The sequence below is a fragment of the Kitasatospora sp. NPDC048239 genome (assembly GCF_043202015.1).
Taxonomy (GTDB): Bacteria; Actinomycetota; Actinomycetes; order Streptomycetales; family Streptomycetaceae; genus Kitasatospora.
The window spans coordinates 57,672-111,720 of record NZ_JBICZP010000013.1 but is presented as its reverse complement, the minus strand read 5'-3'; the positions used below and the strand labels follow the sequence as shown (position 1 = coordinate 111,720).

Here is a 54,049-nt window from a genome sequence, read left to right as displayed (position 1 = left end):
ATGGAACTGCCGTACGGGGTGGACGATCTGGCGAAGGCGACCACGGACCTGGTGCGCGCGAACGGCCACCGCTCCTGCTATCTGCGGCACTTCGCGTTTCTTGGCTACGGCTCGATGGGGCTGGACATGCGCTCCTCGCCGACCACGACGGCGATCGCGAGCTGGGAGTGGCAGCCCCAACTCCCGGGCGGGGAGGCGGGGATCCGGGTGAAGACGAGCAGTTGGCGGCGGAACGACCCGAACGCGGTGCCGCCGGCGGCGAAGGCGACCGGTCCGTACCTGAACGCGGTGCTGGCACGCCGGGAGGCCACCGACGCGGGGTACGACGAGGCGCTGTTGCTCGGGCCGGACGGGTCCGTGAGCGAGTGCACGGCGGAGAACGTGTTCGCGGTGCGGGCGGGGGTGCTGCGGACGCCGCCGTCCAGTGCGGGTGCGCTGGAGGGGATCACCCAGGACACGGTGCTGGCGCTGGCCCGGGATCTGGGGGTGGCGGTGCGGGTGGAGAGCCTGTTGCGTTCGGACCTGTACGCGGCGGACGAGGTGTTCGTCTGCGGGACGGCGGCGGGGGTGGTGCCGGTGCGTTCACTGGACGACCGGGAGCTGCCGGCCGCGCCCGGTCCGGTGACGGTCCGGTTGCAGGCGGCGTACGAGGCGGCGGTGTCGGGGGCCGATGCGCGCTACCGGCACTGGCTGACGCCGGTGGGCTAGGCCGGCCGTCAGCGGGTGCCGCGGGGGCTCAGATCTCGTAGACGGCGCCGGCCCGGGCGATCTCCACCGGGCCGGCGAAGGCGGCGGCGGCGTCCCGGCGGTTGTGCTCGGCGTCGGTCCACGGCGGGATGTGGGTGAGGACCAGGCGGCCGGCGCGGGCGGCGGTGGCGTGCTCGCCGGCCTCGCGGCCGTTGAGGTGGACGGCCCGGTAGGTGTCGCGGCCGTCGATGTAGGCGGCCTCGCAGAGGAAGAGGTCGCTGTCGCGGGCGAGCTCGACGAGTTCGGCGCTCTCCCCGGTGTCCCCGGAGTAGACGAAGGTGCGGCCGCCGTGTTCGAGGCGGAAGGCGAAGGCGTCGACGGGGTGGTTGACCTGGGCGACGCCGATCCTGAACGGGCCCAGGTCGAAGGTGCCGGGGGTGAGGGTGCGGAAGTCGAACACCTCCTTCATGCCGGGGTTCTCCGGCATGTCGTAGGCCCGGGCCATGCGTTCGGCCGTCCCGGCGGGCCCGTAGACGGGCATCGGGTCGGGGCAGCCCTCGGCGCGGTAGTTGCGGGCGACCCAGTAGGCGCAGAGGTCGATGCAGTGGTCGGCGTGCAGGTGGCTGAGCAGGACGGCGTCGACCTCGTAGAGGCTGACGTACTTCTGCAGGGCGCCGAGGGCTCCGTTGCCGAGGTCGAGCACGACGCGGTAGCCGTCGGCCTCCACGAGGTAGCTGGAGCACGGCGAGTCGGCGGACGGGAAGCTCCCCGAGCACCCCACCACGGTCAGTTTCATCCGAGCCCCTCCGCCCCGACACGTCTTGGCTGCTGGTCCATGGCAGTGCGGGCCGGTGAACCGGCCGGTAGCACTGCGTTCGCGTGTCGAGAGTAAGGGCGGAGGGGCACTTTGCCCCCGTCTCCGTGCCGCGCTGTGGCTGGAATCACCAGAACGCCGGGGGCGCGGGCGGGGCGGGGCGGGTCAGCGGCGGCCCGGTCGTTTGCGGGCCCAGGCCTTGATCGTGTCGGGGTGCCAGCGGGGGTGTCCGCTGCCGTCGAGGAGGTCCGGGTCGGGGAGCAGGCCGTGTCTGCGGTAGTTGCGGACGGTTTCCGGCTGGACGTTGATGTGGCGGGCGATCTCGGCGTACGACCACAGGTCGGTGCTGCGGCTCACGGGGTCACCTCCGGCTGCATGGGGGGACGTGCGTGATCAGCTTTTCCGGACCTTGAGGGTGCCTTTACCGCAGAACGGACTCTGTGGTCATTCCGTGACGAACCGGGAGCAGGGAACGGACAAATGCTCAACTGTCACGGCGGCCGTGCTGGTCGGGCGGGGTGCGGGCCCGGTACGGTCGGGGCCATGACTGGCATCTGGGTGGTCCTGGCGCTGGCGGCTGTCGCGGTCCTGGCCGCCGTGGTGGCCGCACTGGTCCGGCGCGCGCGGCGGGCGGCCGCTCCCGCCCCGGCGCGGACCCGTCCGGCGCCGACCCGTCCGGCGCGGCGGGGCCAGGGTCCGGCGCCGCAGGAGATCTGGTGGGCCGAGGTGCCGTTCGAGGACGGCCCGGGGTCGAAGGACCGTCCCTGTCTGGTGCTGCGGGTGAACGCGCGCACCGCGACCGTCGTCAAGATCACCAGCAAGCACCACGCGGACCGGCCCGGCGTCCTGCCGCTGCCGCCCGGCTCGGTCGGCGACCGGACCGGCCGGACGAGCTGGCTGGAGACGGACGAGCTGCGCGAGGTGCCGCTGTCGGCGTTCCGCCGCCGTGCGGGCGCGGTGGACCAGCAGATCTGGGCCCGCGCCCGGCGCGCGGCCTCCGCGCAGTGAGGCCGTCAGCGCCCGAACGACCCGCTGGTCAGGCCCAGAGCTGGCCCTGCAGGGCCTCGACGGCCTGCTCGGTGGTCTCGGCGGTGTAGATGCCGGTGGACAGGTACTTCCAGCCCCCGTCGGCGACGACGAAGGCGATGTCGGCGCGCTGCCCGGCCGCGGCGGCCTTGCGGCCGACGCCGATGGCGGCGTGCAGGATCGCGCCGGTGGAGACCCCGGCGAAGACGCCCTCCTGCTGGAGGAGTTCGCGGGTGCGGCGGACGGCGTCGGCGGAGCCCACCGAGAAGCGGGTGGTGAGCACCTCGGCGTCGTACAGCTCGGGGACGAAGCCCTCGTCGAGGTTGCGCAGGCCGTAGACCAGGTCGTCGTAGCGCGGCTCGGCGGCGACGATCTGCACGCCGGGGACCTTCTCGCGCAGGAAGCGGCCGACGCCCATCAGGGTGCCGGTGGTGCCGAGGCCCGCCACGAAGTGGGTGACGGCGGGCAGGTCGGCGAGGATCTCGGGGCCGGTGGTGGCGTAGTGGGCGCCGGCGTTGTCGGGGTTGCCGTACTGGTAGAGCATCACCCAGTCGGGGTGCTCGGCGGCGATCTCCTTGGCGATCCGCACGGCGGTGTTGGAGCCGCCCGCGGCCGGGGAGGGGATGATCTCGGCGCCCCACATGCGGAGCAGCTCGCGGCGCTCCTCGCTGGTGTTCTCCGGCATCACGCAGACCATCCGGTAGCCCTTGAGCTTGGCGGCCATGGCGAGCGAGATGCCGGTGTTGCCGCTGGTCGGCTCCAGGATGGTGCAGCCGGGGGTGAGCAGTCCGGCGGCCTCGGCGCGCTCGATCATGTGCAGCGCCGGGCGGTCCTTGATGGAGCCGGTGGGGTTGCGGTCCTCCAGCTTGGCCCAGAGGGTGACCAGGCCGTCGGCGTTGCCGGGGACGGCGGCGGAGATCCGGGGCAGGCGGACCAGCGGGGTGTTGCCGACGGCGTCGAGCGGGCTGTCGTAACGCAAGGGGGGCCTCCGGCAACGGGGGTGGTGGTCGGGAGCGGCGGCTCTCCCGCCCGTGCGGACGCGGGCGGGAGAGCGGGAGGTCAGCGGGCTCCGCCGGCCACGGCGGGCAGGATGGTGACGCTGTCGCCGTCGGCGAGGGCGGTGGAGATGCCCTCCAGGAAGCGGACGTCCTCGTCGTTCAGGTAGACGTTGACGAAGCGGCGCAGTTCGCCGCCCTCCAGCAGGCGGGCGGCGATGCCGGGGTGGCGGGCGTCGAGGTCGTGGAAGAGCTCCCCGAGGTTGCTGCCGGTGCCCTCGACGGCCTTGGCGCCGTCGGTGTAGGTGCGGAGGATGGTCGGGATGCGGACCTCGATGGCCATGGCTGCGCTCCTGTGCGAGTCGTGAGGTGGGTGGGCCGCAGCGGGCGCGGCAGGGCTGGGCGGGCCCGGGGCCGGCGTGGCGTCGGCGGGCCTGGGCGGGCGGCTCAGTGGGAGCGCGCCTGCGTGCGGCCGGGACAGATCGCGCTGGCGAGCCGGCACAGGTCGATGTGCAGGCGCGCCACGAGGCGGGTGCCCGGGGCCTGGTTGCTCACATCGACGGAACGCATGGGCTCATCGTATAGATTCCCGACCCGGCTCCGACATGCCCGTCTCGCGATCCGGATGTTTCCGTATCCACTGCTGAGATGGATGGGCCCGCCGACCGCTCGCGGGCGGTCGGCGGGCCGCGTCCAGGGGGGTGCCGGTCAGGGCTGATAGGCCTCGACGACCTGGACGTCTTCCTCTGTGATCTCGCCGTCCACGATGCGGAACGAGCGGAACTCGTACGGGTCGTCCGCGCCGTTTCCCTCGGCGGTGGAGACCAGGACGTAGTGCGCGAACGGCTCGGAGGCGTAGCTCACATCGGTGCGGGAGGGGTAGGCCTCGGTGGCGGTGTGCGAGTGGTAGACGATCACGGGCTCCTCGTCCCGGTCGTCCATCTCGCGGTAGAGCTTGAGCAGGTCACCCGAGTCGAACTCGTAGAAGGTGGGCGAGCGGGCGGCGTTGAGCATCGGGATGAACCGCTCGGGCCGTCCGGTGCCGGCCGGTCCTGCGACCACGCCGCAGGCCTCGTCCGGGTGGTCGGCGCGGGCGTGGGCGACGATCGCGTCGCGCAGTTCTCGGGTGATGGTCAGCATGCGGTCAGGATAGCCACGCCCCGACGGGTGTCCGCCGGGGCGTCCACGGCCCGGTCGCCGGCCCCGGTCAGGCCCCGTCGCGGGCGTGCAGGTGGTCGTGGGCGACGCCGTGCACGGCCTGCGGGCGGACCCGCTTGAGCGTCTGGTAGCCGACCACCAGCAGCAGGGCCCACACGGGGAAGACGTACAGCGAGATCCGGTTGTCCCGGTCGAAGGCGATCAGGACGACGACCAGGACGAGGAAGGCCAGTGCGGCCCAGCTGCTCCAGAGCCCGGTGGGGGCCTTGAAGCCGGGCGGCGGCAGGTGGCCGCCCTGCCAGGCCTTGCGGTAGCGGATCTGGCAGATCAGGATCATCGCCCAGGTCCACAGGCCGCAGACGGTCGCCACCGAGGTGATGTACTCGAACGCCTTGGCGGGGACGAGGTAGTTGAGCACCACGCCGGCGCCCATCAGCACGCAGGAGAGGGTGATCGCGACGGCGGGGCTGCGGTGCGAGTTGAGCTTGGTGAGCCGCCCGGGGGCCTGGCCGCGCAGGGCGAGGTCGCGCAGCATCCGGCCGGTGGAGTACATCCCCGAGTTGCAGGAGGAGAGGGCGGCGGTGAGCACCACGAAGTTGATGATGCCGGCCGCGGCGGGGATGCCGATCTTGCCGAAGGCGGCGACGAACGGGCTGACGCCGGGCTGGAACTCGGTCCACGGCACCAGCGACAGGATGATCACCAGGGCGCCGATGTAGAACAGCGCGATGCGCCAGGGCAGGGTGTTGATGGCCCGCGGCAGGGTCTTCTGCGGGTCCTCGCTCTCGCCCGCGGTGACGCCGACCAGCTCGACGCCCAGGTAGGCGAACATGACGATCTGCAGCGTCATCACGGTGGCGCCGATGCCCTTGGGGAAGAAGCCGCCGTCGTCCCAGAGGTTGGTGATCGACGCGGTGTCGCCGGCGTCGCTGAAGCCGAGGGTGAGCACCCCGATGCCGATCAGGATCATGCCGATGATGGCCGTCACCTTGACCATGGAGAACCAGAACTCGATCTCGCCGAACAGCTTCACCGAGATCAGGTTGGCGCCGTAGAGGATCAGCAGGAAGGTGAGCGCGCTGAGCCACTGCGGGATGTCGGGCGCCCAGAACTTCACGTAGACGGCGGCGGCGGTGGTCTCCGCCATGCCCGTGACCACCCAGAACAGCCAGTACGTCCACCCGGTCACGAAGCCCGCGAAGGGGCCGAGGAACTCCCGGGCGTACTCGGCGAAGCTGCCGGCGACCGGGCGGTAGGTGAGCAGCTCGCCCAGCGCCCGCATGATCACGAAGATCACCACGCCCGCGACGGCGTAGGACAGGATCAGGCTGGGGCCGGACTTGGAGATCGCGGTGCCGGCGCCGAGGAAGAGGCCGGTGCCGATGGCGCCGCCGATGGCGATCATCTGGATCTGGCGACTGCCCAGGCCCCGCTCGTAGCCCTCCTCGTCCGGTTTGGAGTCGACCACTTCGTCGTAGAGCCGCTCGGCCATGGTGCACCGTCCTGGGGGTGGTCTGGGGATGGACTCGTGGGGTGGAGCAGTCGTACCACGCAGTGCCCGGATACCGGTGTTCATCTGAGCGACATTTGAGCATGTCCCGCTAGGGTTTCGCCCGATTTGAACGAGAATGCCCCGACCCCCTGTCCAGCATCCGGACAGGGGGTCGGGGCAGGCCTCGTGAGCTGCGGAATCAGTCCGCGATCGCCTCCAGCAGCGACTCCTGGAGGGCGCCGAGCCACAGGTACGCCATCACCAGCGGCTTGCGCTCGTCGGCGTCCGGCAGGTCGTACAGGCCCTGCTCGTCCTCCTCGGTGACCTCCAGCCGCACGCCCAGGGTCAGCCGCAGGTCGTTGAGCGCCCCCAGCCAGCGCAGGCAGTCGGCGGAGGCCGTCTTCAGCACCCCGCCCCCGCCGCCGAGGCCGTCCAGCGCGCGCACCACGTACAGCGCGTCCTCGCGCTTGCGGGCGCGCAGGTCCAGCTCGGTGTAGCGGCGGAACTCGCCCGCCATGGCCTCGCTCTCGGCGTCCGCCGGCCGCTCCGGATCGCCGTAGGCGTCCGGGAACAGCCGGGCCAGCGCCGGATCGGCGGGCGCCTCGGTGGGCCCGTCCGCGAACAGCGCGGCCAGCGGGTCGCCGCCGCCGTCGCCGCCCGGGCCGGGGCCGATCAGCTCCAGCATCTGCACTTCCAGGGAGCGCAGGATGGAGACCTCCAGCTCGTCCAGCGCGATCGCCGCGCTCCCGCCGCCGGCACTCTCGAACAACCCAGCCATCTGTATCGGTCAGCCCGTCTCGTCGAATCGGTGGTGTGTGCGTGTGTGCGGCCCGGCGCCGGTCAGTCGTGCTGCAGCGTGGCCCACAGGCCGTAGCCGTGCATCGCCTGCACGTCGCGCTCCATCTCCTCGCGGGAGCCGCTGGAGACCACCGCCCGGCCCTTGCTGTGCACGTCCATCATCAGCTTCCTGGCCTTGTCCTTCGGGTACCCGAAGTAGGCCTGGAAGACGTACTGGACGTAGCTCATCAGGTTGACCGGGTCGTTGTGGACGATGGTCACCCACGGGGTGTCCGGCTCCGCCACCGGCAGGCCTTCGACCTCCGGGCGCTCGATCTCCACGGGCGCGACACTCACCGCCGGGTCCTCCTCTGCTCTTCTGCTGCTCCCACATGCCCTGACAGCCCCATGCTGCCATCCGGGGGACCCGGGGGCGATTCCGCCCCGGGCGGCACGCGAGACCCCTCCCGTGAGAAATCGTCACTCTGACGCTAAGTGGTAGTAGCATCATCCTCATGGACGCCACTTCCGTGCGCGCAGCCGGCTCGACCGCGCTGCTCACCGACCGCTACGAGCTCACCATGCTGCAGGCCGCCCTGCGCAGCGGAGCCGCGCACCGCCGCTCCGTCTTCGAGGTCTTCACCCGCCGGCTGCCGAACGGCCGCCGCTACGGCGTGACGGCCGGCACCGGCCGGGTGCTGGACGCCGTCGAGAACTTCCGCTTCACCGCCGCCCAGCTCGACTGGCTGGCCGACCAGGGCGTGGTCGAGGACGACACGCTGCGCTGGCTCGCCGACTACCGCTTCACCGGCGACATCCACGGCTACCCGGAGGGCGAGGTCTACTTCCCCGGGTCGCCGGTGCTCACCGTGGAGGGCACCTTCGCCGAGGCGGTGATCCTGGAGACGGTCATCCTGTCGATCCTCAACCACGACTCGGCGATCGCCGCCGCCGCCTCCCGGATGACCGCCGCCGCCGGCGACCGCCCCTGCATCGAGATGGGCGCCCGGCGCGCCCACGAGCAGGCGGCGGTCTCCGCCGCCCGCGCCGCGTACGTGGCCGGGTTCGGCGCCACCTCCGACCTGGAGGCCGGCTTCACCTACGGCATCCCGACCACCGGCACCGCCGCGCACGCCTTCACCCTGGTGCACGACAGCGAGCGGGACGCGTTCCGGGCCCAGATCGCCTCGATGGGCAAGGGCACCACCCTGCTGGTCGACACCTTCGACCTGCGCGAGGCCGTCCGCACCGCCGTCGAGGTGGCCGGTCCCGAGCTCGGTGCGGTGCGGATCGACTCCGGTGACCTGACCCTGCTGGCCCACCGGGTCCGGCGCCAGCTGGACGAGCTGGGCGCCGACCGGACCAGGATCATCGTCACCTCGGACCTGGACGAGTACGCCATCGCCGCGCTCGCCGCCGCCCCGGTGGACGGCTACGGCGTCGGCACCAGCCTGGTCACCGGCAGCGGCCACCCGACCTGCTCGATGGTCTACAAGCTGGTCGCCCGGGCGCAGTCCGACGGCGGACCGCTGCTGCCGGTCGCCAAGCGCTCGGCGGGCGCCAAGAGCAGCATCGGCGGGCGCAAGTGGGCGGCCCGTCGGCCCGACGCGGACGGGGTGGCCGAGGCCGAGGTGGTCGGCACCGGTCCGATCCCGGCGGAGCTGGCACCGCACCTGGTGCAGGTGCCGCTGGTCCGGGCGGGCGAGGTGGTCGGCCGGGAGCCGCTGAGCGCCGCCCGCGAGCGGCACGTCCGGGCGCGTGCGATGCTCCCCTTGTCGGCCACTCAGCTCTCCAAGGGCGAGCCGGTGCTGCCGACCGAGCTGATCGTCTGACCGGTGTCGCACGGAACCGGCGGCGGCCGCGGGCCTTCCGCCTCCGTGCGTCACTCCCTAGAGTCAGCCGTAGAGTTCCACGAACGCCACTGCCGGGGCACAGACCCCCCACAACCGAGGATGCGAGCCATGCACCGGGCACTGATCGTCGTCGACGTGCAGAACGACTTCTGCGAGGGCGGCAGCCTGGCCGTCACCGGGGGGGCCGAGGTGGCCGCCGCGATCACCGATCTGATCGCCGAGTCCTCCCCCGGCTACCACCACATCGTCGCGACCCGGGACTGCCACATCGACCCGGGCGACCACTTCTCCACCGAGCCGAACTACGTCGACAGCTGGCCGGTGCATTGCGTCGCGGGCACCGAGGGCGTGGGGTTCCACCCCAACTTCGCGCCCTCGGTCATCTCGGGCGCGGTCGAGGCGGTCTTCGACAAGGGCGCCTACGCGGCGGCCTACAGCGGGTTCGAGGGACGGGACGAGAACAACCGGGGGCCCGCCGACTGGCTGCGCGAGCGGCAGGTGACCCAGGTGGACGTGGTCGGCCTCGCCGCCGACCACTGCGTCAAGGCGACGGCCCTGGACGCCGCCCGGGCCGGTTTCACCACCCGCGTCCTGCTGGACCTGACCGCGGCCGTGGCACGGGCGACCACCGACAACGCGCTGGCCGAGCTGCAGGCGGCCGGGGTCGAACTGGTCGGCGCGCCGATCGTCCGGCCGTAGCCGGGAGCGGCGCCCCTCACCGCTCGGTGACCAGCAGCTCCACCACGTCGGTGCCGCCCGCCACGAAGGCCGCGCGCAGCTCCGCGCCGACCGCGTCCGGCTCGGCGACCAGCCGCGCACCGGAGATGTAGACCACCCGTACCCCCAGGTACTCCATCCGGTGCTGGCCGCCGCGCACCCAGGCGGCCTCGCCCTCGCTGACGCAGCGCAGCTCCGAGTCGACCTCGACCGCCACTCCCGCCTGCGGCCAGTACAGGTCGGGTACGGCGATGTAGGTGCCGCCGCGCATCCGCAGCTCGGGGCCGGTCAGCGGGACGGGCAGCAGCCACTCGTCGACCAGCTCGCCGAGCCGCTCCAGGACGGCCTCCCGCTCGGCGGCCAGCAGCTCGTCCAGCGCGGCCCGCACCCGCGGGTCGGCGACCAGTCCGGACTCGGTGAGCTCGGCGGTCAGCTCCCGCACCGTGCAGCGGGCGTCCGGCCGGGCCACCGCCTCGCGCAGCACCGCGCGGACCAGCCGGGGGCCCGCGCCGCCGGGCCCGCCGGCCAGCAGGGCGCCCTGGTCGGTCCACTCGCGCAGCGCGTCGGCGACCGCCCTGGCGACCGGTGCACAGGCCAGCCCGTGCACCGAGCGGGCCACCAACTCCCGCTCGGTGCGCCGGATCCGCACCTCGCCGGCGTTCTTCAGCCGGCGCTGGCGCGGCACCAGGACGTCCACTCCGGTGACCGCGGGCAGCCGGGGCACGGCGGCGAAGCCGTACAGCGCGAGCGCGGCCGTGCCGGTGATCACCGCGCCCTCCCCGCGGCCCTCCTCCCGGCCGTTCTGCGCCGCGTACAGCAGGGCGGCCCACATCCGCTGCTCCGGGGTCGGCTCGCCGAGCTGCAGCAGGTAGACCCGGGGCAGCAGCCGCTGCCAGGGGCCGCCCCGGCGGCAGTGATCGCTGACCACCCGGGCCGGCACGCCCCGGGCGCGCAGCTGGCTGGCGGTGATGACGTTCTGCTGACGCTTCGCCAGCTCCTCCAGGGAGGGCAGCGGCGACGGAATCTGGTAGCTCATGCCGACACCATCCCCAACACCCCGGACCGGCCATCGGCCGCCTGACGCACTGTTACCCAACCGTCGTGAAACCGGGACCAGCCTGCACTAAAGTCCCCATACCCTCATCCATTCGGCGTAATAGACAGTCATATGGTTGTCATAATTGATCGATCTCGATCGCCGACCAGGGTGTCTGACCGAGGGTGACCAATCGCATACGCCGAAGCGCCATCGGGCGTCACCACCACGCTCCGGATTGCCTACCCTTAGTTCATGTCACGTGACGAGACCGCCGGCCTCCGCGCGGCCCAGCTCCGCCTCGGCCGCCTGCCCGGATACGTCCGCCGGCCGGACCCGGCCCGCCGCAGCGGCGAACAGGGCCATACGTACAAGAAGGGCTGGGAGGTCCGCTTCACCGCGCGGAGCGAGGCCGAGATAGCCGAGATCCGCGACCTGGTGGTCGCCGCCGGATTCGCCCCGGCGAGACCGTTCTTCAAGGGCCATCAGCTGATCCAGCCCGTCTACGGGATGGCCGCCGTCCAGGCCTACCTGGCGGCGAGACAGGCCGCCGAGGAGCACGCCGCCCGGACCGCAGGCCGGGGCCGACGGGACGACGACGACCGCCCCGCGCCCGGCGCGGACCGGCCGGCCGCCATCTCCACGGCCACCGAGTCCGCCGCTGCCGCGGCTGCGGCAGCCGCCGCGGCGGTGGCCCAACTGGCCCGGCGGCGGGCCGTCGAGGCCTTCCCGGCGCAGATCGAGCGGAGCACCGCGGCGGACGGCCGGGTCTCCACCGCGGAGGCCCGACACCGACACTGACCCCGACTCACTTCTTCCACCCGCCCCTACTCCCGTTCGAGAATCAGCCCCGACCGGCTCCGACCGGCCGCGTCCGGGTCGATCCGCAGGGTGGCGGCCGACCGGCGCCAGGGCCCCCGAAGCGCCGCCACCACACACAGCACCGCACTCCCCTTCGCCGCACCCGCCGATCCGACGAGCCCGATCCGACGCGCCCGCAGCGCGCGTCGGCCCCGCGCGCGCCGCCCGCCCCGACCGTGACGGTGGTCATGGTCGCGCGGATGGTTGCGCGGATGCGGCCGCACGCCGTGGACGTGGACGTGGGCCGCCACAGGGCCTACGGTGGCACATCAGCCTTCGTGCGACCACCGCCGCCCACCCTCCCTGACCAGCGACGACGCCTGCACGACCGCACCTTCGGCGCCATCCCGCGCCGCTCGCCCGCCGGCCCTCGCACCGCCCGCCTCCACCGGAACCGGCCGAGCGGCGGCACGTTCCGGGCATTCAATCCGATTGGTCACCCAGTGCGCCGAGCGCCTACCGTAGAGTGAGCACAGATGATCGACCGCCAGAAGCCCATCTCCCTTGCCGAGAAGCAGAGATGACCAACCGTCATGACAGCACCGCCGAGCCTCCCCCGGGGTTCGACGAACCGCCCTCCATGCCACTGGAGTTCGCGGCGTTCTGCGAGCTTCACCGGCCCCGCTACCTCAGCTACGCCCGGGTCTGGCTGCCCGACCAGGCCGAGGCGACCGGCGCCGTCCAGCAGGCCTTCGCCGAAATCGCCGTCCAGTGGCGCGAGTTGCTGGGCGGATCAAACCCCACCGCGCACGCCTGGCAGATCCTGTGCGGCACCGTCACCGAGTACACCCGGCTCTGCGAACCGGACGCCCGGGCCTACCACCCCGCCGACGACGACCTGGCGATCCTGCACTACGTCATCGGCCTCGCCGCCCCCGAGATCGCCGACGTCGTCGGCACCGACACCGCCAGCGTGGCCGGCCGACTCCGCCGGACCATGCTGCGCGAGGCCTCCGGCTGGTGATCCCAGCGGGGGCCTTGCACCCCTCCTCCGGGGGCCGGATACCTAACCGGACTCCCCTGCCGCCGCGCCGCCGGTCAGACCGCCGTCCCCGTCACGTCGTACAGGTGGTGGACCGGGTCGTGGATCAGGTAGCGGGAGAACGACTCCACCGTGAAGCGCGCGCCGTCGCTGCGGCGGCCGGTGCGCTGCCACTGCTCGCCCGAGACCTGCTCGAAGGCGTCCGCGAGGATCCGCGCGCCGGCGGCCAGGTCCGCGGCGACGTCCTCCGGCCGCTGCTCCTGGTAGCGCCCGGAGACGGCCGTCTCGTCCTGGTTCCAGTTCGGGAAGAGCGGGTTCTCCTGGTCCAGCATCAGGCCCAGCCGGACGTGGAACAGCCGGAAGACGTCCCGGACGTGGCAGGCGTACTCCAGGTCCGACCAGATCCCCGGCTCGGGGCGGCGGCGCAGCTCGCCGTCGTCGCCGGACAGCACGGCCTGCCAGGCCTCGGCGTTGGCCAGGATCATCCCGGCGACGTCCTCGCGGACCACCGCCGGGGTGTCCAGTCCGCAGTCCGCGCACGGGCGCTCCAGCACCCAGGTCCAGTCCTTGGTGTCGGGGGCGATGGCGTCCGGGGCCGCGTCGGCGGCGGGGGCGTCGGCGGGGGCTTCGTTGCGAGGTGAGGTCATGCGTCCATGATCTCGGCCCGGCCCGCGCCCCCACCACCACCATGACCGCCAGCACCCGGCGAAATGCCGCCACCACGGCCGCGGCCGCGGAGGCCGCGCGCCCGGTGCTCAGTGCTCCCGCTCGTACGCCTCCCTGGCCTCCAGCAGGGAGCGCAGGTTCTCCCGGCTCCACGCGCAGACCGCGTCCATCGGCCCCAGCAGCGAGCGGCCGAGCGGCGTCAGCCCGTACTCGACCCTCGGCGGGTTCTCGGCGTACTCGGTCCGGGTGACCGCACCGTCGTGCTCCATCGCGCGCAGCGACTCGGCGAGCACCTTCGGCGTGATGCCGGCCAGCGGCACCCTCAACTCGGAGAAGCGGCGCGGGCCTTCCTCCAGGCAGCGCATGATCTTCCAGGTCCACTTCTTACCGCCCAGCACCGGAAGCGTCTGCACCGGGCAGTCCGGGTCGAAGAAGTCCTGGGGAAGGGGTTCCAGCGCGGTCTGCGTCATGTCCCCGACGGTAGTCGACGGGTATCCGCCCAGGCCTGCGCCGGTACCGTTGAAGTAACCGGCACCCCCCGGTCTACCGTCACGGCGACGGCGGGCGACAGCGCCCCCGACCGAGCGGACGGAGACCGCAATGAGCAGCAACGCCAACACCCCTGGGACCGTTCACGGCGAGCCCGCGGCCACCGGTGACGTGATCGTGTTCGGCGCCGGCGGCCAGGTGGGCCGGGCCGTCGTCGCCGAGGCCCGCCGACGCGGACTCGCGGTGACCGCCGCCGTCCGCGACCCCGGGCGCCACCGCGACCTGGCCGGCCCGGGCATCACCCTGGTGCGCTGCGACGTCACCGACCGGGACGCCGTCGCCGCCGCGGCGCTCGGCCACACGGCCGCGGTCAGCTCCGTCTACACGCCCGACCTGCCGTCCGCGCAGTTCTACCGCGCCGCCGCCGAGGCCCTGGTCGGCGGACTGGACGCGGCCCTGGTCCGCCGGCTGGTCAGCGTCGGCGTGGCCACCACCCTGGAGACCGGGCCCGGCGTCGCCGTCCACGACGACCCCGGCTTCCCCGCGGAGTACCGGGCGTTCTCGCTCGGCCACGTCGTCGCCCTGGACCTGCTGCGGGAGTCCGCCGCCACCCTGGACTGGGTCGTCGTCACCCCGCCGCTCGACCTCGACCGCACCGCCCCCGGCACCGGCCGCTACCGGGTCGGCGGTCCGCAGGTGCTCGGCGAGCGGATCGCCCAGGCCGACCTCGCGGTGGCCGTCCTCGACGAGATCACCGAACCCGCACACCACCGGGAGCAGATCGCCGTCGCGGCCCAGGCCTGACCTGCCGGTCCGCCCGCCAGTCCGCCCCGGGAAAACCCCGTGGTCGAACCGGGGCACTCCGGCAGATACTGGCCCGTATGCTCATTCGCGAAGCCACCCCCGACGACTGGCCCGCCATCTGGCCCTTCCTGCGCGAGATCGTCGCCGCCGGCGAGACCTACAGCTGGGACCGCGACACCACCGAGGAACGGGCCCGCGCCCTCTGGTTCAAGCCCGCCCCCGGCCGCGTCTTCGTCGCGGTCGACCCGGACGGCACCGTCCTGGGCACCGCCGAGAGCCACCCCAACCAGTCCGGCGGCGGCTCGCACGTCGCCAACGCGGGCTTCATGGTCGACCCCCGCCACTCCGGCCGGGGCGTCGCCCGCGCCCTGTGCGCCCACGTCCTCGCCCAGGCACGCGCCGACGGCTACCGCGCGATGCAGTTCAACGCCGTCGTGGAGACCAACCACCGCGCCGTGGCGCTCTGGCAGACGTTCGGCTTCGAGATCCTCACCACCGTCCCCGAGGCGTTCCACCACCCCGACAAGGGCTACGTCGGCCTGCACGTGATGTACCGGAGGCTCTGAACCCCCGGCAACACCCCGTCAGTGGTACGGAGGCTGCTGCGGAGGCTGTGACGGCGGCGGGTACCCGTACCCCGGCGGATACGGGTACGCCGTCGCGGCCGTCGCGGCCGCGGCCCGCCGCCGCCGCCGCGCCCGCAGCGCCAGCCCCCCGCCGACCCCGCCCGCCAGCACCAGCACCAGCACGCCGGCCCCGATCAGCGTGTACGTGATCCCCCGGTTCCCCCCGGCCCCGGCAGCAGCCGCCGGAACGGGGGGCGCCACGGGGTCGTCCGCTCCTGCAGTAGGAGCGGCCTGCGACTCTGCCCGACCCAGAAGCGGGTTTTCCTTCGAACCGCCATCGACCGCAGGATTCGGCTGAAGCGCCTTGGCCGGGGAGACGATCCCAAAGCCGTAGTGGGCATTGGGCACCGCCGACCCGTCGGATGGCGGGGTGGCGGTCTTGGTCATCCGGTTGATGACCTGCCCCGCGGAGAGGTCGGGATACTTGGAGCGAACGAGAGCGGCCGTGGCGGACACATAGGCCGCGGCATCGGAGGTGCCGTTACCGACGTTGTATCCCGACGTCGACTTGGCCGCGGCGTGATAGACCTGCACGCCGGGAGCGGCAATGGTGGTTTCGGGTCCGAATGTGGACTTCTCCCACACCTTTCCCTGCTCATCGACTGCCGCAACTGCCACCACTCCTGGAAACGCCGCAGGGTACTCAACCGGAGAGGCCTTGTCCCCACTGTTTCCAGCGGATGCCACGACAACGATGTCCTTGGAGACGGCGTACTTGATCGCAGCACGCGTCTCCGCATCAGTCCCCAGATATCCGCCGAGGGAGATGTTGATGACCTTCGCCCCGTGATCAGCGGCGAATCTGATGGCCTGCCGGAGGTCTGACTGCTGGTCCTCCAACGATGCGTCGTTGTTCCTTACCCTGACCGGAAGGATCTTCGCCTTCGGAGCGAGACCCATCAGCCCCGCTTGTGAGCCGTGTCCGGCGGCAACGATCAAACTAGCCATTGCGGTGCCATGGCCGTCGGTATCCAGTCGCCCGTCAGTCTTCGCCCCGGAGAAGTCCGTGCCCGGCAATACCTGACCGGCGAGATCCTGATGGTCCGCGTTGACGCCACTGTCCACCAAAGCGACGACGACGCCGTCGCCCTGGCTGACCGGCCAGACCTTCGCTTCGGCCTCGAAGGTCTTCAGCGGCCACTGTGAGCTTCGGATCTGGTCTGCCGTCGCCGGTGAGGAAGCCATCCCCCACAGCAAGGCTCCGGCAGCGAGCACGGCTGCTCCGCGCACCCCGCGACTGCTCGTCAAGCCCGGTCACCCCACTCAGCGAAGCGTCCCGCAGATCACCGACCTGCGGGACGACTGGTCATCGGCCTGTCCGCCTGCGGACAGGACTCATTCCACCACGTTCGGATTCACCGGCTGGTCCGACGCCCAGGTCTCCTCGTCCTCGACCAGGTAGTCAGGACGCTTGCCGTCCTTGTCCTTGTCCTTCTTGCGTCGCTGGCCGTCTGCCAACGGCACACCCGGCCCCGTACCGCCCGGGCTGTTCGCGCCCAGCTCTCCCTTGGTCCGGCCTCGGGCCCCGAGCCCGGAGCCGCCTTCGGTGAACGCCTGCTTGGCACCGGCGCCGGCACCCGTGCGGCCACCCTCGCCGACAATGCCTCCGGTCCGCCCCGGAAGACCGCCTCCGGGCCGGGCCCCTGCCGCAGCCCGGCCACCGGAGCCGAAGCCGCCGCTGTACGCCTCACCCGTGCCGAACGCCTTGCCGCCTCGGGTTGCGGCCTGGCCGGGGGCACCCGTGCGGTTGGCACCGTCCTTGCCCTGTGCGCCGGAGGACTTGCCCTGGCCGACGGCCGGTCCATCGGACCGCCCCACAACCGGACCGCCACCGTTGGCACGGGGCCCGTTCCCGGGTCCACTGCTCTTCAAGCCGGGCGGGAGACCGCCGGGCTGGCCGCCCTGCTGCCCGCCGGGCGTCACGAGGTTGGTACTGGAGGTCCCCGGGTTGACGGACGGTGTGCTGGTCACGGGCGTGGTGGGATTAGTGATCGTCGCGCCGTCGATCCCGGTGCCCGGACCGTAGTGGGTGACGGACGGCGGCTTCGGCGCGGGCTGTGCGGTACCGCCCTTGATCCCCGAGTCGGCCGGTGCGGTGCCGCCTCTGGTGCCGGGGTCGGGCGGTGTCGACGTCGACGTCGAACGCTTCGACCCGGGCTGGTCAACAGGCTTCTGCGACCGTGGCGCCGGGCTACTCGTGGACACCGGGGCCGATCGCGTGCCGGTGTAGCCGGCACTGGACATCACAGCGCTGAGCGCCGCCGACCCCGATGGGTCATCAGGCGACGGGACATCGCGGTAGTCCTCGCCGAGGTTCCTGTTCGGCGGCGGCGGCGGAGGCGGCGGAGGCTTCAGCATCGGCGCCGCGACCCGGTACCGCATCGCGAGGGTCTGCATGACCGCCGCCGCCTCGGCCTTCTTCTGGTCCGCGACGGGGGTCTTGGTGTCCTCGTCATCGCCCCCGAAGATCGAGGAGACGGTGTCGCCGACGCCGTCCTTGACCTGCTCCCAGTTGCTCGGCTCCTCCGGCATGTTGCGCTTCGCCTGGTCGATGGCCTCGGACATGGCCTTGAGGGTGATCGCGGCGTCGTTGGCGAAGGAGGCGGCGGTGTTGATGGTGTTGGCGAGGTGGAGCATCCGGGTGTGGAAGGCGTCGCTGGTGGTGCCCTCCCAGGTGACGGCCGCCTCGGTGCTGGCCGTGGTGAGGGTGGCCCGGATGGCCTTGAGGGTGTCGGCGGCACGGCGCCATGGGTCGCTGGCGGCCATCACCTCGCCGGAGTTCAGGGCCTGGGCCATCCTCCGGAGCTCGCCGTGGCTGAACTTGGTGAAGTCGGTGTAGCTCATCCCCGGTCGCCCCCGCTCGTGGTGTTCGTCGTCGGCCGCCCGCTCATTGCTCGGACTTCCCGCCGTTGTTCCGGGCCGGCGCCACCGTCTGCGTGTAGGCGGCGGTGCTGGTGGCGGACGGGGCCGCCACGGACCAGCCGTCGTCGCCGAGCTTCAGCTTCTTCGCCGTGTGCTGTTCCTGCTCCTCGTAGTTGGTGGCGGTGAGTTCGGCCTTCTTCTGGGCGTCGTCCACGGCTTCCTGGAGCAGGTTGAGGGTGTCGCGCAGGGCGTCCCGCATGGTGCCGTACCGGTTGTGCAGGTCGGTCGCCTCGGCGAAGGTGCCGAAGGCGCTCTTGCCGATGCCGCTCTGACCGTGCGTCCTGGTGCCGTCCGCGTGCTGCTGGAACTCCGCCAGCAGGACGCGCACCTGGGCTGCGAAAGCCCTCAGCTGTCCGACCTCCACGCGGTAGCCGCTACCGGCCCCACCGCTCGAACCAGTCCCCGTACCCACTGCCGGCGCCTCCCCCGTGCGTCCTGTCCGCTCCCCGAAGGACATGTCTAACACATGGCCCCGGCAACCAGGATGGCATCACAACCGAGCCGCTGCACAGTCAGTTCGCGGACGTCTCCGCCTGCAGGGCGGCCAGGGTGCGGCGGCAGAGCGAGTCGGCGCGGCGGGTGGTCTCGGGCAGGCGGTAGCGGCGGGCGAGGGCAAGGGTGGTGTCCACGGCCTCGGCCAGGCCGATGCGGTGGCCGACCGAGACGAAGACGGGCTTGACGCCCGGGCTGGTGCGGACGGCGCGGCCGACCTCCTCGCCGGTGGCGGGGTCGGTCAGCGGGGTCCAGGAGCCGCGGGCGGCGTCCGGTTCGGTGTGGTCGAAGGTGAACGGGGTCTTGGCGACGCCGAGCGTGCGCAGACCGGTGAGGACGCCGAGGTGGCTGGCCAGGCCGAGGCGGCGCGGGTGGGCGAGACCGTAGCCGTCGCAGACCACCGCGGCGGGGGTGCGGTCGAGCGCGGCCAGGGCGTCCAGCACGGCGGGGAGTTCGCGGAAGGCGAGCAGACCGGGGACGTAGGGGAAGGCGATCCGGCCGACGGCCGTGGCCTCCTCGACGACCTCGAGGGTGGCGCCGTCCAGCAGGACGGCGGCGGCCACCACCAGGTCCCGCTCGTCGTCGTACGCGACGTCGACGCCGGCGATCAGGCCGTCGTCGGGGGCGCCGCCGTGGGGCTGGACGAGCGGGCGCAGCCGTTCCTGTTCGGCGAGCGCCTCGGCCTCGGTGGTGGGCCAGTCGGCGGGGATGGGCACGGAGGTCCCCCAGGGGGTGTCGGCGGTCCGGTCGTGATCACCGTACCGAGCGGGGCGGACGACCCCGGGGTGAGCCCGTGCGCCCCCCGTGCCCCGGAGTGGCAGGGTTAGGCTGTACTTACCGAACTCCCGTACCGGGTATGACTAGTAGCACCAGGCAGGGCCGACCGGCAGCATGCTGCCGGGGGCCGTGCCGAACAGCACCGGCACCACCCGCCCGTTCCCCCGACGTGCGAAGGACCGACGCCATGCCGCGCCCGACCACCGCCCAGACCCTTCTCGGCACCTTCACCGTCGTCGCCGCCACCGTGGCGCTGCTGGCCGTCTCGGGCGCCACCGGCGTCCGAGAGGTCGCCGTGCTGGTGGGCTTCGCGCTCGCGCTCGGCACACTGGTGACGCTGCTGTCGGTCTCCACCGCCGAACTCCGCCGGCCCGCCGCCGCCCCGGACCCCGCCCGGACGCCCGCACCCGCACCCGCACCCGCACCCGCACCCGCACCCGCACCCGCCGGACACGAGTACGCCCGGCAGCGCTGAAGCGCCACCGGGCGGTACCGGCCGGAGTGGCCTGCTCAGACCGTGGTGACCACCACGGTCTTGGCGGCCTTGTCGTGGATGCACTGGCGGTACGGCTTGTCGAAGACGCCGAACACCCCGTCGATCAGCCACCACAGGATGGCGCAGCAGAGCACCGCCGGGACGACGAAGACGGCGGACCTGGTCCAGGCGGCGGACTGCGTCGGCTTGTTGCCGTCGATCAGCATGGCGACCCGGACCTTCATGGCCTTCTTGCCGAGGGTCTGGCCGTCGTGGCTCAGCATCAGGGCTTCGTAGACCAGGTACAGGGCGCAGGCGAGCCAGAACGCGCCGGTCGAGCCCGCACGGTCGCCGAGGCTGGCGAACGGCAGGATCAGGAGGATCGCCACGGTCTGCACCAGCAGGTAGTCGATCAGCCGGGCGAGGATCCGGTTCGGCCAGCCGCCGATGGGCGGCATCCCGGGGACGGGTCCGGCTCCGGGTGTGCCGTACCCGGTGGGGCCGTAACCGGGCGGCGGCTGGTCGTACGGCGACCCGCCGTAGGGGGAGCCGCCGGGGGCGCCCCCGTAGGTGCCGCCGTACGCGCCGGGGCTGTCCTGGGGGCCGCCCGCGGGCGGCGGTTTTCCGTACGGGTCCGACGGCGTACCTTCCGGCGCGCCGTCACCCGACTGCGGGGGCTGCTTGTCGAAGGGGGGCTTGCCGCCCCCCTCCGGCTCGGGGCCTGAGGGGTCGTAGGTACTCATGCCCCGAGTAGAACATCACACATTCTATCAATTTGGGACATTCCAGACGTTTTGCACCGGTTGATCCGACGCGGGCGGCCGGAGTGCGACGGCTCAGTCCCGGACGACCCGGGTGCGGGCCGCCCGGTCCTGCCAGCCGCGCCGGGCGGGGCGGTCGAGCACCGGCCAGATCAGGCCGATCAGCAGCACGGCCGAGAGCTGCCTGACGACCCATCGGCGCAGCGAGCGGCCGAGGGACAGCCGTCCCCGGGCGGCGGTCGGGGCCGCGTCCACCACCCGGATCCGGGCCAGCCGCTTGCCGAAGGTCTGACCGGTGCGGGCGGTCGGCAGCACCTCGTAGAGCAGGCCGACGAAGGCCAGGATGCCGAGCAGGACGGCGAGCTTGCCGACCACCACGCCGTCGAGCATCCAGACCTGCATCTGGCGCCGGGTGAGGGCGCTGGCCATCCGGGCCTGGTCGAGCTTCTGCTGGAGGTGGGCCGCCACCGAGTTGCCGAGCGGGATGCCCGCCGCGGCGGCGACCACGGCCAGGACGGCGGTGTCGACCAGCCGGGCGACCAGTCGGCGCCCGAGCCCGGCGGGCGGGCGGGGGGCGGGCCGGCGCCGGGCGGCCGGGCGTCGCGCGGCGGCCGGGCCGGCGACGGGCACGGCGGAAGCAGGAGCGGAAGCAGGAGCGGAAGCAGGAGCGGAAGCGGGAGCGGGAACGGAGGCAGCAGGCGCGACAGCGGGAGCAGGAACGACGACCGGCACCGGAGCCGCGGCGACCACGGCCACCGCCGCCGGCACCGCCTCGGCAGGCTCGGCCTCGACCCGGGCCTCAACAACCGCCTCGGCGACAACAACCGCCTCGGCGACGCCCTTCGACGGGGCCTCCCCGAAGGAGGTCTCCCCCGCCGGGGAACCGCCGCCCGGGGAACCGCCGCCCGGGGAGCCGCCGACCGGAAGCTCCCCAGCCGGGGACTGCCCCGGCAGCACTCCCCAGGAGACCCAGCGCGGCGCATCGCCCGTCTCCATCAGACCGCGCTGCGCCTTCGGGTCGACCTGCCAGGCGGCCGGCTCCAGCCCGCCCCCACCCGCATCCGGTTCGGGCCCGGGCCCCGCCGCCACCGTGTCCGCGGCACCACCATCACCGCGGAAGACCGGACCGCCAGCAGGCAGCGGCTCACCCCGGCCGTGTGCGCGCAGTTCCAGCCCGACCTGCGGCGCCAGGCTGAACGAGGCCCCGCCCGCCGTCTGGTCCAGGTACACCGGCCCGGTCTCGCCGGACGCCTCGGGCACGGCCTCCACGACCACCGGCGGCGGCACGAACCGGGCCCCCGCGCCTGCCGCCGCGCCCTGACCCGAGCCGACACCCGCACCCTGACCCGGGCCGGCGCCCGCCGCCGCCCGGCGCGCCACGAACCGGGGCGGCTCCAGCACCTCGCCCTGCGCCGGAGCGGGCCGACTGGTGCCGGGCACCCAGGCGGTGCCGCCCCAGTAGCGGACGAAGCCGGGGATCGAGGGGTCGGGATAGTAGCCGGGGGTGGGATCGACGGCCGTGTCCGCGCCGCCGGCGAAGGGCCGGTCCGTCATGGGGGTCTTCTTTCCTGGCAGGCCGATGCGGCTAGCCCAGTGAGCCCAGTGCGTCCGGTTCGCCGATGGCGCGCGGGCGCGGGGCGCCGCCGATGGGCGGACAGTCGCCAGGCAGTCACAAAGGGTAGTACCTCGGCGCCCCGAAAACGGGAAGTTGGCTATTCACCAGACAGTGCGGGCCCAACCGGGGTAGGAAGCGGCTCCCCGGCTCGTCCCGGCCCCGGCGCGCGGGGGCGGGGGCGCGCCCGCGGTCCCGCGTCCGCCACTGCCCCGGCGGGGGCGGTGGAACTCGGCGAAGAAATCTCGGAAACGTGTGTAAGGGCGCGCCCGCACCGCGCTCTCACAGGGCAACGGGCCCGAAACCGGGCACGAACCCAAGGCAGAGAGGAAGCCGATCATGGAGCGCCCGACGAGCGTGGTCGAGCACGAGCTGGAGCTCAACCTGGTGCTCTCCCCCGAGCACAGCGTCCCCGTCCCGGCCCGGCTGTCGTACGGCAGCCACGACCCGTTCGCCGTGCACATCACCTTCCACCTGGACACCGGCTCGCCGGTCACCTGGGTGTTCGCCCGCGAGCTGCTGGTGGAGGGCACCTTCCGGCCGTGCGGCCAGGGCGACGTACGGATCTGGCCGACCCGCTCGGGCCGGCGCAGCGTGCTCTGCATGGCGCTGAGCTCGCCGGCCGGGGACGCGCTGCTGGAGGCGCCGCTGCCGGCCGTGGCCGCGTGGCTGGAGCGGGCGCACCGGCTGGTCCCGCCGGGCAGTGAGCTGGCCGCACTGGACCTGGACGGCTCGCTCGCCGAGCTGCTGGCGTGACGGGCCCGAGCGGCCACCGCCCACGCACCGAACACCCGACCGGCAACCGCCCGTACACCGGGAACCCGCACCACAACGCCCCGGGCGTCACCGCCCAGGGGACGGCCGACCGGCCGACGACCGGATCAGCGGGCCGCGGGGGCCTGCTGACGGTCGTGCGCGGGGCCCGGGCGTCCGCCGGCCCGCTGGACGGGCAGCCGGACGAGCGGGGCGCCGGCGGCCCGCCGCCTGGCCCTTATGCGTAGCGCTGCGGCCAGCAGGAAGCAGCTCCCGACCAGCGGGTACACCGAGGCCGGGACCTGGCTGACGGCCGGGAGGTGCAGGTCGAGGTCGCCGTGGTGCGGCACGACCCACATCCCGAAGGAGAGGAAGCCGACCAGGGTGGCGCCGAAGGCGGCCCGCCAGCGCACCCGGCGCACGGCCTGCGGGCGGCCCTGCTCGACCGCGGCCTCGCAGGCGAGCAGGGTGAGCACGGGGACGCACCAGACCCAGTGGTGGGTCCAGCTGATCGGCGAGATCAGCACGGCGGTGACGGCGGCGCAGCAGACCCCCCACGCCTCCGCTCGGGGCAGCCAGCGGGCGCTGGCCGAGGCCCAGGCCGCGACGGCGAGGCCGGCCACCGCGACGGTCGCCGAGCCGAGGGTGGCGAGCGTGCCGGGATCGGCGGTGTGCAGCAGCCGGGCGAACGCGCCGCGCACCGACTGGTTGTCGACGATCTCGGTCTTGCCGACCCGCGAGGAGTCGTAGAGGTACTTGGTCCAGAAGCCCCAGGTGGCGTCCGGCAGGACGAGCGCGCCGATCAGGAAGGTGCCGAGGAAGGTGAAGCCGGCCACGAAGGCGGCCCGGATCCGGCCGGTGATCAGCAGGTAGACCGCGAACAGGCCGGGGGTGAGCTTGATGCCGGCCGCGATGCCGATCGCCAGGCCCTTGCTGCGGCGACCGTCGGGGCGGGTGAGGTCCCAGAGGATCAGACAGGCCAGCGCGAGGTTGATCTGGCCGTAGCGCAGCGTGGTGAAGACGGGTTCGAGCCAGACCCCGCAGCCGGTGATCAGGATCACGCCGAGCGGGCGCAGTTCACGGCGCGGCCAGCCGACGAGTTTGAACGACAGGTGGGCCAGCACCGCGAGCAGCCCGAGGTTGCCGAGCGTGATCGCCACCCGGAGGAACGGGATCGGGAACCAGGTGGTCGGCACGAACAGCATCGCCGCGAAGGGCGGGTACGTGGCGGGCAGGTTCCACTCGGTGACCCGCAGCCCGTAGAGATCGGTGCCGTCGGCGACGGCGCCGCCCTCGGCGCGGTAGACGATCATGTCGACCATCGAGGTGTGGACGAAGTGCCGGACGACCGCGTACACGACCAGGGACAGCAGTGCCACGGCGGAAACGGCCAGCAGCGGACCGCGGGGCGCCTCGCGCAGGGCCCGGACGGGCGCGCCGATGGCGTCCTTCAGGCGGTCCGACAGAGGGGCGGGCGCCTTGTCCGGTGCGGTTCGCACCTCGCTGCGCTCGTCGTGCACCGCTGTCACTGTTCGCTCCGTCCACCGCTCGACCAAACTGCGACGATACCGGATGCCCGCCGCACCGGCCTGGGCAGAGTTGGTCACCGAGCGTGACCGACCGGACGGAAAACACCCCGGCCGGCCGTACTCCGTTGCGGGCGGAGCACGGACGACCGGGGTCCCGGGGAGGGGTCGAAGAGGGTCAGCCGGTGTAGGCGCCCAGGGTCCGGGTGAAGTCCAGCGGCTGCTGGACGATGCTGCTGCAGCTGGCGTCGGCGTAGGCCTTGGCGCCGCCCTCGCAGGCCTTGTCGCGGGTGCCGGACCACATGGCCAGCCAGGCCAGGTGCTTGGTCGCGGCGAAGTCGGCGAGCTGCTTGGCGTCGGCGACGGTGAAGATCTCGCTGGCCACGTCGTTGACGCCGATCATCGGGGTGACGGCGACCTTGCGCCAGGCGCCGGCGTCGTCCAGCCCGAGCACGCTCTTCACCTGGGCCTGGGTGGCGGTGGCGGCGGCGATGGCGTACTTGCCCATCTGGCCCTGCGGGTTCGGGGCGACACCGTCGCCGAAGTCCATCGCCATGATGTTGACCGCGCCGATCGCCACGCCGTTGCCCTTGGCGTCGGCGACCAGGTTGACGCCCTCCTGGGTGAGGCCGGAGGGCAGCGCGGGCAGGGTGAAGGAGACGTCCAGGGCCTTGCCCTTGGCTGCGGCGTTCTTCTGCAGCTGGGCGATGGCCTGGGCGCGGCGGGTGTTGGCGGCGGTGTTGGCGATCGCGCCGCCCTCGACGTCGAAGTCGACCTTGGTCAGGCCGAAGGTGTCGACGGTCTGCTGGTAGACGGCGGTCAGCTCGGCCGTCGAGGAGCAGGCGAGGGCCAGCTCGCTGCCGTTGGCACCGCCGAAGGAGACCCGGACGTCGCCGCCGATCGCCCGCAGGGCGCCGATCTGCGCCGCCACGGCGTCGGCGGACAGGTCGCTGACACCGCCCCACTTGGGGGTGCAGCCGCCGCCGGAGACGACGAAGGCGAGGTTGAAGTTCTTGACCCCGGTGGCCTTGGCGGTGGCGACCAGGTCGTAGGGCGGGTAGAGCGAGGTGTCCACGTACGGGGCGAAGCCCGCGCCGCCGGCCGGGACGGGGGTGCCGGTCGCGGTGGCGGTCGCGGTCGGGGCGGGCGTGGTGGGCTTGGCCGTGGCGGTGGCCGTGGGGCTCGGCGGGGCCGTGGTGGGCTTGGTGGTGGCCGTTGCGCTCGCGGTGGCGGTCGGCGAGGCGCTGGGCTTCACAGTCGCGGTCGGCGAGGCGCTCGGCGACGTGCTCGGCGAGGCCGTGGGCGAGCTGGTCGGGCGGCCCGAGGGGGTCGGCGCGGTGCCGTCGCCCGCCTTGCAGGAGGCGTTGTTGATCAGGCAGTTGCCGGGCTCGCCCTGGGCGGCGCCGGAGCCCTGGGCGACGAAGCCGACCACCACGCTCTTGCCGGGCTCCAGCCGCTTGTTCCAGCTCTCGGGCTTGACGGTGATGTGCTGGCCCGCGGCGCTGAAGGTGGCGTTCCAGAGCGAGTCGATCTTCGCGCCGGCCGGCAGGTCGAAGGAGAGCGTCCAGTCCTCGATCGCGCTGCCGTCCGGGTTGGTGACCAGGTACTGGCCGGTGTAGCCGGCCTCCCAGCTGCTGGTCCGGCTGTAGACGGCGCCGAGCGAGGCGGCGCTGGCCGAGGAGGCGAGGAGGACGACACCGCCCGCGACGAGCGCGGCGGCGACCGCCGAGGCCCCGATGACGGCGCCCCGGCGGCTGCGGCGGCGGCGCCCTGAGCGGCGGTTGGGCTGGGTCGTCATGGGCGTACCTCCGTTGGGGGCACCTCCCGCCCGAAGGGTCGGGGAGGCAGGTGTCGAGGGTGTCGGCCGCTGCTCGGGCGACCGGCGCGCACGACGCTAGCGGCGCCCGGGGGCCGGATCCGGCCTGCTGAGCGAGGGGAACAACTCCCTTAGGACCTGGTTAAGGAAGAGGTCGCCCGGTAACGGCCCGCGACCCCGTCCGGGCCTCACACCCCGCCGTCGAACCCACAGCTCGTCACGGCCTCCACCGGCAGCACCCCTCGTCACACCTGGCGCCGGATCACTTCCGCTCCGGGGAAGGCGTCCGGACCGGCGGTCACCGCCGGAACACGGGCCCTGCCGGAACGGGGGCTACTTGTGGAACAGCGTGCCGCGGCTGCGCCGTCGGCTCGCCCGCGCCGGGCCGCCGTCGGTGCGGGTCTGCAGCCGCAACCGGATCTCGGCGCCGCCGAGGCCCGCGGACCGGCCGAGCGCGAGATCGCCGCCGGTGGCCTCGGCCAGCTTGCGGGCGATGTCCAGTCCGAGGCCGGTGGAGCCGTCGCCGCCATGGCCCTGACCGCGCTTCAGGGCGGCCTCCGGGTCGGTGAAGCCCGGTCCGGCGTCGCCGACCAGGACGATGACCGAGCTCTCGGTCGCGAGCACGTCCACCGAGAAGGCGGTGCCGACGGCGGTGTGCCGGAACACGTTGCCCAGCAGGGCGTCCACGGCGGCGGCGAGGTCACCGCGCTGGACGGGCACCGGAGTGGTCCGGTCGGCGCCGGCCAGCTGCCAGCGGCGGCCCTCGTCCTCGGCGAGCGCGGACCAGAAGCCGGCCCGTTCGCGGATCACCTCGGCGGCGTCGCAGCCGACGGTGACGGCGGGCGCGTCCTCGGGCGCGCGGCGGGCCGAGCGGATGATCTGGTCGACCTCGCGCTCCAGCTGGGACACCGCGTGCCGGGTGGCGTCGGCGGCGTCGCCCTCGCCGAGCGAGGCGGCGTTGAGCCGCAGCACGGTGAGCGGGGTGCGCAACCGGTGCGAGAGGTCGGCGGCCAGCTCCCGCTCTGCGGCGAGCAGCTGGACCACCCGGTCGGCCATCGCGTTGAAGGCGTGGGCGGCCTCGCGCAGCTCCTCGGGGCTGCCGTCGGTCTGCTTGCCCTCGACGGGTACCCGGACGGCGAGGTTGCCGGCGCCGAGCGAGCGGGCGGCGGCGGCCAGCCGCCGGGCGGAGGCGACGATCCGGGCGCCCATCCGGTCGGCGACCAGCACCGAGATGGCGACCAGCGCGAGCGCCACGGCGGACAGCACCAGCCAGGCGGTGGAGACGCCCCGGGTGAGGTCCTCGTCGGCCACGAACACCTCGACCACGGCCGTCCGGCCGGTGTCGACGGCGACCGGTTGGAGCAGGGCGAAGCCGCCGGGCACCTCGACGGTGAAGGAGCGGCCCTGACCGCCCGCACTGGCCACGTCGGCGCCGAGCGCCCGGGCGGCGCCGATGGTCACCCCGCCGCCCGGCACGGCGGGAGCCGCGGACCCGGCGGGTGAGGCGGACCCGGCGGGAGAAGCGGGAGAAGCGGGAGCGGCGGAAGAAGCCGGAGCGGCGGCCACCGGGGGCACGGCCGTGGCGGCGGGCACCCCGGTGGCGGATCCGCCGTCCGGCGCGGGCGCCGGCAGGTGGACGGCCATCCGGCCCTGCGCGCCCGCGTCCGTGCTGGCCACCGCGCGGGCGATGGCGTCCTGCTCGGTGGTGATGGCGAGCGCCGGGCCGAGCGCGGCGGCCTGCCGTTCCGCCGCCGTGAACGCGCGGTCGCGGGCGGTCTGCTGGACCATCAGGCCGAGCGGGATGAGGAAGGCCAGCGCGACCATGGTGGTACCGGCCGCGGCGGCCTTGATCAGGGCCCAGCGCAGCGAGCCTCCGAACCTCCTCATGTCCGGTGCTCCGCGGGCGCCGGTCCGGGCCCGTCGGGGTGGCCGGAGGCCTCCAGTCGGACCCCGACGCCGCGCACCGTGTGCAGGTAGCGCGGGTTGGAGGCGGTCTCACCGAGCTTGCGGCGCAGCCAGGAGAGGTGGACGTCGATGGTCTGGTCGCCGCCGTAGGTCTGGCGCCAGACCTCGGCCAGGATCTCCTTGCGCGGGACCACGACGCCGGGGCGGGCGGCGAGGAAGGCCAGCAGGTCGAACTCGCGGCGGGTCAGGTCGAGCCGGCGTCCGTCCAGGTCCGCCTCCCGGCGCTGGAGGTCGATGGCCAGGCCGCCGACTCTGAGCACCTGGGCGACCGGGGCCGCCCCGCCGCCGAGGCGGCGCAGCACGGCGGCCATCCGGGCGCTGAGGTGCTCCCCGGAGAAAGGTTTCACCAAGTAGTCGTCGGCGCCGTCGTTGAGCAACCGGACGATCTCGGCCTCGTCGTCGCGGGCGGTGGAGATGATCACCGGCACATTGGTCAGGCCGCGAATCATCTTGAGTGCCTCGCTGCCGTCCAGGTCGGGCAGGCCCAGGTCGAGGATCACCAGGTCGCAGCCGACCTGGGCGACCTCGCGCAGGGCCTCAAGTGCCGTGCCCACACTGCGGACCGCGTGACCGGTGTCGGCCAGGTGCCGGATGAGGGCGGATCGTACGAAGGGGTCGTCCTCGACCACGAGCACTGTTGCCATGGGGCTGCACGGTACGCCATCGGGCCCAAGTGGTCTGTACCTCGGGGTGGGTCGCGAACGGGGTGCGGCCGGTTCGCTCCACCCTTGGGGGATTTGTGCAACTTCCCTGCTCAATACCGGGGGTGCCCACCTGCGGAGGCCCGGAGTACGGCAGGATGTGCGCACGATGCGGAACGGACTGGTACAGCTCGGCGCCTGGGCGGCGGCCACCGGGGCGGCGGTGGCGCTGTCCTGGCTCGGCGTGCACACGGTGCTGACCGGTGCCGCGTTCGAGCAGCCGACGGCGCTGCCGCTGCCGTCCCCGGCCTCCACCGGGACGCGCCCCTCGCCGTCGCCCTCCACCGCCCAGTCGCCGGCGGCGCCGTCGGCCCAGGCGCAGGCCTCGCCCCAGTCGGCGCCGACCCCCGCGCCGCCGTCCTCGGCCTCCCCCGGCGGCCAGCGCACCGTGTCGCCGCCCGCCGCCCAGACCTCCTCGCGCCGGCCCGTCCCGGCCACCGCCACCACCACCTCCTCGATCCAGAGCTATCTGGTGCCGGGCGGCAAGGTGGCGCTGGACATCCGCCCGGACAACGCGTCACTGGTCTCCGCGACGCCCGATCCGGGCTGGAAGATGGAGACGTGGAAGGGCGACCAGTGGATGCGGATCGACTTCACCAAGGGCGACCAGGCCAACTCGGTGTTCGTCGCCTGGAACGGCCACCCGCCGGACGTCACCACCGCCGTCCGCTGACCCGCCGGACGACGGCCCGCCGGACGTAACCGCACCGGACGTAACCGCACCGGACGACGGCCCGCCGCGCGCAGACGCACCGGACGCAGACCCGCAAGGCGTCGGCCGGCTGCCCGTCGGCCCACCGCCCCGCCGGCCGCCCGGCTCACCAGTGCTCGACCGGCAGGTACCCGGGCAGGTAGGGCCCGGCGTAGCCGGAGCGGTCGACCAGGGTGTGCCGGGTCCCGCCGGGCACCCCGATCGCGGCGAGCACCACCGTCCCGTACCGGTCGTGCACCTCGTAGGGCTCGGCGAGCGGGCCGGCCCCCCGGTCGACGGCGTAGTCGTAGGCGTAGTAGACGTCCGGCACCGCCAGCGCGAGGTCCACCACCCCGTCGCCGTGCCGGGCCAGGTGGGCGGCCAGCTCCCGGCCGCGCGGGCCGATGACCTGGACCAGCGAGGTGAGCACGATCCGCGTCCCGGGCGCCCGCAGGACGTAGGAGACGGTCTCCGGCTCACCGGTCTCCGGTCCGGCGTAGGCGATACAGCGCAGACCGAGCGCGGCGGCGTAGCGGCGGGCCGCCCGCTCGGCGTCGCCGACCGCGAAGACCACCGCGTCGGCGTGCCCCATCGGCACGAGGTCGGGCTCCTCCCGGGGGGCGGTGAGCAGGACGGGTTCGGCGGCGGTGTCGGTCATGACGGCCCTCCCGGTAGGCGTACGGGACCACACGGTTCCCTCGCGCCCGGTGTGGGGCCCGGTGCACGGGGTTGTGGCTGGAGGGTGGCGCCGGGCCGACCGCCGCGCAACTGTTCCGTTTCCTCCTGGTCAAGCTGTGTGCCGGGGCGGGAGAATCGGCCGCACCGCTGTACAGAATGCCTACCGGAGGACGGAGCCCGTGACACCCCCCGACCACGCCCCGAGCGCCCCCGACTCACCCAACTCCCCTACCGTGTACGGACCTTCCGGCACATCTGCGGGCGGCGGAAACGATGCGATCGACCCCCTGGACGGCCGGCTGATCCGCCTGCTCGCCGAGGAGCCCCGGATCGGCGTGCTGGAGTGCTCGCGCCGCCTCCAGGTGGCCCGCGGCACCGTGCAGGCCAGGCTGGACCGGCTCCAGGCCAAGGGGGTGATCGGCGGCTTCGGCCCGGAGGTGGACCCGGCCGCGCTCGGCTACCCGGTGACGGCCTTCGCCACGCTGGAGATCTCCCAGGGCCAGGGCCAGGACGTGCGGGCGCACCTGGCGGCCGTGCCTGAGGTGCTGGAGCTGCACACCATCACCGGGCGCGGCGACATGATGGTGCGGATCGTGGCGCGCTCCAACGCGGACCTCCAGCGGGTGATCGACCGGGTGGTCGGCTTCGACGGGATCGTCCGGTCCTCGACGGCGATCGCGCTGGAGAACCCGGTGCCGTACCGGATCCTGCCGCTGGTGGACCAGGCGGCGGCCGAGTAGTGGCGACCCGCGGGCGGGGGCCGGCAGGTCGGGCCCGCGGCGCGACCCGCCGTCAGTTCAGGCATATGCCAGCGGCCCGTGCGACCCGAAGATCATCCCCATGAACGTTCTCCTGTCCGACCACCTGCCCGTACCCGGGCTCCCGCGCCGCCCCCGCGAGGGCGCCCGATGAGCCCGCTCCTCGACCCGGACTCCGCGACGGACGCCCCGTCCACGCTGATCGCCTCCGCCCAGCGCGCCCTGCGCCTGCTGGAGGCCGCCGCCCGCTACCCGAAGGGAGCCACCGCCAAGCAGCTCGCCCGCGACACCGGCCTCGCCCTCGGCACCGCCTACCACCTGCTGCGCACCCTGGTGCACGACCACTACCTGGAGCGCCGCGACGGCTGCTACCTGACCGGCCCCGCGGTCGCCGGGCTCGCCCGGGAGGAGAGCCCGGCAGCCGGCCGCAACCGGCTCAACCGCCTGCTCACCCTGCTCTCCGGCGAGCTGTCCGCGGCCGTCTACTTCAGCTGGTACCGGCAGGGCGAGGTGCAGCTGGTGGACGCGGTGGCGGCCCCCGGCGCCCCGCTGATCGACGAGCGCAGGTTCCGGTCCGGCGCGCACGCCCACTCGGCCGGCAAGACCCTGCTCGCCCTGATGTCCGCCGAGGAGCGCCGGGCCTACCTGGCCCGCCACCCGATGGTGGCGCTCACCCCGTACACCCTGCGGGAGCCCGCGCACCTGCCGATGCTGCCCCGCCAGGGACCGCAGCGGGCGGCGCCGATCACCCAGTACCAGGAGTACTCGCTCGGTACGGCCGGTGCGGCGGTGCCGATCGTCGCGGGCAACGGCATCGCCGCCGTCTCGCTCTCCCTGCCGATGGCCCAGGCGCACCGCTTAGCCGCCATCGCCGCCCAGCTGCGGACCAGGTTGAGCGAGGACTTCGCCGCGGTGGCGTTCGGGCTCTAAGGCCCGGCGGCCACCGCCTCCCTCACTCCTCGGGCCGGGCACGCGGCCCGGCCGGCCGGGCGGACAGGGCACGCCCGGCCCTCCGTCGCGACCGCTCAGCAGCCGGGGACGCTGCCGCCGCTCTTCAGCGCCTCCAGCGCGGAGACCGCCTCGCCCAGCGTGCCGACCGGGACCAGCCGAAGACCCTCGGGCGTGTTGACCCTGGCGTCCGTGCACTCGTCCTTCGGCAGCAGGAACACCGTCACGCCGTCCCGGGCGGCCGCCTGCGTCTTCAGCGGCACGCCGCCGACCGCGCCGATGTTGCCCTGGTCGTCGATGGTGCCGGTGCCCGCGATCTTCAGCCCGCCGGTGAGGTCACCGCCCTTGCCGTCCCCGGCGAGCTTGTCGACGATGCCCAGCGCCAGCATCTGGCCGGCGCTCGGGCCGCCGATGTCACCGAGGTCGACCTTCACCTTCACCTGGTCCGGCGAGAGGTGGAGGTAGTCGAGCGCGGCCGTGGTGGCGCTGTCCTGCGACTGGGCCATCTGCTGGGCCGTCACCTCCTCGGCCTTGGCCGGGTCCTCCTGCGGGTACACGGAGTCGGTCGGCCGGATCGCCTCGTCCTGGTCGAGCCAGGCCTGCACGGAGCGCCAGAAGGTGGTGCGCTCGCCCGGGTTGGTCGCCGAGATGGTCACCATCCGCAGCTCGCCGTCGGTGGTCCGGACCGGCGCGCCGGTCACCGTGAGCACCGGCCGGCCCTGGTAGCTGCCGAGGGTGTCCGCCGTCACGCCCGGCCAGGTGAGCGTGTAGGGCAGCGGGACGAAGGCCGCCACTGCGAACAGCGCGGCGACCAGCGCACCGCACAGCGCCAGCGCGCGGGTGCGGGGGGCGGTCAAGGCCTTGGGCAGCTTGAGGTCGGGCACAGAGGCATCCAAACACACCCGGCCCCCGCGGCGGGCATCACCGCAGGGCGTCGGCGACCTCGGTCGCGGCCTCGACCACCCGGGGGCCGACCCGCTCGGGGACGAGGCCGTTCAGCATCACCACGCCGACGCTGCCCTCGATCCCGCTCAGGCCCAGCAGCGCGGCGGCCGCACCGCACGCCCCGGACTGCTCCTCCGCGCGGGTGATGACGAAGCCCTGCTCCGGACGGCGCTGCCCGGGGAAGCCCCGCGCCTCCAGGATCGCCCGCCCGGCGGCGCTCTCGCTCAGCGGGTGCCGCAGGCCGGTCCGGTAGGCGACGTGGAAGTCCGTCCAGCTGGGCTCGACCACCGCGACGGCCAGCGCCTCGCTGCCGTCCACCAGGGTCAGGTGGGCGGTGGCGCCGAGGTCCTCGGCCAGGCTGCGCAGGGCCGGCAGCGCCGCCTCGCGCAGCAGCGGGTGCACCCGGTGCGCCAGGCGCAGCACCCCCAGGCCCACCCGGGCCCGGCCGCCGATGTCCCGGCGGACCAGGCCGTGCTGTTCCAGCGTGGCGAGCAGCCGGTAGACGACCGTCCGGTTGACGGCCAGCCGGGCCGCCAGCTCGGTGACGGTGAGCCCGCGCTCGGAGTCGGCGAGGAGTTTGAGGACCCGGACTCCACGGTCCAGGGTCTGGGAGGTCTCTGCAGTCACGACGCGCATTTCCTTTCCGCGGCTGTCGCGGAACGGCGGCGCCGGTCCGGGACTCAGGGGGTCGCGCGCAGGCGGGTGGCCGCGCTCGGGCCGCGGTGTGTCGTCCTTGACGCCCTGGCGGTCCTGCGGCGCCCGTCTCGCGGGGGGTTACCCGGCGGGAGAGCGTGTGGGAAAGGTAGTGAAGGAATTGTCGCTGCGGAAGTGCTTGTCCAAAATTCGGTCATGATCGATTTCAGCGGGCATGGCAAATCCGGGCAAATAGCACTATTTCCCAGGGTTCATCAGTGCGTAAGTTCGAGCACAGTCCGAAGTTCGGACACCTTGGGTGGAGGGGGGTGATCGTTCGGTGACAGAGCGCCGGGATCGTCAGAGCAGGTTGCGCAGGACCGCCCAGCCCGCGGCGGTGCCGAGCAGCACGGCCGTGCCGCGCCGCCCGAGCGGCGGGCGCCAGCTGCGCCCGGCCAGGCCGTGCCGCAGCCAGGTCAGGTAGAGCAGGGCGACCAGCGGCAGGGCCAGCAGCAGCGCCGCGTTGTCGTGCCAGGCCGCAGCGAGGTCGCCGTGCAGCAGGTCGTAGGTCATCCGGGTGCCGCCGCAGCCGGGGCACTGCAGGCCGGTGACCTTGCGGAACACGCAGAACGGGAGCACCTGGCCGGGCAGGTGCGGATCGCGCGACCAGAGGTAGCCGGCGCCGGCCAGGCCCCCGGCGAGCACTCCCAGCGGCGGGGCGGCCGTGCGCAGCCGGGCGGGCACGGCAAAACCGCCCCGGCCGTCGTGGCCGGGGCGGCGTGCCGCACGCAGGGGACGCAAGGTCAGTTGCTGCGCAGCAGACGACCCTGGGCGTCGGTGCGGTCGTTGCTGGTGAGGAACAGGATGCCGTCGATCAGGGCCCAGATACCGAGGCCACCGCAGGTCAGCAGCTGGGCGATGCCCATGCCGATGTGACCGGTGTAGAAGCGGCCGACGCCCAGGCTGCCGAGCAGGATCTGCAGGATCCCCGCGACGACCTTCGACTTGTCGGAGAGCTCGGGCTGCTGCTGGGCGTAGGGGGGGTACGACACGTTCGGTGTGCTCCTTGTGATGGCATGTCCGGGGGTGGCGACACGGGTGTCGCCCCCTCGGGTCGGTGAGGTCGCCGGCCCGGCTCACCGGGGGCTGCGGCGCCCGCCCGGGTCGGGGAGACGCGCAGCAGCGACGGCCCGGAGGCGGCGCGGCACGCGGAACACTAGCCGATCATCACACCGACTGTCTCTTCAAATCCTTCACGTATACCTGAATGTCATATGACCTTGGTTCGCCGCCGGATAACCGCCTGACGTCCGATTACTTCGCCCATTCCCGGATTCGGGCGATCCGCGCCGTGAGCTGGTTGGCGGTGGCCTGAGCGGTGATCGGGCCACCGCACTGGCGGCGCAGCTCGTTGTGGATGGTGCCGTGCGGCTGGCTGGTGCGGTGGTGCCAGGCCGCTACCAGCGCGTTCAACTCCTTGCGGAGTTCCCGCAGTTCCTGGTGGGTGACGACCGGCCGCTGCTCGGCGGGCAGCTCCAGCAGGTCGGCCTCCTCGGCGGGCTTGGCCTTGCTGCGCTGGATCTGCCGGTGCTGGCGCTTCTGCAGCAGCATCTGGACCTGGTCCGGCTCCAGCAGGCCCGGGATGCCGAGGTAGTCCTCCTCCTCCTCGCTGCCCGGGTGCGCCTGCATGCCGAATTCCATGGCGTTGTACAGCACCCGGTCGAAGACCGCGTCGGAGCCGATCGCCTCGTAGGAGAACTCGTCGCCGCCGGCCCCGTCCGGGCCGTCGTTGGCCCGCTCCGCCTCGGCGAGCAGCCGGTCCTCCTCGTCGAAGAGGCCCTCGCCCTCCTTCTTCGGGCGGTCCAGCACGTGGTCGCGCTGGAGCTCCATCTCGTTGGCGAAGCCCAGCAGCGTCGGGATGGTCGGCAGGAAGACGGAGGCCGTCTCGCCGCGCTTGCGGGCGCGCACGAAGCGGCCGACGGCCTGCGCGAAGAACAGCGGGGTGGAGATCGAGGTGGCGTACACCCCGACGGCCAGGCGCGGCACGTCGACGCCCTCGGACACCATCCGGACGGCGACCATCCAGCGCGAGTCGCCCGCCGAGAAGTCGGAGATCCGCTTGGACGCCTCCGCCTCGTCGGAGAGCACCACGGTGGCCTTCTCGCCGCTGATCTCGCGGAGGATCTTGGCGTAGGCGCGGGCGGTGTTCTGGTCGGTGGCGATCACCAGGCCGCCGGCGTCCGGGATGGCCTTGCGGACCTCGCTCAGCCGGCGGTCGGCGGCCTGCAGCACGCTGGGGATCCACTCGCCCTGCGGGGCCAGCGCGGTGCGCCAGGCCTGGGCGATCAGGTCCTTGGTCATCGGCTCGCCGAGCCGGGCCTCCAGCTCGTCGCCGGACTTGGTGCGCCAGCGCATGTTGCCGCTGTAGGAGAGGAAGATCACCGGGCGGACGACGTGGTCGGCGAGCGCGTGCCCGTAGCCGTAGGTGTAGTCGGCGACCGACTTGCGGATGCCGTCGCCGCCCGCCTCGTACTGGACGAAGGGGATCGGGTTGGTGTCCGAGCGGAACGGCGTACCGGTCAGCGCGAGCCGGCGGGTGGCCGGTTCGAAGGCCTCGAAGCAGGCCTCGCCCCAGGACTTGGAGTCACCGGCGTGGTGGATCTCGTCCATGATGACGAGCGTCTTGCGAGCCTCGGTGCGGTTGCGGTGCAGCATCGGGTTCACGCCCACGCCCGCGTAGGTGACCACGATGCCGTGGTAGTCCCGGGAGAGCGGGCCCGAGGAGTACGCCGGGTCCAGCCGGATGCCTATCCGGGCGGCGGCCTCGGCCCACTGCTTCTTCAGGTGCTCGGTCGGCGCGACGACGGTGATCTGCTGCACCAGGTGGTTGTGCAGCAGGTACGAGGCCAGGGTGAGCGCGAAGGTGGTCTTACCGGCGCCCGGGGTCGCGACCGCGAGGAAGTCGCGCGGCTGGCTCTCGATGTACGTGTCCAGCGCCCCTTGCTGCCAGGCGCGGAGCTTGCCGGCGGTACCCCAGGGGGCGCGGCCGGGGAAGGCCGGCGACAGGTGGTGCGAAGCGGCCGACGCGCCATGGCCGGCGGCCCGGACGGGCGCATGCGGTTCGGCTGCGTCGGAGAAGAGCGGCATCGAGGAGGCGGCGGCAGTACTCACGGTCTCCGAGGGGGGATCGTCGCAGGTCAGGGCAGTAGTAGCGGCCCAGGCCCGCGGTCGGGCGGCAATCGGACAACCGGTCCAGCGTACCGGGTGAGCAGGTTTGGGGCCGCCAGGCTCGACCCGTGGACGGCCCATGCGGCCGGAAACCGATGTGATGCAGGTCACCACCACGGGTGCGGAAAACCGGGTAATCCCAGGCACCCTCCGCACTCTCACCGAGGTGAGGCCGCCCCACCCTCCACAGCCGCCACCGGCCTCACCGCGCCGAAGGGAACCGCCGTGCACACCCCCGCCGTCGAGCAGACCGTCCACGCCAGTCTGATCATCACCACCCACCGCTCCATCCGGCTGCGGGTCACCCTGCGGTACCGCCCGGAGGACCCGCTCGCCGTGCGGATGGCCTTTCCGGCCGAGTTCTCGCTGGACGAGTCGGCCGCCGGCCCCGCGTGCGCCGAGGGCGGCGGCCAGGACATCGAGTGGGTCTTCGCCCGCCAGCTGCTGACGGCCGGCATGGAGCTGCCCTCCGGCGTCGGCGACGTCCACATCCGGCCCGCCCTGGGCCGACGCACCATGGTCGAGCTGCGCGCGCCCGAGGGCACCGCGCTGCTCCAGTTCGACACCACCGCCCTGCGGCGGTTCCTGTGGCACAGCCGCCTGCTCGTCCCCGAGGGCGAGGAGCACCTGCACCTGGACGCCGACCGCGCACTCGCCGAGCTGCTCGGCTAGGGCATGTCCGAGCCGGCCCACGCCCGGCCCGACCGGACCGCGTCAGGGCGCGTCAGGCGTCCGGGAGCGCCCCGCGGCTCCCGGTCGCCGGGTCCGGCCCCCGTCGGCTCACAGCGACAGCCGGCGCATCAGCCGGACCCCCTGCGCCGCGGTGAGGTGCGGCAGGTAGGCCTTGCCGATCGCCCGGGTGATGCTGGCGAGCGCCGCCGGGTCCGGGTAGGACATGTACATCGGCCGGTACTCGGGCTGGAACTTGGCCTTGAACGCCAGCAGCGAGCGGAACCCGTACACCGGCTCCAGCACCCGGCCCATCCAGTCCAGCATCCGCTGCAGCCCGCCCGGGTCCCCGCCCTGCCCGGAGCGGGCCAGCGGCGCGCCGGACAGCGAGAGGAAGCGTGCCCCCTCCTCCTTGAAGCCGAGCGCGGCCGAGGCGATCAGGAACTCCGTCACCCCGCGGAAGCCGTCCGAGCGCCGGCGCATGAAGTCCAGGGTCCAGCCGACCGGCTCCCCCGCCTCGTACACCGGCATCCAGCTGGTCACCCCGTGCACGGTGCGGTCCTGGTCGACGGCTATCAGCACCCGCACCGCGGGATCGTCCAGCTCCTCCAGGCCGCCGAGGGTGAAGCCCATCTCGGGCAGGCCCTTCTCGGAGACCCACTCCTCGGAGATCGAGCGGATCTGGTCCTTCAGGGCGATCGGCGCCTCGTGGTACGACCACCACTCGGCGCTGATGCCCTGTTTGCCGGCCTTGTTCAGCGCCGTCCGGATGTCCTGCCACTTGCGGCCGGTGAAGGCCAGCTCCGGCAGCGCCACCACGGTGTCCTCGGCGACCTGCAGCGAGCGCCAGCCGAGCTGCTCGGCGGCCGCCCGGGTGTCCGGGGTGACGCTGTAGAAGCACGGCGTCCAGCCGCGGGCGTCGCAGTACCGGGCGAACCCGGCGACCGCGCGCCGACGGGCCTCCGGTTCGCCGAACGGGTCGCCGGTGGTCAGCGCCACGGTGGACAGCACCCGGTAGGCCACGGCGGCCCGGCCGTCCTCGTCGAACCAGTAGTGGTTGCCGTCCCAGGTGGTGATGAAGGACAGCGTGCCGCCCCCGTGCTCGGTGAGCAGCGCCCGGGCGCGGGCGGCGTCCTCGGCGTCGGTGTGCAGCACCGGCCGGCGGAAGGCCAGCAGCAGCGCGAACAGCGCGACCGCCCAGAAGGCCAGCCCGCAGTACGTCTCCAGGAAGCGCGCCACCGGGCCGACCGCGATCGGGTAGTCCGGCATCAGGTCGTTGTAGGCGGGCGGCAGGAACTCGGCCGGCAGCCCGGAGAGCATCCCGCGGAAGGTGGCACCCGGCTCGAACTGGTCGGCCACCAGGATGCCGAGCCCGGCGTACGCGGCGCCGGCCAGCAGCAGGGCGCCGCCGAGGACGGCGGCGAGCCGGACGACCACCACGCCCTGCAGCCGCAGGCCGAACCGGTGCCGGGTGGTCAGCAGCAGGCCGAGGGTGAGCAGCGGCAGCAGCAGCGCCTCGACGAAGTACTGGACGGTGTCGCCCGTCCCGGCGCGGGTCCCGACGAACAGCCAGGCCAGCAGCGCGGTCCAGAGCAGCTCGGTGGCGACGGTGATCCGCCAGGCCGAGCGCAGGCCGCGGCGCAGGCCCTCGGCGAGGACCAGCAGCAGCGCCGGGAAGAGCGCGGCCATCAGCCGGGCGGGGGTGTCGAAGATCCGCTCGACGGCGTGCGCCCGGGCGCAGTCGTGGGGCGATCCCGCGCAGAAGTCCGCGACCTCCTCGGGGGTGAGCCGGTGCGAGAGGTAGATCTCGGAGAAGGTGTTGAACGGCCCGCTGGCGTTGTCGTACAGCGAGGCGAGCAGCGGCCCGAGCGCGGCGGCGACCAGGCAGAGGGCGACCAGCACCCGGACCTCGGCGTGCGAGGTCCGGCGCTGGCGGGAGTACGGCCGCACCCGCAGGAACAGCGCGCCCGCGCTGAGCCCGATCACCGCGCCGGTGAACCGCTGGACGCTCTGCAGGTGCCCGACGTACAGCGTCATCACCAGCGGGACGAGCACCACCAGCAGGTGCAGCCGGCGGCGCCAGAGCACGGTGAGCCGGTAGCCCAGCACCCCGGCCAGGGCGAACAGGCCGACGCCGGGGCCGGTCGAGGTCTGGTCGGCGACCGAGTCGGTCCACTGCTCGCCGACCCGGGAGCCGGCCTCGACCAGCGCGGTGCCCAGCAGGGTCCCGAGCAGCTGACCGCCGACCAGCACCCCGACGGTCCTGACCCGGCCGATCCGGCGCTCGGCGGCCGGGCCGACCAGGAGCAGCAGCAGGCTGGTGAAGACGTACGAGCCGGTGCCGGAGCACCAGAACAGCGAGCTGAACGGAGCCCACCAGTGCCCCGCCGCCAGGGTGGGCACGCCGACGCCGACGTGGGCCAGCAGCCGGTCGGACGGCCCGCCGGCCAGACTGCCGGTGGCACCGCCGACCGCCCACAGGCCGGCCAGCATGGCGAGCGTCAGCGGCGCGGCGCGCAGCCGGGCGGCGAGCACCCGGGCGGCCCGCCGGGCCCGCTGGGGGCGGGGTTCGGGCCCTCGGGCGACCGGGGCCTGGTCGACTACCGGCCGCGGGTCCGGGCCGAGCCGGATCACCGGGTGAGCCCGGTCTGCTGGGCGAGCCAGGGCACCTGGGCGACCATGCTCGGCCGGAACACCACCCAGCCGTGCCCGCCCGGCATCAGATCGAACTTGGCCGTCATTCCGGCGGCCAACGCGGCCTCGTAGACCCTGCGCTGCATCACGACGAAGTCGTCGTCCTTCTCGCCGACCACGATCGCGCCGACGGTGTCGGGGAAGCGCTTGCGCGACATCACGTCCAGTGGGTTGACCGCGGTGAAGGCGGCCTCGTCCCCGTCGAAGGCCGCCTTCACGGTCTCGGCGCGGCTGCCGAGGGTGGGCTCCTCCTGCCCGGCCATGTCGAGGAAGACCCCGTAGACCTGGGGGGCGTTGACGGCCAGCTGGAGGGCGCAGGTGCCGCCCATGGAGGCGCCGCCGATCACCCAGGAGCGCCGGTCCTCGGAGGCCTGGAGGTTGTGCCGGACCCAGTTGGGGACGTCCTCGGCCAGGTAGGTCTGGGTCTTGCCGATCTTCGAGTCGAGGCAGAGCGGGTTGGCCCAGGTCGAGCCGAGCTGGTCGGGCATCACCACGATCGGGGCCAGGCCGTCGTGCTCGGCTGCGAAGGCGTCCAGCGTCTCGTTCAGCTGGGCGGTGTGCACCCAGTCCTCGGGGACGCCGGGCTGGCCGCCGAGCATCACGACGACGGGCAGCAGCGGCCGGGGGCTGGCCTGGTAGGCGGGCGGCAGGTAGACGTAGGCGTCCCGGGCCTTGAAGCCGGACTTGACCCCGGGGATGGGCGTCTTGGAGACGGTGCCCTTGGCGGGCAGCCCGGGCGGCGCGTGCCAGACGTCGGCGAGGACCTTGCCGGGCGGCGCGGACACCGTGCTGGCCTCCTTGGTGGTGGTGAGCTCCTGGGTGTGCGAGAGCCACGGCGCCAGCATGACCCGGCCGCTCGGGTACTGCTCGAAGCCCCGGTTGACCTGCGAGGCGCCCATCAGCAGCACCAGCGCGGCGCCGACGGCGGCCAGCACCCGGCCCCGGCGGGCCAGCCGCGGCACCCGGAAGCCGAGCAGGCAGAAGCCGGTGACCGCCCAGGCTATCCACCAGATGACGTACCGGGGCAGCCCCTCGGGGAAGGGGTGCCACCAGTCGTCGACGGCGACGTCGACCAGCTTGGTCAGGGCGGCGGCGAGCACCAGGGCGGCCGGCAGCCGCCGGTTCCACCAGGGCCGCCCGCGGGAGACGGCGAGCGCCAGCAGCGATCCCCAGCCGGCCAGCAGGACGGCGCGCGGTATCGGGCCGTGGATCAGCGACCAGTCGATCGGGTTCCAGGTGACGGCAAGCGAAACGGTACTCATGCGCCCTTCCCCGGCCGGGTGGTGTCGGCCAGGAAGCCGTACGCGACGACGTTGCCCTCGTAGCCGCGTTCCTCGCTGTACCCGCCGCCGCAGGTGATGACGCGCAGCTGCGCGTCGGCGGCCTGCCGGTACACCCGGTCGTCGGGGAAGTCCTTCCGGTCGTGCACCTCGATGGCGTACAGCTGGTACACGGCGGTGGCACCGTCCTCACGGGCGATCTCGATCCGGTCGCCGCGGTGCAGCGCGCCCAGGTGGTAGAAGACCGCGGGCCCGTTGCGGTTGTCGACGTGCCCGGCGATGATCGCGGTGCCGCGCTGGCCGGGGGTGGCCCCGCCGCGGTACCAGCCGGCCAGGTTGCGGTCGGTCTCCGGCGGCGTCTGGAGGTGGCCGTCGCGGTCCAGGCCGAGGCCGGTGACGGGCGCGTCCAGCTTGACGGCCGGGATGCGGATCCGGGTCGGGGCGGAGGCCCCGAGCGGGGGGACGACCGAGACCGGGGCGAAGCCGGAGAGGGCCTGGCCGCCGCCGGGGGCCGGCGGGAGCCCGCTCTGGCCCCCGTCGTGCAGCATCCAGGCGCCGAGGACGAGCGCGGCGCCGACCGCCAGGGTGCCCGGCCACGGGCTCCTGTTCTGCTGGGCGCCCACCCGGCGCCTCCCCTCTGCTGATGACCGACTGTTCCTGGGAGATTTCTGGGAACAATTCAACCGGATCGGACTTTAAGGCACATCAATACGATGGTCGTATTCCGACCCCCCGATCGGCAGGGCCGCGGACCCGAGCCATGCTCCGGGTGGGTGAACGGTCACCGAGAGAGAGCGCCGACCGCCGTGGCGGCCACCTCCGGATCGCCCGAGAGGACGACCGAGAGATATCGACTGTTTCGGACGCCAGTCCGGTTGCACCAATCGAGCGATCAGTTGCGACCGAACGTGGTGGATCACCGACCGTACGCGCTCACATGCCATGCTGACCCCGCTCGAGGTCTATCACCGCACTTGTCCGACCGGGCTGCCGCGTGCCGTCCGGCCGCCGCACGACCGATGAACGGAGTGACCATGGACGCTCTCTCCCGTCGCACCCTGCTGGCCGCCGGTGCCGCCACCGCCGCCACCCTCGCGGCCGGCTGCGGCGGAACCAACGGCTCGGCCGGCGGGCAGGCCGCCCCCGTCCCCGTCCCGGCCGACCCCGCGGCGGACCAGGCGGGCCCCCCGAGCCCCGCCCCGAAGCCGCCCGCCACGCTGATCGGCGACGGCTCCACCTCGGACACCGGCCCGCAGCCGGGCCAGCCCGAGCCCGAGCCGCTGAAGCTCGGCGAGCGCCCCCCGCAGTTCGTGGTGTTCTCCTGGGACGGCGCCGGAGAGCTGGACAACGGCCTGTTCGGCCGGTTCCGCCGGCTCGCGCAGGAGCACAACGCCTCGATGACCTTCTTCCTCAGCGGCCTCTACCTGCTGCCCGAGTCCAAGAAGGACCTCTACCGCCCGCCGCAGCACAAGGTCGGCGCCTCCGACATCGGCTACCTGAGCGACCAGCACATCCGCGACACCCTGGAGAACCTGCACGCCGCCTGGCTGGAGGGCCACGAGATCGGCACCCACTTCAACGGGCACTTCTGCGGCGCCGAGGGCGTCGGCCGGTGGTCGCCGGAGGAGTGGGACAGCGAGATCCAGCAGGCGATGGACTTCGTCATGAACTGGCGGAGCAACACCGGCTACACCGACCTGCCGGCGCTGCCCTTCGACTACCGCAAGGAGCTGATCGGCAGCCGCACCCCCTGTCTGGAGGGCCAGCGCGCGCTGCTGCCGACCGCCGCCAAGCGCGGCTGGCGCTACGACAGCAGCGGCAACGGGACGCAGGTGTGGCCGCAGAAGATCCAGGGCGGCGCGCTGTGGGACCTCCCGCTGCAGTCCATCCCCTTCCCCGGGCACACCTTCCAGGTGCTGTCGATGGACTACAACATCATGTTCAACCAGTCCGGCAGCAACACCAAGGCCGACCCGGCGCTGCACCCCGCCTACCAGGCCCAGGCCAGGGACTCCTACCTGATGGGCTTCGAGCGGGCGTACACCACCAACCGGGCGCCGTACATCATCGGCAACCACTTCGAGCAGTGGAACGGCGGCATCTACATGAACGCCGTCGAGGACGTCCTCAAGGCCATCGCCGGGAAGCCCGAGGTGCGGCTGGTCTCCTTCCGCCAGCTGGTGAACTGGCTGGACGCGCAGGACCCGGCGGTGCTGCGCAAGCTGCAGACCCTGCCCGCCGGGCAGGCGCCGGCCGGGGGCTGGGAGACCTTCCTCGGCTCCCCCGCCCCGGCCTCCCCCGTCGCCGGCGGCAAGTGACCGTCAGGCCCTGCGCACCCGCCCGGACACCAGCGCGCCCAGCAGCGCCACCCCGGTCATGGTCAGGAAGATCACCGCGAAGGCGCCGGCCGAGCCGCCGCCCCCCGCGCCCTCGTGGGCGGCGGCCACCGAGCCGCCGCCCAGCGCCGAGAACAGCACCCCGGCCAGGCCCATCAGCAGCACGTTGCCGAGCGCGTCGCTCATCTGCAGCGAGGCCGAGTTGGCCCCGGCGTCCTCGGGCGAGGACAGCTTCATCATCAGCACGCTGACACTCGCCACGGCCAGGCCCATCCCGACCCCGCCGACGCCCCAGGCCACCGCCGCCACCCAGGTCGGCACCGCCGGGACCAGCACCAGCGCCGCGCCCGCGATCGCCACCGCGGTCAGCACGAAGCCGGTGCGGATCATCGCCTCGCGGTAGCGCTCCGCGCCCGGCCGGCCCTGCAGCCAGGAGCCCAGCGCCCAGGACAGGCCGCCGCTGGTCAGGGTCAGCCCGGCCAGCGTCGGGGAGAGGCCGCGCTGGGTCACCATCATCAGCGGGATGAACGCCTCGGCCGCGAAGAACGACCCCGCCGCCACCCCGCGCAGCAGGATCACCGTCGGCAGCCCGCGCGCGGCGCGCAGGGTCCCGGTCGGCAGCAGCCCCAGCACCGCGGGCAGCAGCAGCGCCGCCCCCGCGGCCGCCGGGAGCAGCCCGAGCAGGTCCCGGCGCTCGCCGGCGTACTGCAGCAGGCCGGCGCCGAGCGCGGCCATCGCGGCCAGCACGGTGCGCCGGCGGTCCAGGTCGTTGCGCTTGAGGGCCTGCTCCTCGGCCGAGGGGGCTTCAAGGGAGCGGCGCAGCGCCGGGCCCATCACCGCCAGCGGCAGCAGGATCAGCACCGGGACGGCGAGGAACACCCAGCGCCAGCCCAGGTGCTGGGTGACGGCCCCGGAGACCACCGGGCCGATGATCGAGGGCAGCACCCAGGCCGAGGAGAAGGCCGCGAACACGGCCGGCCGCAGCCGCTCCGGGTAGGCCCGGCCGACCACCACGTAGAGCGCGACGATCACCAGTCCGCCGCCCAGGCCCTGGATCGCCCGGCCGGCCACGAAGACCCACATCCCCGGTGCCGACCCGGCCACCACCAGGCCCGCGCCGAACACCGCGATACCGGTGAACAGCGGTTGCAGCGGGCCCCGCCGGTCGCACCACTGGCCGGAGACGACCAGGGCGAACAGCGTGGTGGTGAAGTAGCCGGAGAAGGCGAAGGCGTAGAGCCCGAGACCGTTCAGCTGGCGGGCCGCCGCCGGCATCGCGGTGTTGACGGCGGTGGCCTCGAAGGCGAGCAGCAGGACCACGGAGACGATCCCCAGGGTCAGCGCCCGGTAGCGGCTGCTGAGGACCCCGCCACCGGGGTCGGCCGGGAGGGTTGTCAGGGCAGGGTCGACCGAGGTGGGGGAGGCTGTGGTCATACGTAACATCGTAAGACCCGTCTGCCCTGATGACCCCTGACCGGGGGTGGTGATCGCCTCCATCGCTGGACCTAGGACGTCGACCAGGGTGCTCGGTGGGCTCAGTGCAGGACCTTGAGGCCCACCACACCGGAGACGATCAGCAGCAGGCAGCCGATCCGGGCCATCGTGACCGCGTCACCGAGGACCGCCATGCCGTAGAGCGCCGTCCCGACCGCGCCGATGCCGACCCAGACCGCGTAGCCGGTGCCGATCGGGATGGTGCGCATCGCGTACGCCAGGCCGCCCATGCTCAGCAGCAGGGCCACGCCGAAGACGAGGCTGGGGACGGGTCGGGAGAAGCCCTTGGAGGACTCCAGGGCGACGGCCCAGACGGTCTCCAGGACACCCGAGATGATCAGAACGAGCCAGGCCATGACGATGGACCTCCGCAGTCAGCAGCGGCCGGATTGCCGCTGTACTGCGCCGTCTTGTCGTCACCGGGTACGACGCGCTCGTCCGGGGTGGCCGGAACTCCGTCCACCTGCCTTCGAAGGTAGCACACCCCGCCATGCAGAATTTACAAAAGGATATTGACGGGCCGCCGGCCATTCCGCCACTATGAATTCACCAACACGGCGAACGACGACAGGAGTCGGACATGGACAGGAAGACGGCGGCCCGCGCGGCGCACCGCACCTGTGCCACCGCTCCCCGGTGTTGTCGCGCCTGTCGCTGCTGCCGCCGCGCCTGAGCGCGCCCCCGCAGGACAGCTCCACCCCACGGCCGTGTGCCCGAGTGGTTTAGGGAACCGCCTGCAAAGCGGTTTACACGGGTTCGATTCCCGTCATGGCCTCCACGCGACGAATTGCCGGTCGGCAGGTTTTACGCCGACCGGCAATTCGTCGTCGCATTTCCCCCGGAATCACCAGGAAATTCACCCGGGAATCAGCCGGAAAAAGGGGGGCGGAAGGGCGGTCCCTTCCGCTCCCCCGCGGCTCACGCCGTGACGGCGTCCTCGGGACGGATCGGCAGCCGGCCGACCGGCAGCCCGGTGGCGGCCCGCACGGCGGCGGCGACGGCCGACGGGGCGACCACGGCGGGCGCGGCGCTGACCGCCTTGGCCCCGAAGGTGGCGACCACGTCCCGCTCCTCCAGCAGCGCCGCGATCCGCACCTCGGGGGTGTCCAGCGCGGTCGGCAGCCGGTAGCCGGTGAGCGAGGGGTTGACCAGCACGCCGCCCTCGGTGCGCAGGTCCTCCAGCAGCGCCAGGCCCACGCCCTGCGCCACCCCCGCCTCGATCCGGTCCTCGATCTGGCGCGGGTTCAGCGCCCGGCCGACGTCCTGGGCGACGGTCACCTCGACCACCCGGACCGCGCCGAGCTCGATGTCCACGTCCACCACCGCCCGCATCGCGCAGAACGCGATGGAGACGAAGGCGTCGCCCTGCCCGGCCTCGTCCAGCGGCTCCGTCGGGTGCGGACGGCACTGCGCGGTGGCCCAGAGCTCCTTGCCCTCCAGCGCCTCGGCGACCGGCATGCCGAGCACCCCGTCGTAGGAGGTGATCTTGCCGTCGGCGATCTGCAGCAGCTCCACCGACATCCCGAAGTTGGCGGCGATCGGCTGCAGCAGCTGGTGGCGGACCATCAGCGCGGCCCGCTCGACGGCGCCGCCGGAGACCCAGGTGTGCCGGCCCCGGGCCGAGGGCCCGGCGATCGACTGGTCGCTGTCGGCCGGCGCGATGTAGACCTCGCTGACGCCCAGCACTGACTGCACGATCTGCCGGGCCAGCGTGGCGAAGCCCTGCCCGGAGTCGACGGCGGCGCAGATCACCGTGGCGTGGTCGCCGCTGACCCGCACCGTCGCGGTGGAGACCTCGTCCTCGCCCTCGGCGCCCAGCATGTGCACCATGCCCACCGCGTAGCCGATGCCGCGCCGCACCGCCGCGGGGTCCCCGGCGCCGCCGGGCCCGCCCGGCAGCAGCCACTCGGCGTCCGGGTCGTCCACCGGCAGCGCGGGCAGCGGCTCCTCGGCCAGGGCGTCCAGCAGTGCGGCCACCGGCGCGGGGCAGGTGACGGCCTGTCCGGTGGGCATCGGGTCCCCGGTGGCCAGCGCGTTGCGGCGGCGGATCTCCAGCGGATCCACCCCCACCCGGGCGGCCAGCTGGTCCAGCTGCGACTCGTAGGCGAAGCAGGCCTGCAGGGCGCCCTCGCCGCGCATCCGGCCGGCGGGCGGGTTGTTGGTGCGCACCGCCCAGGCGTCCACGAAGACGTTCGGGCAGACGTACGGGCCGACCGAGAAGGCGGTCGCGGCGGCCAGCGCCTCGGCGGAGACGTCCGCGTAGGCGCCGCCGTCCAGCAGGATCTGCGCCTCGACCTTGACCAGCCGGCCCTCGGCGTCCGCGTGGTGGCGGTAGCGCAGCAGGGCCGGGTGGCGGGAGGTGTGGGTCTGGAAGGACTCCTCGCGGGTGAGGGTCATCTTCACCGGGCGGCCGGTGCGCAGCGCCAGCAGGGCCAGGGTGACCTGGAAGGAGAGGTCCTCGCGGTCCGAGGTGGCGCCGGGCACGCCGGTGACCACCAGCCGGACCCGGTCGGGCTCCAGGCCGAGGCAGGCGGCGGTGCGGTCGCGGTCGCCGTGCGGGTCGGTGGAGGACAGGTGCAGCTCCACGCCGCCGTCCGGGCGCGGCACGGCGAGGCCGGCCTCGGCGCCGAGCGGCGCCGGGTCCTGCCGGCCGACCTGGTACAGGCCCTCGACGATGACCTCGCCGGCCGCGTCCGGGTCGCCGGTGCGCAGCGGCAGGTGCCGGAACAGGTTGCCGTCCGGGTGCAGTGCGGGGGCGGTGAAGGCCTGCTCGGGGTCGGTGACGGCCTCCAGCGCCTCGTACTCGACGGTGATCAGGCCGACCGCGAGGCGGGCGGTGTCCGGGTGGTCGGCGGCCACGGCGGCGACCGGCTCGCCGTGGTGGCGGACCACTCCGGCGGCCAGCACCGGCCGGTCGGCGACGATCGGCCCGGCCGGCGCGCCGTCGGGGCTCCCGTCCGGACCGGCCGGCAGGTCCGCGGCGGTGACCACGGCGTGCACGCCGGGCAGGGCGAGCGCGGCCGAGGTGTCGATGCCCTTGATCCGGGCGTGCGGGTGGGGCGAGCGCAGTACCGCGCCCCAGAGCAGCCCCTCGGCCCAGAGGTCGGAGGCGTACGGGTAGATGCCGAGTGCCTTGGGGAGCGCGTCGCTGCGCAGCGGGGAGCTGCCGAGCCCGAACGGCTCCGGCGCGCCGCCCTCGCCGGCGTCCTGCTGCTGGCCGGCGGCCGTGATGTCGGTCGGCGAGGTCATGATGCGTGGTCGTCCTCGGGGAGCCGGATGCCGTGGGCGGGGGTGGCGCCGTACGGGACGCCGGCGGGGGCGGTGCCCTCGGCCGGGACGCCGTGCGGGGGCGTGGGCGTGTACGGCGCGCCGTGGCCGGTCGTGCCGTCGAAGGCGGCGGCGTCGAAGGCGATGCCGTGCGCGGGGGTGGTCTCGTAGACCGGGCCGTCGTAGGGCGCGGCGGCCTCGTAGCCGGACTGCTGCGGGTAGCCGCCGTCCTGGTGGCCGGGGACGTAGGTGCCGTGCGCCGAGGTGCCCTGGTACTGGGCCTCGGGGTAGCCCGGCTGCGGGTAGTAGCCCGGCTCGGCGGCCGCCTGCGCGGGGATGGTGTGGACGGGGGCGCCCTGGGCCGGGAGGTCCTGGACGGGCCGCAGGACGGTGGTGTCGTACACGCCGGTGTCGTAGCCGCCGTGCCCGTCCGGCGTGCCGTACGGCATGCCGACACCGACGCCCGTCCCGGCGGTGGTCGGGGTCTCCTCGGCGGGCGGCTGGGGGACGTGCTCGATCCAGGCGTCGGCGTCGGTGTACACCGGCAGGTCGCCGGTGGAGCGCCCGGCGGCGGGCCCGGCCTCGGCGGCGGGCTCCACGGCGGACGCGGCGGCGGCCTCGGCGGGCGCGGGGGCCCCGTCGGCCTCCTCGGTCTGCGCGACGCGCGCGTCGGCGACGCTCTGCACGGCGGCCAGCACGCCGCGGTAGCCGGTGCAGCGGCAGAGGTTGCCGCAGAGCGCCTGGCGGGCCTCGACCTCGGTGGGCCGGTGGTTGCGCTGGAGCAGGTCGTGCACGGCCATCGCCATGCCGGGCGTGCAGTAGCCGCACTGCACCGCGCCGGACTCGGCCAGCGCCTGCTGGACGTCGCTGGCGGCGCCGCCGGCCGACAGGCCCTCGACGGTGTTGATCTCGCTGTCGGCGGCCAGCGCGGCGGGCACCAGGCAGCCGGCCACCAGCTGGCCGTCCACCTGCACCGAGCAGGCGCCGCACTCGCCCTGCTCGCAGCCGTCCTTGGCGCCGGCCAGGCCGAGCCGCTCGCGCAGCACGTAGAGCAGGCTCTCGCCGATCCAGGCGTCGGTGACGGGCCGTTCGAAACCGTTGACCCGCAGCGTGTACGAGGCGCAGGGGCGCAGCTCGCGGCTGACCTGCGGGGCGTGGTCGAGCGGGCCCGGGTCGAGGGTTTCGATGGGGTCTGTGGTCACTTCAGCGCCCTTCCCAGTGCCCGGCGGGCCAGCACCGATACGGTACGCCGCAGCCGAACGGCCGCCGCGCTCGGCCCCTCGGTCACGGCCTCCCAGGCGCCCTCGGCGCCGTAGCCGTCAGGTACACAGGCGGCGGCCACGTACTCGCCGAAGGCGGCCGTCGCGGCGGGGTCGATCTCGCGGGAGCCGTCCCAGTCGATGCAGCCGGCCACCCAGGCCTCGGCCTCCAGCGGGCGCAGCGGCACGGGGGCGACGGCGCCGACCGCGCAGCGCACGGCGCGCCGGGCGGGGTCGAGGACGAGGGCGACGGAGGCGGTGGCGCGGGCCGGGCCGCTGCGGCCGGTGGCCTTGAGGAAGACCTGCGGGGCGTGCAGCAGCGGGACGCGCACCCAGGTGAGCAGTTCGCCGGGGCGCACCGGGTCGAGACCGGTGAGCAGGTGGCTGACCGGTACCTCGCGGGTGGCGCCGGCCCGGGCGAGGGTGACGCTGGCCTCCAGCGCGGCGAGCACCGGCAGGGTGTCGCCGGCCGGGGCGGCGGTGGCGATGTTGCCGCCGAGCGTGCCGACGTTGCGCACCTGCGGCGGGCCCGCGGTCCGCGCCGCGTCGGCCAGCGCCGGGATCAGGGCGGCGAAGTCGGGGCGGTCCATCCGGGCGTGGGTGAGCCCGGCGCCGAGCACGGCGGTGCCGCCGTCCTCGTACCGCCAGCCGCGCAGTTCGGTGATCCGGCCGAGGCCGATCAGGGCGGCGGGGCGCAGCCGTCCGGCGTTGACGGCCTCCATCAGGTCGGTGGCGCCGGCCACCGGTACCGCGGCCGGGGTGGCGGCCAGCGCGTCGACGGCCTCGTCGAGGGAGGCCGGCAGCATGATCGTCCGGTTCACCTGGGTCCCACCGTGCTCCACTTGCTCATCGATCGCCTGCCGCCCGCGGCCTTCGGCCGAGATGTCCGCGTCGGCAGCCCGGCCTGGCCCGTAGGGTACGGGCGATCGGGCCGGGTTGGGCAACTCTGGCACACAATGCTCGATGATCATTTCGGGGCAGGCGAACGGGACTGCCCGATTGGGACGGATACCGGGCGGTATCTGCTCCGGTTCGATGCGAACCGGAGCAGATGTTCATCTGTTCTTGACGTCCGATGACCGCTCAGAAGTTCCCGGGCGCCGCCGCGCGGTGCGGCGCCCGGAGGTGCTCACTTCTCCGGCGGCGCGCCCTCGATCGGCCGGCCGACCACTCCGGGCCGGCGCTGCCAGGGGTGCGGCCCGCCGGCCGGGCGGTACTCGACGCCGAGCGCGTCCAACCGGGCGCGGTGGGCGTCCATCCGGCGGTCGAACCCCTCGAAGTCGCGGGCGGCCGGGTCGGCCGGCAGCGCGGACCAGGCGACCTCGGCGAAGGCCGCCAACCGGGGGAAGGCCCGGTAGTCGATGTCCCGGGCGGAGTCCATGAACTCGCTCCAGAGGTTGGCCTGGGTGCCGATCACCCGCCGGGCCGCCTCCTCGTCCAGCTGCCGGGGCACGGGCTCGAACCGGTAGACGTCCTCCAGGGTGCGCAGGAAGCCCACCGGGATGGGCTCCTCGTCCGCCGGGCCCTGCCGGTGGTCCAGGTAGACGTGCTGCTCGGGGCACATCACCACGTCGTGCCCGGCCTGCGCGGCGGCGATCCCGCCGGAGAAGCCGCGCCAGGAGGAGACGGCCGCGCCGGGCGCCAGGCCGCCCTCCAGGATCTCGTCCCAGCCGATCAGCCGGCGTCCGCGGGCGGCCAGCCAGCCGTCGAAGTGCCGGATCACCCAGCTCTGCAGCTCGTCCTCGTTGGTCAGCCCGAGCTCGGTGATCCGCTCCTGCGCGGCCGCGCTGTCCTTCCACTGCTCCTTGGGGCACTCGTCGCCGCCGAGGTGGATGAACTCGGACGGGAAGACCTCCAGCACCTCCTCCAGCACGCCCTCGAAGAACCGCAGCGTGCCCTCGGAGGCGTTCAGCACGTTGGGGCTGACCCCCCAGTCGGTCCAGACGCCCAGCGCCGAGGTGTCCACCACGTCGGCGTTGCCCAGCTCGGGGTAGGCGGCGATGGCGGCCTGGGTGTGGCCGGGGAGGTCGATCTCGGGGACCACGGTGATCTGCCGGTCGGCGGCGTACGCGACGATCTCGCGCAGGTCGTCCTGGGTGTAGAAGCCGCCGTGCGGGCGGTCGTCGCGGCGGTTGCCCAGCCGGTAGCCGACCATCGAGCGCTCGCGCCAGGCGCCGCGCTCGGTGAGCTTCGGGTAGCGCTTGATCTCCACCCGCCAGCCCTGGTCGTCGGTCAGGTGCAGGTGCAGCACGTTCAGCTTGTGCGCGGCCAGCAGGTCGAGGAAGCGCAGCACGTCCGACTTGGGCAGGAAGTGCCGGGAGACGTCCAGCAGCGCGCCGCGCCAGCCGAAGCGGGGGGCGTCCTCGATGTCGGCGCCGGGCAGCACCCATCCGGTGCGGCGCAGCGGCGCGCGGCGGAAGGCGTCCGGGCCGAGGAGCTGGCGCAGGGTCTGCGCGCCCCACAGGGCGCCGGCCGGGCCTCCGGCGGTGACCACGGCGCGGCCGGGGCGTACCGAGATCCGGTACGCCTCACCGGCCAGCGACTCGTCGTGGACCAGTTCGATGCCCTCGCCGGACCGCCCGGGGCCCAGCGGCAGGCCGGTCGCGGCGGTCAGCGAGGTGCGCAGCCACCGCTCGGCGTCCGCCAGGGCGGGCGCCGCGGTGAGGGTGGTCGCGTGGTCGAGGGGGAAGTCCTCGTCCGGGAGGCGGACGGAACTCAAGGGGGCGGGGATGAGATCCATCCCGCCATCCTGCCCACGACCTGCCCGATTGGCATAGACCACCTGGGGAAATGGTCGCTATGCAAAACGATCCGGGCGGATCTACTTGTTGTTGTCGTCCCCGCCCTGCGGCTTGCCGATGCCGTCGTAGATCTCCTTGCACATCGGGCAGACCGGGTACTTCTTCGGGTCGCGCCCGGGCACCCAGACCTTGCCGCAGAGCGCCACCACCGGGGACCCGGAGAGGGCGCTCTCCATGATCTTGTCCTTCTGGACATAGTGCGCGAAGCGCTCGTGGTCGCCGTCCCCGTTGGACACCTGCGGGACGGGCTCGACCAGGGTGCCGGTGCCGAGGCCGCGCTCGGGCTCAAGAGTGCTCATGGGTGCCAAGTCTATGGGCGCCCCGGGAAAGCGGGCCAGTGCCGGGGCCCGGGGCCGTCCGGGTCAGTTCAGGGTGGGGTCGTCCGGGTAGGTCGCCAGCAGGGCGAGCGGGCCGCGCTGGCGGCGCAGCACCGCGCGCCAGAGCCGGTCCGGCTCGGGGCTGGAGATGTCACCCGGCTCACAGTCCACCAGGTACCACGCGCCGCTGCCGATCTCGCTCTCCAGCTGTCCCGGCGACCAGCCCGCGTACCCGGCGAAGATCCGCAGCGCCCCCAGCTCCCCGGCCAGCACCTCGGGCGGCGCCTCCAGGTCGACCAGGCCGATCGCGCCGTGCACCCGCCGCCAGCCGAGCGGCTCGCCGGTGCCCGGGTCCCCCGGCGCCACCGCCAGGCCGAGCGCCGAGTCGAGCGCCACCGGGCCGCCCTGGAACACCACGGCGGGCTGCCCGACCAGGCCGCCCCAGCCGTCCAGCACACTGCCCACCTCCACCGGCGTCGGCCGGTTGAGGACGACGCCGAGCGCCCCCTCGGCATCGTGGTCGAGGAGGAGCACCACCGCCCGCGTGAAGTTCGGGTCGGTGAGCACGGGTGTCGCGACGAGCAAGCGGCCGGTGTGGGACCGGCCTCCGTGCGAGTGGGCCCCTGTCATGCCAGACATGATCCCGCAGAACGCCCGGCGGCGGACACCGCAACACCAGGGCCGTCCGCTCCGAACCCCGCCGCGCCGGACGAACACCCGTACGGACGCCCCGGCGGGCGGAACTCCACCCCAAGAGAGCACCATCACGGGAGAGGCTCACGGGAACCACTCGCACGCCTACTACCATCTACTGATGGTGGACGCCCTTCTACGGTGCCGACTCGGTCACACCGGGGGCCCGAACGCGCCCGTACGACCGGTCCACCGCCGGCTCTCACCGGAGCCCCACCCACTCCTCTGGCACCCCGGATTGCGAGAACGATGACCGACGACGTCCTGCTGGTCCACGGCGGAAACCCGCTCGAAGGCGAGATCCGCGTCCGCGGTGCGAAGAACCTGGTCCCCAAGGCCATGGTCGCCGCCCTGCTCGGCCAGGGCCCCAGCAGACTGCGCAACGTCCCGGACATCCGCGACGTCAAGGTGGTACGCGGTCTGCTCCAGCTGCACGGCGTGACCGTGCGCACCGGCGACGAGGAGGGCGAGCTGATCCTCGACCCGTCGCACGTCGAGAGCGCCAACGTCGCGGACATCGACGCGCACGCCGGCTCCTCCCGCATCCCGATCCTGTTCTGCGGCCCGCTGCTGCA

Annotated in this window: 55 protein-coding genes, 1 tRNA gene and 1 riboswitch (2 of these 57 only partly in view); of the genes, 17 read left to right on the top strand and 39 right to left on the bottom strand. The window is 73.5% G+C overall.

Annotated elements, in window-relative coordinates:
- On the top strand, positions 1-708 hold the 3' portion of the coding sequence (locus ACGFZP_RS29295) for a branched-chain amino acid transaminase (protein WP_392938845.1). Its footprint begins 207 nt before the window's first position; only the last 708 of its 915 coding nucleotides appear in the window; its start codon lies beyond the left edge, outside the window; the stop codon is at positions 706-708.
- 28 nt (positions 709-736) lie between these two features.
- On the opposite strand, the gene ACGFZP_RS29290 is transcribed toward ACGFZP_RS29295, so the two are convergent.
- On the bottom strand, positions 737-1,483 hold the full coding sequence (locus tag ACGFZP_RS29290) for an MBL fold metallo-hydrolase (RefSeq protein ID WP_392938843.1): 747 nt from the start codon (positions 1,481-1,483) through the stop codon (positions 737-739).
- 183 nt (positions 1,484-1,666) lie between these two features.
- Complete coding sequence (locus ACGFZP_RS29285) at positions 1,667-1,858, bottom strand: MarR family transcriptional regulator (RefSeq protein WP_392938842.1); 192 nt, start codon at positions 1,856-1,858, stop codon at positions 1,667-1,669.
- Positions 1,859-2,044: 186 nt separating this feature from the next.
- Between ACGFZP_RS29285 and ACGFZP_RS29280 the strand changes: the two genes are divergently transcribed.
- Positions 2,045-2,509, top strand: a complete 465-nt coding sequence (locus ACGFZP_RS29280; RefSeq protein WP_392938841.1) for a type II toxin-antitoxin system PemK/MazF family toxin — start codon at positions 2,045-2,047, stop codon at positions 2,507-2,509.
- Between the two features lie 28 nt (positions 2,510-2,537).
- Here the strand turns inward: ACGFZP_RS29280 and ACGFZP_RS29275 are convergent, their stop codons facing one another.
- The 7 genes from ACGFZP_RS29275 to clpS form a co-directional block, all read right to left on the bottom strand.
- Complete coding sequence (locus ACGFZP_RS29275; RefSeq protein ID WP_392938839.1) at positions 2,538-3,506, bottom strand: PLP-dependent cysteine synthase family protein; 969 nt, start codon at positions 3,504-3,506, stop codon at positions 2,538-2,540.
- Between the two features lie 80 nt (positions 3,507-3,586).
- Positions 3,587-3,865 carry a MoaD/ThiS family protein gene (locus ACGFZP_RS29270; protein WP_209416124.1) on the bottom strand — a complete coding sequence of 93 codons (279 nt, stop codon included), beginning with the start codon at positions 3,863-3,865 and terminating at the stop codon, positions 3,587-3,589.
- A gap of 104 nt (positions 3,866-3,969) precedes the next feature.
- A complete protein-coding gene (locus ACGFZP_RS29265; RefSeq protein ID WP_392938837.1) occupies positions 3,970-4,092 on the bottom strand; it encodes a putative leader peptide in 123 nt (40 codons plus the stop codon).
- Positions 4,093-4,230: 138 nt separating this feature from the next.
- Positions 4,231-4,662, bottom strand: a complete 432-nt coding sequence (locus ACGFZP_RS29260) for a Mov34/MPN/PAD-1 family protein (protein ID WP_392938836.1) — start codon at positions 4,660-4,662, stop codon at positions 4,231-4,233.
- 67 nt (positions 4,663-4,729) lie between these two features.
- Positions 4,730-6,172 carry an amino acid permease gene (locus ACGFZP_RS29255; RefSeq protein ID WP_392938835.1) on the bottom strand — a complete coding sequence of 481 codons (1,443 nt, stop codon included), beginning with the start codon at positions 6,170-6,172 and terminating at the stop codon, positions 4,730-4,732.
- 199 nt (positions 6,173-6,371) lie between these two features.
- A complete protein-coding gene (locus ACGFZP_RS29250) occupies positions 6,372-6,950 on the bottom strand; it encodes a DUF2017 domain-containing protein (RefSeq protein ID WP_392938834.1) in 579 nt (192 codons plus the stop codon).
- Positions 6,951-7,012: 62 nt separating this feature from the next.
- Positions 7,013-7,306 carry an ATP-dependent Clp protease adapter ClpS gene (gene clpS, locus ACGFZP_RS29245; protein WP_380522531.1) on the bottom strand — a complete coding sequence of 98 codons (294 nt, stop codon included), beginning with the start codon at positions 7,304-7,306 and terminating at the stop codon, positions 7,013-7,015.
- Between the two features lie 158 nt (positions 7,307-7,464).
- Here clpS and ACGFZP_RS29240 point away from each other — a divergent pair, with 158 nt between their 5' ends.
- Both ACGFZP_RS29240 and ACGFZP_RS29235 read left to right on the top strand, forming a co-directional pair.
- Entirely contained in the window at positions 7,465-8,781 is a 1,317-nt protein-coding gene (locus ACGFZP_RS29240; RefSeq protein ID WP_392938833.1) for a nicotinate phosphoribosyltransferase, read from the top strand.
- Between the two features lie 129 nt (positions 8,782-8,910).
- Positions 8,911-9,501: an isochorismatase family protein gene (locus tag ACGFZP_RS29235; RefSeq protein ID WP_392938831.1), complete on the top strand. Its 591-nt coding sequence runs from the start codon at positions 8,911-8,913 to the stop codon at positions 9,499-9,501.
- Between the two features lie 16 nt (positions 9,502-9,517).
- Here the strand turns inward: ACGFZP_RS29235 and ACGFZP_RS29230 are convergent, their stop codons facing one another.
- Positions 9,518-10,555 (bottom strand): hypothetical protein, encoded by a 1,038-nt coding sequence (locus tag ACGFZP_RS29230; protein WP_392938829.1) that lies wholly within the window; start codon positions 10,553-10,555, stop codon positions 9,518-9,520.
- A gap of 255 nt (positions 10,556-10,810) precedes the next feature.
- Here ACGFZP_RS29230 and ACGFZP_RS29225 point away from each other — a divergent pair, with 255 nt between their 5' ends.
- Positions 10,811-11,356: a hypothetical protein gene (locus ACGFZP_RS29225; RefSeq protein WP_392938828.1), complete on the top strand. Its 546-nt coding sequence runs from the start codon at positions 10,811-10,813 to the stop codon at positions 11,354-11,356.
- Between the two features lie 580 nt (positions 11,357-11,936).
- A complete protein-coding gene (locus tag ACGFZP_RS29220) occupies positions 11,937-12,380 on the top strand; it encodes a hypothetical protein (RefSeq protein ID WP_392938826.1) in 444 nt (147 codons plus the stop codon).
- 74 nt (positions 12,381-12,454) lie between these two features.
- Here ACGFZP_RS29220 and ACGFZP_RS29215 read toward each other — a convergent pair whose 3' ends face one another.
- On the bottom strand, positions 12,455-13,045 hold the full coding sequence (locus ACGFZP_RS29215; protein ID WP_392938825.1) for a DinB family protein: 591 nt from the start codon (positions 13,043-13,045) through the stop codon (positions 12,455-12,457).
- Between the two features lie 108 nt (positions 13,046-13,153).
- A complete protein-coding gene (locus tag ACGFZP_RS29210) occupies positions 13,154-13,534 on the bottom strand; it encodes a winged helix-turn-helix transcriptional regulator (RefSeq protein WP_392938824.1) in 381 nt (126 codons plus the stop codon).
- 130 nt (positions 13,535-13,664) lie between these two features.
- Between ACGFZP_RS29210 and ACGFZP_RS29205 the strand changes: the two genes are divergently transcribed.
- Together ACGFZP_RS29205 and ACGFZP_RS29200 are read left to right on the top strand one after the other, a co-directional pair.
- On the top strand, positions 13,665-14,357 hold the full coding sequence (locus ACGFZP_RS29205) for an NAD(P)-dependent oxidoreductase (protein ID WP_392938822.1): 693 nt from the start codon (positions 13,665-13,667) through the stop codon (positions 14,355-14,357).
- A gap of 77 nt (positions 14,358-14,434) precedes the next feature.
- A complete protein-coding gene (locus ACGFZP_RS29200) occupies positions 14,435-14,923 on the top strand; it encodes a GNAT family N-acetyltransferase (protein WP_392938820.1) in 489 nt (162 codons plus the stop codon).
- Positions 14,924-14,941: 18 nt separating this feature from the next.
- Here ACGFZP_RS29200 and mycP read toward each other — a convergent pair whose 3' ends face one another.
- The 4 genes from mycP to ACGFZP_RS29180 form a co-directional block, all read right to left on the bottom strand.
- On the bottom strand, positions 14,942-16,198 hold the full coding sequence (gene mycP, locus ACGFZP_RS29195) for a type VII secretion-associated serine protease mycosin (RefSeq protein ID WP_392938819.1): 1,257 nt from the start codon (positions 16,196-16,198) through the stop codon (positions 14,942-14,944).
- 120 nt (positions 16,199-16,318) lie between these two features.
- Positions 16,319-17,827 (bottom strand): hypothetical protein, encoded by a 1,509-nt coding sequence (locus ACGFZP_RS29190; RefSeq protein ID WP_392938818.1) that lies wholly within the window; start codon positions 17,825-17,827, stop codon positions 16,319-16,321.
- Positions 17,828-17,870: 43 nt separating this feature from the next.
- A complete protein-coding gene (locus tag ACGFZP_RS29185; protein ID WP_392938816.1) occupies positions 17,871-18,269 on the bottom strand; it encodes a hypothetical protein in 399 nt (132 codons plus the stop codon).
- Between the two features lie 148 nt (positions 18,270-18,417).
- A complete protein-coding gene (locus ACGFZP_RS29180) occupies positions 18,418-19,113 on the bottom strand; it encodes an endonuclease V (RefSeq protein ID WP_392938814.1) in 696 nt (231 codons plus the stop codon).
- A 248-nt stretch (positions 19,114-19,361) separates the two neighbouring features.
- On the opposite strand from ACGFZP_RS29180, the gene ACGFZP_RS29175 reads away from it, so the two are divergent.
- On the top strand, positions 19,362-19,649 hold the full coding sequence (locus ACGFZP_RS29175) for a hypothetical protein (RefSeq protein ID WP_392938812.1): 288 nt from the start codon (positions 19,362-19,364) through the stop codon (positions 19,647-19,649).
- 35 nt (positions 19,650-19,684) lie between these two features.
- Here ACGFZP_RS29175 and ACGFZP_RS29170 read toward each other — a convergent pair whose 3' ends face one another.
- Both ACGFZP_RS29170 and ACGFZP_RS29165 read right to left on the bottom strand, forming a co-directional pair.
- Entirely contained in the window at positions 19,685-20,392 is a 708-nt protein-coding gene (locus ACGFZP_RS29170; protein ID WP_392938810.1) for an RDD family protein, read from the bottom strand.
- 93 nt (positions 20,393-20,485) lie between these two features.
- A complete protein-coding gene (locus tag ACGFZP_RS29165; protein ID WP_392938809.1) occupies positions 20,486-21,964 on the bottom strand; it encodes an RDD family protein in 1,479 nt (492 codons plus the stop codon).
- Positions 21,965-22,361: 397 nt separating this feature from the next.
- Between ACGFZP_RS29165 and ACGFZP_RS29160 the strand changes: the two genes are divergently transcribed.
- A complete protein-coding gene (locus ACGFZP_RS29160) occupies positions 22,362-22,778 on the top strand; it encodes an SsgA family sporulation/cell division regulator (protein WP_387946288.1) in 417 nt (138 codons plus the stop codon).
- Positions 22,779-22,903: 125 nt separating this feature from the next.
- Here the strand turns inward: ACGFZP_RS29160 and ACGFZP_RS29155 are convergent, their stop codons facing one another.
- From ACGFZP_RS29155 to ACGFZP_RS29140, 4 genes are all read right to left on the bottom strand, one after another.
- Positions 22,904-24,304 carry a glycosyltransferase 87 family protein gene (locus tag ACGFZP_RS29155; protein ID WP_392938807.1) on the bottom strand — a complete coding sequence of 467 codons (1,401 nt, stop codon included), beginning with the start codon at positions 24,302-24,304 and terminating at the stop codon, positions 22,904-22,906.
- Positions 24,305-24,479: 175 nt separating this feature from the next.
- Positions 24,480-26,099, bottom strand: a complete 1,620-nt coding sequence (locus tag ACGFZP_RS29150) for a cellulose binding domain-containing protein (protein ID WP_392938806.1) — start codon at positions 26,097-26,099, stop codon at positions 24,480-24,482.
- A gap of 351 nt (positions 26,100-26,450) precedes the next feature.
- A complete protein-coding gene (locus ACGFZP_RS29145; protein WP_392938804.1) occupies positions 26,451-28,004 on the bottom strand; it encodes an ATP-binding protein in 1,554 nt (517 codons plus the stop codon).
- The gene (locus ACGFZP_RS29140) at positions 28,001-28,726 is read right to left on the bottom strand and encodes a response regulator transcription factor (protein WP_392938802.1); all 726 of its coding nucleotides are present in this window, start codon (positions 28,724-28,726) and stop codon (positions 28,001-28,003) included. Before ACGFZP_RS29140 ends, ACGFZP_RS29145 begins: the two co-directional genes overlap by 4 nt.
- Before the next feature lie 166 nt (positions 28,727-28,892).
- Here ACGFZP_RS29140 and ACGFZP_RS29135 point away from each other — a divergent pair, with 166 nt between their 5' ends.
- The gene (locus ACGFZP_RS29135; protein ID WP_392938800.1) at positions 28,893-29,456 is read left to right on the top strand and encodes a hypothetical protein; all 564 of its coding nucleotides are present in this window, start codon (positions 28,893-28,895) and stop codon (positions 29,454-29,456) included.
- A 145-nt stretch (positions 29,457-29,601) separates the two neighbouring features.
- On the opposite strand, the gene ACGFZP_RS29130 is transcribed toward ACGFZP_RS29135, so the two are convergent.
- Positions 29,602-30,132 carry a VOC family protein gene (locus ACGFZP_RS29130; RefSeq protein WP_392938799.1) on the bottom strand — a complete coding sequence of 177 codons (531 nt, stop codon included), beginning with the start codon at positions 30,130-30,132 and terminating at the stop codon, positions 29,602-29,604.
- A gap of 253 nt (positions 30,133-30,385) precedes the next feature.
- On the opposite strand from ACGFZP_RS29130, the gene ACGFZP_RS29125 reads away from it, so the two are divergent.
- The gene (locus tag ACGFZP_RS29125; protein WP_392938798.1) at positions 30,386-30,892 is read left to right on the top strand and encodes an Lrp/AsnC family transcriptional regulator; all 507 of its coding nucleotides are present in this window, start codon (positions 30,386-30,388) and stop codon (positions 30,890-30,892) included.
- Positions 30,893-31,060: 168 nt separating this feature from the next.
- Positions 31,061-31,840, top strand: a complete 780-nt coding sequence (locus ACGFZP_RS29120; protein ID WP_392938796.1) for a helix-turn-helix domain-containing protein — start codon at positions 31,061-31,063, stop codon at positions 31,838-31,840.
- Positions 31,841-31,935: 95 nt separating this feature from the next.
- Here ACGFZP_RS29120 and ACGFZP_RS29115 read toward each other — a convergent pair whose 3' ends face one another.
- From ACGFZP_RS29115 to ACGFZP_RS29095, 5 genes are all read right to left on the bottom strand, one after another.
- Entirely contained in the window at positions 31,936-32,742 is an 807-nt protein-coding gene (locus tag ACGFZP_RS29115) for a S16 family serine protease (RefSeq protein ID WP_392938794.1), read from the bottom strand.
- Positions 32,743-32,779: 37 nt separating this feature from the next.
- The gene (locus ACGFZP_RS29110) at positions 32,780-33,430 is read right to left on the bottom strand and encodes an IclR family transcriptional regulator (RefSeq protein ID WP_387946270.1); all 651 of its coding nucleotides are present in this window, start codon (positions 33,428-33,430) and stop codon (positions 32,780-32,782) included.
- A gap of 366 nt (positions 33,431-33,796) precedes the next feature.
- Positions 33,797-34,237 carry a DUF2752 domain-containing protein gene (locus ACGFZP_RS29105; RefSeq protein WP_392938792.1) on the bottom strand — a complete coding sequence of 147 codons (441 nt, stop codon included), beginning with the start codon at positions 34,235-34,237 and terminating at the stop codon, positions 33,797-33,799.
- A gap of 2 nt (positions 34,238-34,239) precedes the next feature.
- Complete coding sequence (locus tag ACGFZP_RS29100) at positions 34,240-34,488, bottom strand: TM2 domain-containing protein (protein WP_392938790.1); 249 nt, start codon at positions 34,486-34,488, stop codon at positions 34,240-34,242.
- A gap of 262 nt (positions 34,489-34,750) precedes the next feature.
- Complete coding sequence (locus ACGFZP_RS29095) at positions 34,751-36,583, bottom strand: DEAD/DEAH box helicase (protein ID WP_392939017.1); 1,833 nt, start codon at positions 36,581-36,583, stop codon at positions 34,751-34,753.
- A 306-nt stretch (positions 36,584-36,889) separates the two neighbouring features.
- Here ACGFZP_RS29095 and ACGFZP_RS29090 point away from each other — a divergent pair, with 306 nt between their 5' ends.
- Positions 36,890-37,336, top strand: coding sequence for an SsgA family sporulation/cell division regulator (locus tag ACGFZP_RS29090; RefSeq protein ID WP_392938788.1), 447 nt, complete (start codon positions 36,890-36,892; stop codon positions 37,334-37,336).
- Between the two features lie 108 nt (positions 37,337-37,444).
- On the opposite strand, the gene ACGFZP_RS29085 is transcribed toward ACGFZP_RS29090, so the two are convergent.
- The 3 genes from ACGFZP_RS29085 to ACGFZP_RS29075 are packed head-to-tail and all read right to left on the bottom strand — an operon-like array spanning position 37,445 to position 41,855.
- Positions 37,445-39,967 carry a bifunctional lysylphosphatidylglycerol flippase/synthetase MprF gene (locus ACGFZP_RS29085; RefSeq protein WP_392938786.1) on the bottom strand — a complete coding sequence of 841 codons (2,523 nt, stop codon included), beginning with the start codon at positions 39,965-39,967 and terminating at the stop codon, positions 37,445-37,447.
- Positions 39,964-41,289 carry an alpha/beta hydrolase gene (locus ACGFZP_RS29080; protein WP_392938784.1) on the bottom strand — a complete coding sequence of 442 codons (1,326 nt, stop codon included), beginning with the start codon at positions 41,287-41,289 and terminating at the stop codon, positions 39,964-39,966. Before ACGFZP_RS29080 ends, ACGFZP_RS29085 begins: the two co-directional genes overlap by 4 nt.
- On the bottom strand, positions 41,286-41,855 hold the full coding sequence (locus tag ACGFZP_RS29075; RefSeq protein WP_392939015.1) for a class F sortase: 570 nt from the start codon (positions 41,853-41,855) through the stop codon (positions 41,286-41,288). Before ACGFZP_RS29075 ends, ACGFZP_RS29080 begins: the two co-directional genes overlap by 4 nt.
- A 486-nt stretch (positions 41,856-42,341) precedes the next feature.
- Here ACGFZP_RS29075 and ACGFZP_RS29070 point away from each other — a divergent pair, with 486 nt between their 5' ends.
- Positions 42,342-43,625 (top strand): hypothetical protein, encoded by a 1,284-nt coding sequence (locus tag ACGFZP_RS29070; RefSeq protein ID WP_392938782.1) that lies wholly within the window; start codon positions 42,342-42,344, stop codon positions 43,623-43,625.
- Positions 43,626-43,628: 3 nt separating this feature from the next.
- On the opposite strand, the gene ACGFZP_RS29065 is transcribed toward ACGFZP_RS29070, so the two are convergent.
- Positions 43,629-45,077 carry an MFS transporter gene (locus tag ACGFZP_RS29065; protein WP_392938781.1) on the bottom strand — a complete coding sequence of 483 codons (1,449 nt, stop codon included), beginning with the start codon at positions 45,075-45,077 and terminating at the stop codon, positions 43,629-43,631.
- Between the two features lie 101 nt (positions 45,078-45,178).
- The gene (locus tag ACGFZP_RS29060) at positions 45,179-45,493 is read right to left on the bottom strand and encodes a DMT family transporter (RefSeq protein WP_392938779.1); all 315 of its coding nucleotides are present in this window, start codon (positions 45,491-45,493) and stop codon (positions 45,179-45,181) included.
- 43 nt (positions 45,494-45,536) lie between these two features.
- A riboswitch (guanidine-III (ykkC-III) riboswitch) is annotated at positions 45,537-45,602 on the bottom strand.
- A 238-nt stretch (positions 45,603-45,840) separates the two neighbouring features.
- Between ACGFZP_RS29060 and ACGFZP_RS29055 the strand changes: the two genes are divergently transcribed.
- A tRNA-Cys gene (locus ACGFZP_RS29055) sits at positions 45,841-45,915 on the top strand.
- A 140-nt stretch (positions 45,916-46,055) separates the two neighbouring features.
- Here ACGFZP_RS29055 and ACGFZP_RS29050 read toward each other — a convergent pair.
- The 6 genes from ACGFZP_RS29050 to ACGFZP_RS29025 form a co-directional block, all read right to left on the bottom strand.
- Positions 46,056-48,386 carry a xanthine dehydrogenase family protein molybdopterin-binding subunit gene (locus ACGFZP_RS29050; RefSeq protein ID WP_392938778.1) on the bottom strand — a complete coding sequence of 777 codons (2,331 nt, stop codon included), beginning with the start codon at positions 48,384-48,386 and terminating at the stop codon, positions 46,056-46,058.
- On the bottom strand, positions 48,383-49,606 hold the full coding sequence (locus ACGFZP_RS29045; protein WP_392938776.1) for a (2Fe-2S)-binding protein: 1,224 nt from the start codon (positions 49,604-49,606) through the stop codon (positions 48,383-48,385). Before ACGFZP_RS29045 ends, ACGFZP_RS29050 begins: the two co-directional genes overlap by 4 nt.
- The gene (locus tag ACGFZP_RS29040) at positions 49,603-50,469 is read right to left on the bottom strand and encodes an FAD binding domain-containing protein (RefSeq protein ID WP_392939013.1); all 867 of its coding nucleotides are present in this window, start codon (positions 50,467-50,469) and stop codon (positions 49,603-49,605) included. The genes ACGFZP_RS29045 and ACGFZP_RS29040 overlap by 4 nt, the downstream gene beginning before the upstream one ends.
- 323 nt (positions 50,470-50,792) lie before the next feature.
- Positions 50,793-52,403: a beta-N-acetylhexosaminidase gene (locus tag ACGFZP_RS29035; RefSeq protein WP_392938774.1), complete on the bottom strand. Its 1,611-nt coding sequence runs from the start codon at positions 52,401-52,403 to the stop codon at positions 50,793-50,795.
- An 81-nt stretch (positions 52,404-52,484) separates the two neighbouring features.
- Positions 52,485-52,763, bottom strand: coding sequence for a DUF3039 domain-containing protein (locus ACGFZP_RS29030; RefSeq protein ID WP_360195114.1), 279 nt, complete (start codon positions 52,761-52,763; stop codon positions 52,485-52,487).
- 63 nt (positions 52,764-52,826) lie between these two features.
- Positions 52,827-53,420, bottom strand: a complete 594-nt coding sequence (locus tag ACGFZP_RS29025) for a YqgE/AlgH family protein (RefSeq protein ID WP_392938772.1) — start codon at positions 53,418-53,420, stop codon at positions 52,827-52,829.
- A gap of 303 nt (positions 53,421-53,723) precedes the next feature.
- On the opposite strand from ACGFZP_RS29025, the gene murA reads away from it, so the two are divergent.
- Positions 53,724-54,049: the 5' portion of a UDP-N-acetylglucosamine 1-carboxyvinyltransferase gene (gene murA, locus ACGFZP_RS29020; RefSeq protein ID WP_392938770.1), read on the top strand. The gene runs 1,015 nt beyond the window's last position; the window shows 326 of its 1,341 coding nt (coding positions 1-326); it begins with the start codon at positions 53,724-53,726; its stop codon lies off the right edge, out of view.

Coding starts and splice junctions, on each gene's coding strand:
- ACGFZP_RS29270 (WP_209416124.1), bottom strand. CDS start 3,865: ATGGCCATCGAGGTCCGCATCCCGACCATCCTCCGCACCTACACCGAC.
- ACGFZP_RS29220 (WP_392938826.1), top strand. CDS start 11,937: ATGACCAACCGTCATGACAGCACCGCCGAGCCTCCCCCGGGGTTCGAC.
- ACGFZP_RS29095 (WP_392939017.1), bottom strand. CDS start 36,583: ATGCCGCTCTTCTCCGACGCAGCCGAACCGCATGCGCCCGTCCGGGCC.
- ACGFZP_RS29150 (WP_392938806.1), bottom strand. CDS start 26,099: ATGACGACCCAGCCCAACCGCCGCTCAGGGCGCCGCCGCCGCAGCCGC.
- ACGFZP_RS29135 (WP_392938800.1), top strand. CDS start 28,893: ATGCGGAACGGACTGGTACAGCTCGGCGCCTGGGCGGCGGCCACCGGG.
- ACGFZP_RS29250 (WP_392938834.1), bottom strand. CDS start 6,950: ATGGCTGGGTTGTTCGAGAGTGCCGGCGGCGGGAGCGCGGCGATCGCG.
- ACGFZP_RS29215 (WP_392938825.1), bottom strand. CDS start 13,045: ATGACCTCACCTCGCAACGAAGCCCCCGCCGACGCCCCCGCCGCCGAC.
- ACGFZP_RS29265 (WP_392938837.1), bottom strand. CDS start 4,092: ATGCGTTCCGTCGATGTGAGCAACCAGGCCCCGGGCACCCGCCTCGTG.
- ACGFZP_RS29025 (WP_392938772.1), bottom strand. CDS start 53,420: ATGTCTGGCATGACAGGGGCCCACTCGCACGGAGGCCGGTCCCACACC.
- ACGFZP_RS29040 (WP_392939013.1), bottom strand. CDS start 50,469: ATGCTGCCGGCCTCCCTCGACGAGGCCGTCGACGCGCTGGCCGCCACC.
- ACGFZP_RS29210 (WP_392938824.1), bottom strand. CDS start 13,534: ATGACGCAGACCGCGCTGGAACCCCTTCCCCAGGACTTCTTCGACCCG.
- ACGFZP_RS29200 (WP_392938820.1), top strand. CDS start 14,435: ATGCTCATTCGCGAAGCCACCCCCGACGACTGGCCCGCCATCTGGCCC.
- ACGFZP_RS29190 (WP_392938818.1), bottom strand. CDS start 17,827: ATGAGCTACACCGACTTCACCAAGTTCAGCCACGGCGAGCTCCGGAGG.
- ACGFZP_RS29230 (WP_392938829.1), bottom strand. CDS start 10,555: ATGAGCTACCAGATTCCGTCGCCGCTGCCCTCCCTGGAGGAGCTGGCG.
- ACGFZP_RS29225 (WP_392938828.1), top strand. CDS start 10,811: ATGTCACGTGACGAGACCGCCGGCCTCCGCGCGGCCCAGCTCCGCCTC.
- ACGFZP_RS29165 (WP_392938809.1), bottom strand. CDS start 21,964: ATGACGGACCGGCCCTTCGCCGGCGGCGCGGACACGGCCGTCGATCCC.
- ACGFZP_RS29070 (WP_392938782.1), top strand. CDS start 42,342: ATGGACGCTCTCTCCCGTCGCACCCTGCTGGCCGCCGGTGCCGCCACC.
- ACGFZP_RS29130 (WP_392938799.1), bottom strand. CDS start 30,132: ATGACCGACACCGCCGCCGAACCCGTCCTGCTCACCGCCCCCCGGGAG.
- ACGFZP_RS29065 (WP_392938781.1), bottom strand. CDS start 45,077: ATGACCACAGCCTCCCCCACCTCGGTCGACCCTGCCCTGACAACCCTC.
- ACGFZP_RS29080 (WP_392938784.1), bottom strand. CDS start 41,289: ATGAGTACCGTTTCGCTTGCCGTCACCTGGAACCCGATCGACTGGTCG.
- ACGFZP_RS29170 (WP_392938810.1), bottom strand. CDS start 20,392: ATGAGTACCTACGACCCCTCAGGCCCCGAGCCGGAGGGGGGCGGCAAG.
- ACGFZP_RS29235 (WP_392938831.1), top strand. CDS start 8,911: ATGCACCGGGCACTGATCGTCGTCGACGTGCAGAACGACTTCTGCGAG.
- ACGFZP_RS29145 (WP_392938804.1), bottom strand. CDS start 28,004: ATGAGGAGGTTCGGAGGCTCGCTGCGCTGGGCCCTGATCAAGGCCGCC.
- ACGFZP_RS29030 (WP_360195114.1), bottom strand. CDS start 52,763: ATGAGCACTCTTGAGCCCGAGCGCGGCCTCGGCACCGGCACCCTGGTC.
- ACGFZP_RS29205 (WP_392938822.1), top strand. CDS start 13,665: ATGAGCAGCAACGCCAACACCCCTGGGACCGTTCACGGCGAGCCCGCG.
- ACGFZP_RS29120 (WP_392938796.1), top strand. CDS start 31,061: ATGAGCCCGCTCCTCGACCCGGACTCCGCGACGGACGCCCCGTCCACG.
- ACGFZP_RS29260 (WP_392938836.1), bottom strand. CDS start 4,662: ATGCTGACCATCACCCGAGAACTGCGCGACGCGATCGTCGCCCACGCC.
- ACGFZP_RS29175 (WP_392938812.1), top strand. CDS start 19,362: ATGCCGCGCCCGACCACCGCCCAGACCCTTCTCGGCACCTTCACCGTC.
- ACGFZP_RS29050 (WP_392938778.1), bottom strand. CDS start 48,386: ATGACCTCGCCGACCGACATCACGGCCGCCGGCCAGCAGCAGGACGCC.
- ACGFZP_RS29035 (WP_392938774.1), bottom strand. CDS start 52,403: ATGGATCTCATCCCCGCCCCCTTGAGTTCCGTCCGCCTCCCGGACGAG.
- ACGFZP_RS29290 (WP_392938843.1), bottom strand. CDS start 1,483: ATGAAACTGACCGTGGTGGGGTGCTCGGGGAGCTTCCCGTCCGCCGAC.
- ACGFZP_RS29075 (WP_392939015.1), bottom strand. CDS start 41,855: ATGCTGCACGACGGGGGCCAGAGCGGGCTCCCGCCGGCCCCCGGCGGC.
- ACGFZP_RS29255 (WP_392938835.1), bottom strand. CDS start 6,172: ATGGCCGAGCGGCTCTACGACGAAGTGGTCGACTCCAAACCGGACGAG.
- ACGFZP_RS29060 (WP_392938779.1), bottom strand. CDS start 45,493: ATGGCCTGGCTCGTTCTGATCATCTCGGGTGTCCTGGAGACCGTCTGG.
- ACGFZP_RS29240 (WP_392938833.1), top strand. CDS start 7,465: ATGGACGCCACTTCCGTGCGCGCAGCCGGCTCGACCGCGCTGCTCACC.
- ACGFZP_RS29280 (WP_392938841.1), top strand. CDS start 2,045: ATGACTGGCATCTGGGTGGTCCTGGCGCTGGCGGCTGTCGCGGTCCTG.
- ACGFZP_RS29160 (WP_387946288.1), top strand. CDS start 22,362: ATGGAGCGCCCGACGAGCGTGGTCGAGCACGAGCTGGAGCTCAACCTG.
- ACGFZP_RS29140 (WP_392938802.1), bottom strand. CDS start 28,726: ATGGCAACAGTGCTCGTGGTCGAGGACGACCCCTTCGTACGATCCGCC.